Source organism: Streptosporangium sp. NPDC051022, from assembly GCF_040683035.1.
Taxonomy (GTDB): domain Bacteria; phylum Actinomycetota; class Actinomycetes; order Streptosporangiales; family Streptosporangiaceae; genus Streptosporangium.
In genome coordinates, this window is record NZ_JBFBCF010000043.1 from 22,798 (window position 1) to 80,468 (window position 57,671).

General features: G+C 70.5%; 47 protein-coding genes and 1 pseudogene. 20 read left to right on the top strand and 28 right to left on the bottom strand.

What is annotated here, in order from left to right; all coding sequences use genetic code 11:
* A partial coding sequence (locus AB0N02_RS42000; RefSeq protein ID WP_363959452.1) for a DUF397 domain-containing protein occupies nucleotides 1-119 on the top strand: 119 nt, incomplete at its 5' end.
* An 88-nt stretch (nucleotides 120-207) separates the two neighbouring features.
* On the opposite strand, the gene AB0N02_RS42005 is transcribed toward AB0N02_RS42000, so the two are convergent.
* From AB0N02_RS42005 to AB0N02_RS42015, 3 genes are all read right to left on the bottom strand, one after another.
* A complete protein-coding gene (locus AB0N02_RS42005) occupies nucleotides 208-567 on the bottom strand; it encodes a PRC-barrel domain containing protein (protein WP_363959309.1) in 360 nt (119 codons plus the stop codon).
* Nucleotides 568-1,264: 697 nt separating this feature from the next.
* Nucleotides 1,265-1,618, bottom strand: coding sequence for a PRC-barrel domain containing protein (locus AB0N02_RS42010; RefSeq protein ID WP_363959312.1), 354 nt, complete (start codon nucleotides 1,616-1,618; stop codon nucleotides 1,265-1,267).
* Nucleotides 1,619-1,797: 179 nt separating this feature from the next.
* Nucleotides 1,798-3,612, bottom strand: a complete 1,815-nt coding sequence (locus AB0N02_RS42015; protein ID WP_363959315.1) for an ABC transporter ATP-binding protein — start codon at nucleotides 3,610-3,612, stop codon at nucleotides 1,798-1,800.
* A gap of 122 nt (nucleotides 3,613-3,734) precedes the next feature.
* On the opposite strand from AB0N02_RS42015, the gene AB0N02_RS42020 reads away from it, so the two are divergent.
* On the top strand, nucleotides 3,735-4,151 hold the full coding sequence (locus AB0N02_RS42020; RefSeq protein WP_363959318.1) for a MarR family transcriptional regulator: 417 nt from the start codon (nucleotides 3,735-3,737) through the stop codon (nucleotides 4,149-4,151).
* A gap of 54 nt (nucleotides 4,152-4,205) precedes the next feature.
* On the opposite strand, the gene AB0N02_RS42025 is transcribed toward AB0N02_RS42020, so the two are convergent.
* A complete protein-coding gene (locus AB0N02_RS42025) occupies nucleotides 4,206-5,312 on the bottom strand; it encodes a right-handed parallel beta-helix repeat-containing protein (RefSeq protein ID WP_363959321.1) in 1,107 nt (368 codons plus the stop codon).
* A 323-nt stretch (nucleotides 5,313-5,635) separates the two neighbouring features.
* The gene (locus AB0N02_RS42030; protein ID WP_363959324.1) at nucleotides 5,636-6,535 is read right to left on the bottom strand and encodes an amidohydrolase family protein; all 900 of its coding nucleotides are present in this window, start codon (nucleotides 6,533-6,535) and stop codon (nucleotides 5,636-5,638) included.
* A gap of 428 nt (nucleotides 6,536-6,963) precedes the next feature.
* Here AB0N02_RS42030 and AB0N02_RS42035 point away from each other — a divergent pair, with 428 nt between their 5' ends.
* The 3 genes from AB0N02_RS42035 (at nucleotide 6,964) to AB0N02_RS42045 (ending at nucleotide 13,234) form a co-directional block, all read left to right on the top strand.
* Nucleotides 6,964-9,015, top strand: coding sequence for a M6 family metalloprotease domain-containing protein (locus AB0N02_RS42035; protein WP_363959328.1), 2,052 nt, complete (start codon nucleotides 6,964-6,966; stop codon nucleotides 9,013-9,015).
* 528 nt (nucleotides 9,016-9,543) lie between these two features.
* A complete protein-coding gene (locus tag AB0N02_RS42040) occupies nucleotides 9,544-12,033 on the top strand; it encodes a tetratricopeptide repeat protein (protein ID WP_363959331.1) in 2,490 nt (829 codons plus the stop codon).
* Nucleotides 12,034-12,448: 415 nt separating this feature from the next.
* On the top strand, nucleotides 12,449-13,234 hold the full coding sequence (locus tag AB0N02_RS42045; protein WP_363959455.1) for a tyrosine-protein phosphatase: 786 nt from the start codon (nucleotides 12,449-12,451) through the stop codon (nucleotides 13,232-13,234).
* Between the two features lie 123 nt (nucleotides 13,235-13,357).
* Here the strand turns inward: AB0N02_RS42045 and AB0N02_RS42050 are convergent, their stop codons facing one another.
* Nucleotides 13,358-14,425 (bottom strand): Gfo/Idh/MocA family oxidoreductase, encoded by a 1,068-nt coding sequence (locus tag AB0N02_RS42050; RefSeq protein ID WP_363959334.1) that lies wholly within the window; start codon nucleotides 14,423-14,425, stop codon nucleotides 13,358-13,360.
* Nucleotides 14,418-15,326, bottom strand: a complete 909-nt coding sequence (locus AB0N02_RS42055; protein WP_363959337.1) for a PAC2 family protein — start codon at nucleotides 15,324-15,326, stop codon at nucleotides 14,418-14,420. Before AB0N02_RS42055 ends, AB0N02_RS42050 begins: the two co-directional genes overlap by 8 nt.
* 103 nt (nucleotides 15,327-15,429) lie before the next feature.
* Between AB0N02_RS42055 and AB0N02_RS42060 the strand changes: the two genes are divergently transcribed.
* Nucleotides 15,430-15,834, top strand: a complete 405-nt coding sequence (locus AB0N02_RS42060) for an ankyrin repeat domain-containing protein (protein WP_363959340.1) — start codon at nucleotides 15,430-15,432, stop codon at nucleotides 15,832-15,834.
* A 131-nt stretch (nucleotides 15,835-15,965) separates the two neighbouring features.
* On the top strand, nucleotides 15,966-16,886 hold the full coding sequence (locus AB0N02_RS42065; protein ID WP_363959343.1) for a 4-epi-cubebol synthase: 921 nt from the start codon (nucleotides 15,966-15,968) through the stop codon (nucleotides 16,884-16,886).
* Nucleotides 16,887-16,898: 12 nt separating this feature from the next.
* On the opposite strand, the gene AB0N02_RS42070 is transcribed toward AB0N02_RS42065, so the two are convergent.
* A complete protein-coding gene (locus AB0N02_RS42070; protein ID WP_363959346.1) occupies nucleotides 16,899-19,016 on the bottom strand; it encodes an AAA family ATPase in 2,118 nt (705 codons plus the stop codon).
* 152 nt (nucleotides 19,017-19,168) lie between these two features.
* Here AB0N02_RS42070 and AB0N02_RS42075 point away from each other — a divergent pair, with 152 nt between their 5' ends.
* On the top strand, nucleotides 19,169-19,348 hold the full coding sequence (locus AB0N02_RS42075; RefSeq protein ID WP_363959349.1) for a hypothetical protein: 180 nt from the start codon (nucleotides 19,169-19,171) through the stop codon (nucleotides 19,346-19,348).
* A 23-nt stretch (nucleotides 19,349-19,371) separates the two neighbouring features.
* Here the strand turns inward: AB0N02_RS42075 and AB0N02_RS42080 are convergent, their stop codons facing one another.
* Entirely contained in the window at nucleotides 19,372-20,313 is a 942-nt protein-coding gene (locus AB0N02_RS42080) for an ABC transporter permease subunit (protein WP_363959352.1), read from the bottom strand.
* Nucleotides 20,310-23,009 carry an alpha/beta fold hydrolase gene (locus AB0N02_RS42085; RefSeq protein WP_363959355.1) on the bottom strand — a complete coding sequence of 900 codons (2,700 nt, stop codon included), beginning with the start codon at nucleotides 23,007-23,009 and terminating at the stop codon, nucleotides 20,310-20,312. The genes AB0N02_RS42080 and AB0N02_RS42085 overlap by 4 nt, the downstream gene beginning before the upstream one ends.
* A gap of 240 nt (nucleotides 23,010-23,249) precedes the next feature.
* Here AB0N02_RS42085 and AB0N02_RS42090 point away from each other — a divergent pair, with 240 nt between their 5' ends.
* On the top strand, nucleotides 23,250-24,407 hold the full coding sequence (locus tag AB0N02_RS42090) for a hypothetical protein (RefSeq protein ID WP_363959358.1): 1,158 nt from the start codon (nucleotides 23,250-23,252) through the stop codon (nucleotides 24,405-24,407).
* On the opposite strand, the gene AB0N02_RS42095 is transcribed toward AB0N02_RS42090, so the two are convergent.
* The 4 genes from AB0N02_RS42095 to AB0N02_RS42110 all read right to left on the bottom strand — a co-directional run bounded on the left by AB0N02_RS42095 (nucleotide 24,365) and on the right by AB0N02_RS42110 (nucleotide 30,128).
* Nucleotides 24,365-25,399 carry a CopD family protein gene (locus AB0N02_RS42095; RefSeq protein WP_363959361.1) on the bottom strand — a complete coding sequence of 345 codons (1,035 nt, stop codon included), beginning with the start codon at nucleotides 25,397-25,399 and terminating at the stop codon, nucleotides 24,365-24,367. The genes AB0N02_RS42090 and AB0N02_RS42095 overlap by 43 nt on opposite strands.
* On the bottom strand, nucleotides 25,396-25,959 hold the full coding sequence (locus AB0N02_RS42100; RefSeq protein ID WP_363959364.1) for a copper resistance CopC family protein: 564 nt from the start codon (nucleotides 25,957-25,959) through the stop codon (nucleotides 25,396-25,398). Before AB0N02_RS42100 ends, AB0N02_RS42095 begins: the two co-directional genes overlap by 4 nt.
* 360 nt (nucleotides 25,960-26,319) lie before the next feature.
* Nucleotides 26,320-28,953, bottom strand: a complete 2,634-nt coding sequence (locus AB0N02_RS42105; RefSeq protein WP_363959367.1) for a glycosyl hydrolase family 18 protein — start codon at nucleotides 28,951-28,953, stop codon at nucleotides 26,320-26,322.
* A gap of 356 nt (nucleotides 28,954-29,309) precedes the next feature.
* Entirely contained in the window at nucleotides 29,310-30,128 is an 819-nt protein-coding gene (locus tag AB0N02_RS42110) for an SDR family oxidoreductase (protein ID WP_363959370.1), read from the bottom strand.
* 228 nt (nucleotides 30,129-30,356) lie between these two features.
* On the opposite strand from AB0N02_RS42110, the pseudogene AB0N02_RS42115 reads away from it, so the two are divergent.
* Nucleotides 30,357-31,199: pseudogene (locus AB0N02_RS42115) on the top strand (DMT family transporter); the annotation flags it as partial.
* Between the two features lie 52 nt (nucleotides 31,200-31,251).
* Here the strand turns inward: AB0N02_RS42115 and AB0N02_RS42120 are convergent.
* From AB0N02_RS42120 to AB0N02_RS42155, 8 genes are all read right to left on the bottom strand, one after another.
* A complete protein-coding gene (locus tag AB0N02_RS42120) occupies nucleotides 31,252-31,854 on the bottom strand; it encodes a TetR/AcrR family transcriptional regulator (protein WP_363959373.1) in 603 nt (200 codons plus the stop codon).
* A gap of 9 nt (nucleotides 31,855-31,863) precedes the next feature.
* Nucleotides 31,864-33,225, bottom strand: coding sequence for a HAMP domain-containing sensor histidine kinase (locus tag AB0N02_RS42125; protein WP_363959376.1), 1,362 nt, complete (start codon nucleotides 33,223-33,225; stop codon nucleotides 31,864-31,866).
* Nucleotides 33,226-33,370: 145 nt separating this feature from the next.
* Entirely contained in the window at nucleotides 33,371-34,237 is an 867-nt protein-coding gene (locus AB0N02_RS42130) for an alpha/beta hydrolase (protein WP_363959379.1), read from the bottom strand.
* 86 nt (nucleotides 34,238-34,323) lie between these two features.
* Complete coding sequence (locus AB0N02_RS42135) at nucleotides 34,324-35,343, bottom strand: iron chelate uptake ABC transporter family permease subunit (RefSeq protein WP_363959382.1); 1,020 nt, start codon at nucleotides 35,341-35,343, stop codon at nucleotides 34,324-34,326.
* Nucleotides 35,340-36,422 (bottom strand): iron ABC transporter permease, encoded by a 1,083-nt coding sequence (locus tag AB0N02_RS42140; RefSeq protein WP_363959385.1) that lies wholly within the window; start codon nucleotides 36,420-36,422, stop codon nucleotides 35,340-35,342. The genes AB0N02_RS42135 and AB0N02_RS42140 overlap by 4 nt, the downstream gene beginning before the upstream one ends.
* A 16-nt stretch (nucleotides 36,423-36,438) precedes the next feature.
* Nucleotides 36,439-37,506, bottom strand: a complete 1,068-nt coding sequence (locus AB0N02_RS42145) for an iron-siderophore ABC transporter substrate-binding protein (protein WP_363959388.1) — start codon at nucleotides 37,504-37,506, stop codon at nucleotides 36,439-36,441.
* Between the two features lie 104 nt (nucleotides 37,507-37,610).
* Nucleotides 37,611-39,461 (bottom strand): ABC transporter ATP-binding protein, encoded by a 1,851-nt coding sequence (locus AB0N02_RS42150; protein ID WP_363959458.1) that lies wholly within the window; start codon nucleotides 39,459-39,461, stop codon nucleotides 37,611-37,613.
* A 59-nt stretch (nucleotides 39,462-39,520) separates the two neighbouring features.
* On the bottom strand, nucleotides 39,521-41,215 hold the full coding sequence (locus tag AB0N02_RS42155) for an ABC transporter ATP-binding protein (RefSeq protein WP_363959391.1): 1,695 nt from the start codon (nucleotides 41,213-41,215) through the stop codon (nucleotides 39,521-39,523).
* 433 nt (nucleotides 41,216-41,648) lie between these two features.
* On the opposite strand from AB0N02_RS42155, the gene AB0N02_RS42160 reads away from it, so the two are divergent.
* The 7 genes from AB0N02_RS42160 to AB0N02_RS42190 all read left to right on the top strand — a co-directional run bounded on the left by AB0N02_RS42160 (nucleotide 41,649) and on the right by AB0N02_RS42190 (nucleotide 49,323).
* Nucleotides 41,649-44,099, top strand: coding sequence for a LamG domain-containing protein (locus AB0N02_RS42160; RefSeq protein WP_363959394.1), 2,451 nt, complete (start codon nucleotides 41,649-41,651; stop codon nucleotides 44,097-44,099).
* A gap of 150 nt (nucleotides 44,100-44,249) precedes the next feature.
* Nucleotides 44,250-45,518: an MFS transporter gene (locus tag AB0N02_RS42165; RefSeq protein ID WP_363959397.1), complete on the top strand. Its 1,269-nt coding sequence runs from the start codon at nucleotides 44,250-44,252 to the stop codon at nucleotides 45,516-45,518.
* Complete coding sequence (locus AB0N02_RS42170) at nucleotides 45,515-46,549, top strand: hypothetical protein (protein ID WP_363959400.1); 1,035 nt, start codon at nucleotides 45,515-45,517, stop codon at nucleotides 46,547-46,549. The genes AB0N02_RS42165 and AB0N02_RS42170 overlap by 4 nt, the downstream gene beginning before the upstream one ends.
* Nucleotides 46,550-46,716: 167 nt before the next feature.
* Nucleotides 46,717-47,337: an L-threonylcarbamoyladenylate synthase gene (locus AB0N02_RS42175; RefSeq protein ID WP_363959403.1), complete on the top strand. Its 621-nt coding sequence runs from the start codon at nucleotides 46,717-46,719 to the stop codon at nucleotides 47,335-47,337.
* A gap of 63 nt (nucleotides 47,338-47,400) precedes the next feature.
* Nucleotides 47,401-47,793, top strand: coding sequence for a hypothetical protein (locus tag AB0N02_RS42180; protein WP_363959406.1), 393 nt, complete (start codon nucleotides 47,401-47,403; stop codon nucleotides 47,791-47,793).
* Nucleotides 47,794-48,093: 300 nt separating this feature from the next.
* The gene (locus AB0N02_RS42185; RefSeq protein ID WP_363959408.1) at nucleotides 48,094-48,456 is read left to right on the top strand and encodes a nuclear transport factor 2 family protein; all 363 of its coding nucleotides are present in this window, start codon (nucleotides 48,094-48,096) and stop codon (nucleotides 48,454-48,456) included.
* Nucleotides 48,457-48,846: 390 nt separating this feature from the next.
* Entirely contained in the window at nucleotides 48,847-49,323 is a 477-nt protein-coding gene (locus AB0N02_RS42190) for an SAM-dependent methyltransferase (RefSeq protein ID WP_363959411.1), read from the top strand.
* Nucleotides 49,324-49,483: 160 nt separating this feature from the next.
* Here AB0N02_RS42190 and AB0N02_RS42195 read toward each other — a convergent pair whose 3' ends face one another.
* A complete protein-coding gene (locus tag AB0N02_RS42195; RefSeq protein ID WP_363959414.1) occupies nucleotides 49,484-49,732 on the bottom strand; it encodes a hypothetical protein in 249 nt (82 codons plus the stop codon).
* The gene (locus tag AB0N02_RS42200; protein ID WP_363959417.1) at nucleotides 49,729-50,163 is read right to left on the bottom strand and encodes an ATP-binding protein; all 435 of its coding nucleotides are present in this window, start codon (nucleotides 50,161-50,163) and stop codon (nucleotides 49,729-49,731) included. The genes AB0N02_RS42195 and AB0N02_RS42200 overlap by 4 nt, the downstream gene beginning before the upstream one ends.
* Nucleotides 50,164-50,578: 415 nt before the next feature.
* Between AB0N02_RS42200 and AB0N02_RS42205 the strand changes: the two genes are divergently transcribed.
* Together AB0N02_RS42205 and AB0N02_RS42210 are read left to right on the top strand one after the other, a co-directional pair.
* Nucleotides 50,579-51,421: a helix-turn-helix transcriptional regulator gene (locus AB0N02_RS42205; RefSeq protein ID WP_363959419.1), complete on the top strand. Its 843-nt coding sequence runs from the start codon at nucleotides 50,579-50,581 to the stop codon at nucleotides 51,419-51,421.
* A 9-nt stretch (nucleotides 51,422-51,430) separates the two neighbouring features.
* A complete protein-coding gene (locus tag AB0N02_RS42210) occupies nucleotides 51,431-51,634 on the top strand; it encodes a DUF397 domain-containing protein (protein ID WP_363959422.1) in 204 nt (67 codons plus the stop codon).
* Here the strand turns inward: AB0N02_RS42210 and AB0N02_RS42215 are convergent.
* On the bottom strand, nucleotides 51,612-51,926 hold the full coding sequence (locus AB0N02_RS42215; RefSeq protein WP_363959424.1) for a hypothetical protein: 315 nt from the start codon (nucleotides 51,924-51,926) through the stop codon (nucleotides 51,612-51,614). The two genes, AB0N02_RS42210 and AB0N02_RS42215, sit on opposite strands and share 23 nt — an antisense overlap.
* Nucleotides 51,927-52,039: 113 nt before the next feature.
* A complete protein-coding gene (locus AB0N02_RS42220; RefSeq protein WP_363959426.1) occupies nucleotides 52,040-54,274 on the bottom strand; it encodes a hypothetical protein in 2,235 nt (744 codons plus the stop codon).
* Nucleotides 54,275-54,686: 412 nt separating this feature from the next.
* Here AB0N02_RS42220 and AB0N02_RS42225 point away from each other — a divergent pair, with 412 nt between their 5' ends.
* A complete protein-coding gene (locus AB0N02_RS42225; RefSeq protein WP_363959429.1) occupies nucleotides 54,687-56,549 on the top strand; it encodes a WD40 repeat domain-containing protein in 1,863 nt (620 codons plus the stop codon).
* A 238-nt stretch (nucleotides 56,550-56,787) separates the two neighbouring features.
* Here the strand turns inward: AB0N02_RS42225 and AB0N02_RS42230 are convergent, their stop codons facing one another.
* Nucleotides 56,788-57,093, bottom strand: coding sequence for a hypothetical protein (locus AB0N02_RS42230; protein ID WP_363959432.1), 306 nt, complete (start codon nucleotides 57,091-57,093; stop codon nucleotides 56,788-56,790).
* Nucleotides 57,094-57,095: 2 nt separating this feature from the next.
* The gene (locus AB0N02_RS42235; RefSeq protein ID WP_363959434.1) at nucleotides 57,096-57,410 is read right to left on the bottom strand and encodes a hypothetical protein; all 315 of its coding nucleotides are present in this window, start codon (nucleotides 57,408-57,410) and stop codon (nucleotides 57,096-57,098) included.
* Between the last annotated feature and the right edge of the window lie 261 nt (nucleotides 57,411-57,671).

The window sequence follows — 57,671 nt, forward strand, 5'->3', positions numbered from 1 at the left end:
GGCGGGTGGCTGTGCGGCACAGTCGTCGTCCTGACGCTGAGGTGATCGTCTACAGCCGGGCCGAGTGGGTGGCGTTCGTCGGCGGTGTCAAGGACGGCGAGTTCGACTTCCCGGGCTGATGGCACGTCGTTGTGGGGTCGGACCCGAATGGGTGAGAGGGGGCTGTTCCTTTCCTGAAACGGCCCTCTCCCTTTCTCCTGCCCGGCCTCAGATCGGAGGGAAGCGACCGTAGTATTCGCCGAGTCCTTTACGGTAGGCGGCGTCGTCGTAAGTGGTCTTGGTCTCCTCGAACTCCGGAGCCTCCTTGATCTCGTCCTTGGTGCGGGCGACGTAGACCTTGTGCTCCTGGTGGTCGATGCGGGTTACGGTTCCAGCGGGCAGTACGACCTTTCTGCCGAAGAGCCAGAAGCCGATGTCGACGACGATGTAGCTGTCGCCGGCCACGTTGCTCTCCTCGTCGACAGAGCCGATCTTGCCGTCGGTGGCCTCCACATCGAAGCCGATCACGCTCAGGCTCTCGTCACCGAAGACGCCGGGGCGGTAGGTCCACAGGTTCTCGGGCGGCATCTCACATCTCCTCGCTGACCATGGGTTCTGGCAGAAGGTGGATTCCCCGGCTCGGAGATGACGAAGGGGGTGGAGCACTTTATGATCAAGAAAGAAGCGGCCCGCAGAGGGTAAAGAAGCCCGCCTCCGGGGTGGAGAGTGTCCTCCGAATCGCTGGCACTGCCCGCCGCACTTCTCCCGGCCCGCGCCTTCCCCGGCGGAAGCGGGCCGCGACGAGCCGGATGGCGGTCTGCCTGGCAGCGCTGTTCGCGGTGGTGTTCGCGATGACGGCCCCCCACATCGACGACGCCCTCCTCGACGAGAAGCCGTCGCCTCCGGGGTGCGAGGTGACGGCGTAGCGGGTTCGGGACGGGTGTCGGGTCAGGCCGTGGTGGAAGGCGGATCGGTGAACACATGACGGAGGGACCGTTCCGTGTCCGAAGGGTCCCCCCGTCGATGGGGCCGGTGTCGTGACGGGGAACGTTCACCGGGCTGGGCGCCGTTCATCGGCGCCGATCCGCTCCGCTTCACCGCTCGCCGTACCGGCGCTACGAGGGGCACGAACACGGTGAGGGCGGATGGGGTGGTGAGGGTGGGTGAGGTGGTGAGGGTAGATGGGGTGGTGAAGGTGGGTGCGGTGAGGTGGGTGGATGGATGGGGGATGGGGGGAGCGGTCGCGGTGAGGTGGGTGAGCGTGGTGGAGGTGGGTGGGGGCGTGTCAGATGATGGGGAAACGGTCGTAGTAGCCGCTGAGGTCGGCTCGGTAGGCGGGCTCCCTGTAGGTGGTCTCGTCGAACTCCGGGGCCTGCTTGATCTCGTCCTTGGTACGGGCGACGTAGACCTTGCGCTCCTGGGCGTCGATGCGGGTGACGGTTCCGGCGGGCAGGACGACCTTCTTGCCGAAGATCCAGAAACCGGTGTCGACGACGACATAGCTGTCGCCGGCCACGTTGCTCTCCTCCTCCACCGAGCCGATCTTGCCGTCGGTGGCCTCGACGTCGAAGCCGATCACACTCAGGCTCTCGTCGCCGAAGACGCCGCCACGGTAGGTCCACGGGTTCTCGATCGTCACTTCGGATCTCCTCGCTGATCATGGGTTCGGGCAAGGAGGTGGGCTACCCGGTCCGACCGGGATAAACGGCTCCGGAGAGCGTTTTCCCGCGGGAGACCGCTCCGGGCCCCGGCCGCCGTCCGGCCGGATCCGCGAGGCGGTGAGGCGGCGAGGTCGGGTGGTGAAGTCAGGCGGTGAGGTCAGGCGGCGGCGAACAGGGGCTCGTCGCGCCTGACGAGGGCGGCGTAGCGGCCGTCGGCGGCCAGCAACTCGTCGTGGGTGCCGCGCTCGACGACGTGGCCGTGGTCGAGGACCACGATCTGGTCGGCGTCGCGGATCGTGGACAGCCGGTGGGCGATCGTGATGGTGGTACGGCCCCGCGACAGGGAGTCCAGGGCCTCCTGGACCGCTCGCTCGGTCTGGGTGTCCAGGGCGCTGGTGGCCTCGTCGAGGATCAGCACGGGCGGGTTGCGCAGCAGCGTGCGCGCGATGGCCAGGCGCTGCTTCTCGCCGCCCGAGAAGCGGTAGCCGCGCTCGCCGACCATGGTGTCGTAGCCGTCGGGCAGCGACATGATGTGGTCGTGGATGCGGGCGGCGCGGGCGGCCTCGGCCAGCTCGGCGTCGGTGGCCGACGGTTTGGCGAAGCGGAGGTTGTCGGCGATGGAGGCGTGGAACAGGTAGGTCTCCTGGGAGACCACACCGACCGTCTCGGCCAGCGTCTCGAAGGTCAGCTCGCGCACGTCCACGCCGTCGACGGTGACCCGGCCGCCGGTCACGTCGTACAGGCGGGGGAGCAGGTAGCTCAGCGTGGTCTTGCCCGAGCCGGTCTCGCCGACCACCGCCATGGTCGTGCCCGCCGGGACGGTGAGGTCCACGTCCGACAGCGTCAGGGCCTCGCCGTACTCGGAGTCTTCGGTCTGTCCGGGACTCTCGGGGCTTTCGGGGCTTTCGGTGCTTTCGGGGGAGCGGCGCGGGCCGTACGAGAAGTCCACGTGCTCGAAGCGGACCTCGCCTCGCACGTCCGTCAGCGTCCGGTGGCCGGGGTGGATGTCCACCGTCAGGTCGAGATACTCGAAGATCCGGGCGAACAGGGCCAGGGAGCTCTGCACGTCGACGCCGAGCCGCAGCAGCGAGACGGCCGGCCGGAACAGGCTCATCTGCAGGGTGGTGAAGGCGACGACGGTGCCGATGGAGACCACGGAGGTGAGCCCGGTGGCCCAGTAGATCACCGCGGGCATGGCCGCCATGATGATCTGGATGGTCGACTGCCGCCAGCGCCCGGCCATGCTGGAGCGGACCTCCAGGTCGGCCAGTTCGTCGGAGGCGGCGCGGAAGCGCCGGGTGAGCTCGGAGGTCTGGCCCATCGTACGGCCCAGCAGGATCCCGCTGATCGACAGCGACTCCTGGACCGTCGAGGAGAGGGCGGCCAGCTTCCGCTGCCGCTCCGAGGTGATCTTCCTGCGCTCGCGGCCGACCCTGCGGCTGATCCCCACGAAGACGGGCAGCAGGAGCAGTGAGACCGCGGTCAGCCGCCAGTCGAGCACGACCATCGCGATGATCGTCGCCACCACGGTGGTCAGGTTGGAGACGATCGAGGCGGCGGTGGAGGTGACCACCGACTGCATGCCGCCGATGTCGTTGGCGATGCGCGACTGCACCTCGCCGGTGCGGGTGCGGGTGAAGAAGGCCAGCGACATGCGCTGCAGGTGACCGTAGACGGCGGTGCGCAGATCGTGCATGACGCGCTGGCCCACGGTGTTGGAGATCAGCGTCTGGACGACGTCGAGCGCGCTGGTGGTGACGGCGACCGTGACCATGCCGAGCGCCAGCAACGTCAGCAGGCCGGTCCGGCCATGGGGGATGGCGTCGTCGAGCACCTCGCGCAGCATGAACGGCGAGGCCAGCGAGACGAGGGAGGACAGGGCGATGAGGGCGCCCACCAGGGCCAGGCGGCTCCGGTAGGGGCGGAACAGGGCGACGATGCGCCGCAGCGGTGCCCGGGGTTCGTCGGTCATACCGGTTTTTTCGGGAGGGGTGCTTCTTCGGGTTCGCTCAGTCATGCAACCTCTTTCTGATGCTAGCTCAAACAGAGGTTAGCTCATATTCATTCCCGCAGACAATGAGATAAGTTCGGGGGGTGGAGACGGAACTGGCTGAGCTGCTGCGCGGTGTCAGCCATCGACTGCGCCGGGGATACGGCGAGCGGTTCGGCCCGCTCGGCCTCACCCCGGGCCAGGTGCGGGCACTGCGGGTGATCGCCGAGGCCGAGCCGCCGCTCAGGATGGTCCAGCTCGCCGAGACGCTCAGGATCGTGCCGCGCTCGGTGACCCCGGTCGTGGACGCCCTGGAGGAGGCGGCCCTGGTGCGGCGCGAGGTCGATCCGGCCAACCGCAGATCCACCCTCCTGGTGCTGACCCCGGAGGGCAGGGCGCGTTACGAACAGGTCCGCGAGGCCCGCAGGCAGGCGGCGGAGGAACTGTTCTCCGTGCTCACCCCGCAGCAGCGGGAACAGCTCAGGAATCTGCTGAGCCTGGTGGAGAGCGGCTCCGCCTGAGGTCCGGGCCGTGCCCGCCGGAGGATGCGCCTGGCGGCGGGCACGGGTGTCCGTCTACCGGCAGACGAGGCCGGTACCCGGCTGCGGGCCGCAGGGGCCCTGGTTGCCGCCGCCGTCGACCACCTGTCCCTGCTTGCCCCAGATCAGGAATCCGCCGTTGCCCCTGCCGGTGTTGCGGGCGAGGGGGATCGGGGCGGCCGGATCCGGATCGGGGCCGGGGGCGGGACCCTTGGGAACGGTGTAGGTGAAGACGTGGATGCCCCCCTGGACGGGGTTGCCTCCGTGGTCGGTCTGCCCGTTGGGCGCGTAGCCGTTGTGCCGCAGGATGTTGTCGGCGATCGGGTAGGGGTTGGGGGTGGGGGAGGAGTTCTCGATGAGCATCCCCGCCGTGCTGTTGTCGGCGAAGAGGTTCCCGCGCACGATCAGGTTGTGGAACCGGTTGCCGGAGACCAGTCCGATCCCGTTGTTCCTGAAGACGTTGTTCTCGATCGTGTTCGGGGTGTGGTCGGTCTTGTCCACCCACAGGGGCGCGTAGCTGTTCCTGAAGACGTTGTCGCTGAAGAGGTTGTTGCTGGAGTCGGCGCCCAGGGTCACCGAGAAGTCGTCGAAGACGTTGCCGGTGAAGACGCCGTCCTGGGCGGAGGAGAGCATCAGGCTGCCGCCGTCGCCCAGCCTGCTGGACCGCACCGACACCCGCTCGACGATGGTGGTGATCGAGCCGCGCACGGTGCAGTGGTCGACCGTCAGGGTGGTGAAGCGGAAGTATCCGCCGTCCATCAGGCAGGTGGCCGGTGACCCGGTGACGGTCATCGAGCCGTCGTACTCGCCGACCAGCCTCGTCCCCGTCGCCCGCACCCGCGAGAGGGTCACGGTCGCTCCCTGTGCGGCGCGCACGCCCGCGTCGCCGAACCCGGTGACCGTGCCGTTCCTGACGGTCACCCCCTTGTGCCCGATCACGCTGACACCGGTCGAGAAGCCGGTGCCGCCGCCGGAGAGGGTGTGCCCGCCGAGGTTGACGGTCACGTCGTCCGCGCCGACGGTCAGCCCGTCGCCCGGGCAGCTCAGGTCGGCGGTCAGGGTGACGCTGGAGGTCAGCACGTCACCGCAGCCCACCGCCGCGTTCGTCCCGGCCTGTACGGCCGTCGCCGCGACGAATGTCATAAAAGCGGATAAAACAGCCACAAAGGCTCCGCGTGTCGCACGCGGGCGGCATAATGTCGTTTTTGTCACGCTTTCGGCGGTCATTTCGCTCCCGGCTCCTTGGTGAGGTCCTTCGGTTCTCCGTTCGATCGCCCCCGGACGTCTCCCGGAACGGGGAGCCGCCGCCCCAGGATGCCGGGAAAACGGTGCGGCGAAAAGCCCCGGAACCAATGGCCCGGTAAGGGGAGCAGGCGGGGAGCCGGCACAGCGGCGGGTGTGGATGCCGGTCAGGTGGGGGCGAGGGCCGGGATCGGGTAGGGGCGAGGGCCGGGAGGCGCGGGCCGTCAGGCCAGGCGGCGCGCCTCGCCGTTCCCGGCCTCTCCCGTGTTCTCCGCGCCTCTCGTGGCGCCCGCGCCCTTTCCGGTGTGCCAGCGGGGGCGGCCGCCGACGAAGGCGGCCACGCAGCGGCCGGGGCCTTCGTGGAGCAGCGCGGTGTACGCGGTCCGCGCGTCGGCCTCCACGTCGAAGACGGCGAAGTCGGCGCGGCCGCCCTGGCTCAGGCAGCCGATGCGGTGCGGGCCCTCGGCCATGCCCAGAGCCCGTGCCCCGCCCGCCGTCACCGCCTCGACCAGGATCCGGTCGAGGTCGTGGCGCTCATGGGGAGAGTCGCCGTGGCTGAGCGCGCGGGCGACGGCCAGCGGGTCGCCGCCGGTCCTGGTGCCGAACGCGATCAGGTTTCCGCTGTCCAGCAGGCCCTCCGCGGCGAAGCGGGAGGAGATCGCCACCACCGTGTTCCGGATCCGCAGGAGCTTGCGGTCGCTCTCGTCGAGCGGGCCGGAGACGGCCACGTGGCAGCCGTAGCCGAGGGCCCCCACCTCGTCGAGGAACGCGATGGGGTGACGGCCAGGCTCGATGTGGAGCCGGAGGCCGAAGGTGCGCGACAGGATGGCCAGGTCCTCCATGACCATCGGGTCGGGGGAGTGGGCGGCGATGCCGACGGCTCCCGGATGGTCCACCTCGCGGATGGCGGTGATCAGCTGATCCCGTCCCTCGCGCTCCCAGCGGGCCTCGTCCTCGCAGCGCGTCTCCAGGTAGGTGACGCCGCCCAGGCCGGTCTCGCCGAGCGCGGAGGCGGTGTCCAGGTCGGCGGCCACGCCCGCGACCGCGGTGACGCCGTGGGCGAAGGGCGGGGTGAAGGCCCGGTCGAGCCGCAGATGCGCGTCGATCAGTCCAGGCGTGATCATGCCGGGCCATCGGACGGGAGCGACGTGAGGGTGAGCCGCCTCGACCTCACGGAAAGACCCGACCTGGAGCACGCGGGCGCCCCTGATCGCGATGGCACCGTTCTCAACGGGCGGCCCGGAGATCGGGAGCACGAGCGGTGCACTGTGCACGGCGACCGTTGGGAGCGCACGCGCGCCGATGGGGTGACCCGCGCGCGTGGACATAGACACTCCTGTCTGTTTGTCCCATTAGAGAGATTAAGTGTATCTGCCCGGTGATCTCAAATGTCGCGTCGGTGAGACGGGAGGCGGGACACCGGTGAATCACTTTTCTACACCTGTCAGATGACCTTCCTACAGAAGACGATTGATCGACGCTAAAACGATCTATAGCGTCATTTGTCGTGACTCGTCCCCCCAGGTTACTGAAAGCGCTGATCGCGGCTGTCGTGCTGATCCCGATCGGACTCGCCTCAGCCCCCGCCACCGCGGCCCCGGCTCCCGACCCCGAGTATCCCTGGCGCCTCGACCACTGGCCCCAGACCCAGCCGTGGCAGCAGGACGAACCCGCGGACGCCGCCCTGCGCGGCAAGCCCGGCGGGCCGTCCCCCATCGATCCGCAGAACTGGAAGAACCCGGACCACATGACGTGGGCCGACTACAAGAAGCCGCCGGGCACCAACTGGGCCGACCCCGCGGTCAAGGGCTCCAAGCGGACCTTCCGCGGCGCGCTCGTCCTGCTCGACTATCCCGGCCAGCCGTTCGTCGTCACCCAGCCCAAGGGTTCGACGGTCTTCAAGAACCCCAGCGCCGAGGCACACGACATCCCCCGCGACAAGGTCGCCCAGTTCTACAAGGACTTCCTCAACACCCCGAACCAGCTCAACCGGGGGCACACCATCCACGAGTACTGGATGGAGGACTCCGGAGGCCGGTACGGCGTCGACCTGACCGCCTTCGGCCCCTATCAGATGCCGGGCAAGGCCCACGAGTACGGCATGGAGTTCCAGGCGGGCACCGGTTGCCCCGCCGGGGACAAGTGCGACAGGAACATCAGGACCGACGGGCGGGCCGCCTGGACCGCCGCCGCGGGCCAGGAGGTTCCCGCGGGGTTCGACTTCGTCTTCTACCTGAGCGCGGGCCAGGACGAGTCGGCCACCTGGCAGGAGTTCGGGTCGATCAAGTTCCCGGTGAAGGAGGACGTGACCGACGACTTCGGGCCGCCGGACCCCGCCCTGCCCAACTGGGCCAGGACGCGCTACGTGGAGTGGACCTCCTGGGCGTCGGCCGCCTCCATCTGGCCGAACGCGGGGGGCGGGTCGTCGACCCAGGCGGAGAGCTCGGGCCAGGGCGTCTACGCCCACGAGTTCAGTCACATCCTGGGCATCGGCGACAACTACAACAACCCGTTCGGGGTGCCGCCGCGCCGCGACTACACCGGCCCCTGGGAGATGCTCAGCAGGGGCAGCTTCAACGGCCCCGGCGGTCCGCACAGCCGCTGGCTGATCCCGCCGACCTCCGGCGGCTCCATGGGCGCCCAGCACATGCTCCGCAACAAGATCAAGCTTGAGATGGTGGACGAGCGGAACGTGCTGCGCCTGTCCCGCGAGGCTCTGGCCCAGTCGGGGCTCGTCGTGGCCAGGGTGACCGCGCGGTCCGTCCAGCCGGGCCCCGCCGACCTGTCCGGGATCAACATCGCCTTCGGCGACGGCGACCGGAGCCCCGCCTGCGACGCCACGAAGGACCCGTTCTGCGACGGCGGCGGCTACAACAACTACACCGTCGAGGTCGTCGACCGGATGGGCGCCGACTCCTTCGCCCCCGACTCCGGTGTGCTGCTGGCCAAGACCAAGAACGTCGACAGCGCGCCCTTCGAGTGGGTCGTCGACGCCAACCCGCAGGACATCGGGATGACCGACTACGTCCTGCCCGACGGCACCGCCGTGCCCATCGTGCTCGGCGACTACCGCCAGCTGTCGGACGCGCTGTTCCACGCGGGCGGCGACTCGGGCTCCGAGTTCGAGTATGTGGACCAGGCCAACCGGCTCCACTTCTACGTCCTCGACGTACGGCGGGACCGCAAGGGAATCCTGTCCTACACGGTGGCGATCCGCTCCCTGGACGGCGCCGGGCCGCAGAAGCGCGGGGTGAGGCTGCTGCCGGGCGCGGGAGTCCCCACGCAGAAGGGCCTGTCGACCTGCCGCTTCCCGCTGTTCAACACCGGCAGGGGCGCTCCCGCCCAGGGGCAGCACCCCGAGGACGTGAGCGCCTACCTCGACGGTGACGTCTACCGTCTGTCCGCGACCGTCGAGGGCAGGGGCTGGACCGCCTCGCTGCCCAACCGGCTCGCGACCGCGGACTTCGGCGAGCAGACGCTCGTGGCCGTCAACGCCCAGCGTGCCTCGGGAGGCAGCCGCCTGGCCAAGGTCACGCTGACCGCGACCTCCGAGAGCGACCCGTCCAAGACCGCCAGGACGACCTGCCATGTGGTCGGCCTCTGAGAGCCGGTTCTGCGCGGGCCGGTTCTGTGAGGGCTGGTTCTGTGAGGACCCTGTGAGAACCGGCCCGTGACGACCCCGCGCGTCCGCGAAGGACGGCGGGGAGCGTGAGAGGCGTCGGTCCTCTCCCCGGGGCGATCGCCCCGGGGAGAGGACCCGGCCGGAGACCTCCCGCCGGGTTTCCGCCCTTCCCATTTCCGTCCCTACATGGGTTTTCGGCCTTCCCTCGGTTCTTCTGTCGCCTTTGGAACCCTCCGGCCGCCGCCGGAAGATGGTGTAATGAGGCCACGAAAAGCGCTTTTAGCGAAAAATCGCCCTAACGGTTGATCGGTGGCTTCACCAGGCGCCGCTGTCGGCCGGCTGTCTGGTTGAATCGAAGTCGAGATTGAGACAACACGTCGGCTGAGTCGGGGTCCGCGGACGTGCCATGGTTCTCTCCGGAGGGTGTGGATGCCCGGGCCGCCGAACGTGCCTGATCATCGTGATTCCAGATCACCGCTGCGGCGGAGAAGATGGGCGACCTCGGTCGTGATGGGGACCGCCGCCGCGGTGGTCAGCGTTCTGACGACCTCGGTGGACTTCCTGCCCGTCCCGGTGCAGGGCAAGTTCACCATCACCGTGGTCGCCGGCCTGCTGGTGGGAGTGATCGCCTGGGCGACCAACGGTCCCCGGCGGGAGGAACCCGGCGTGGGCGACGGGACGCCCTGGCGGCCCCCCGACCAGTGGCCGCCGGTCCCCGCGCACTTCACCGGGCGGGTCGAGGCGCTGGCCGACCTGCGCCAGATGTTCGCCGACCGCCACCGTTCCCGCGCCGGTGCCGAGGACGCCTCGCCGCTGGTCGTCTCGGTGTACGGCAGGGGCGGGGTCGGCAAGTCCGCACTGATCGCCCGCTTCGGCCACGAGGTCGCGGACCGTTTCCCCGACGGGCGCCTCTACGCCGACCTGCGCGGCGCGGTCGACGCCCCGGTCCGCCCGGAGGAGGTGCTGACCGGCTTCCTGAGGGCGCTGGGGGTGCGGCTGACCACGGACCCCGGCGGCCTGAGCGAGCTGCGCAAGCTCTGGCTCACCTGGACCAAGGGCAGGCGCATCCTGATCGGCCTGGACAACGCCCAGGACGGCGACCAGGTCAAGGAGCTGATCCCGGCCGCCCCCGGATGCGTGGTCATGATCACCTCTCGGCAGCCGCTGTTCCTGCTCAACACCTACGACAAACAGCTGTCGGTGTTCAGCGCGGCGCAGGGCGTCGAACTGCTCGCCCGGCTGGCCGGAGGCGATCGGGTCGCCGCCGATCCGGAGTCGGCCGAGGAGATCGTCCGGATGTGCGACCACCTCCCGCTGGCCATCAGCATCTGCGGCGGGCGCCTGGCCACCAGGGAGAACTGGACCCTGCGCGAGCTGGCCGGCCGTCTCAAGGACGAGCGCCGCCGCCTGGACCAGCTCGAACTCGCCCCCAGGCTGGACAAGAGCGTGCGGGCCTCGCTCCAGCTGAGCTACGACGACTGCACCGGCATCCAGCGGCGCCTGCTGCGCATGCTCAGCCTGCTCACCGCCCCCGACGTACCCGGCTGGGTGCCGGGGGAACTGCTGGCCATCTCCGAGCCGGAGGGGGCCGACCAGCTCGAGGCGCTCATCGACACCCAGCTCGCCGAGTCCTCCGGCGTCGACTTCTCCGGTGCGATGCGCTACCGGCTGCACGACCTGGTCCGGATCTTCGCCCGCGAGGTGACGCTCCTCCACGACGACGACGCCCCCCGCAGGGCGGCCATCGAACGGGTCCTGTCCGGATACCGCCGCCGCACGGAGGCGGCCGCCGTCGCCCGATGGCCGCAGGACTGGGGCCGTAGCGGCAGGAGGACGGACACCTCGGTGACGGTGGCGCGGGAGCAGGCGTCGGCGGCCGACTGGCTCAACGCCGAGCGCCTCACCCTGGTCGCGGTGATCCACCAGGCGAGGAGCCTGGAGATGTGGGAGCTGACCTGGAGCCTGGGCCGGGCCTTCTGCTCGCTGTGCCACTCGCTGCGGGCCTACTGGACCGACTGGCGGGCGGTCGCCGAGATCGTGTGCGAGGCCGCCGCCCACATGGACGACCGGAGCCGTGCTCTGGGCATCGCGCTGCTGGACCGGTCCGCGGTGGCCGGAGGGCAGGGCGGTCACAGCGACGCCAGGGCGGACGCCGGGCGGGCGCTGGAGATCTTCACCCGCCTGGGGGAGTCCTGGTGGGCCGCGCGGGCGATGCGCGCGGTCGGCATGAGCCTCTTCAACGACGGAAACCTCGACCTGGCCCAGGGCTACCTGATCGACGCGATCGCCGCCTTCAAGGGGGAGGAGGACCGGTGGTGGTCGGCCAGGAGCCAGCGCAACCTCGCCGAGCTGCGGCTCGCCCAGCGCAGGCCCGAGGAGGCCAGGGAACTGCTGGAGGAGGCGCTGGCGGTCTTCCAGCACGACCGTAACCGTTACTCCGAGGCGCAGACCCTGCGCGCCTACGGCGAGGTGCTCGGCGCGACCGCGCGGGCGCTGCAGGCCCAGGGGGAGACCAGGAGCGCCGCGGAGACTTTCACCCGGGCCGGGTTCAGCCTCGACAGGGCCGCGGAGATGTTCCGGCTCAGGGGGGAGCTCTGGGAGGAGGCCAGGTGCCTGCGCGCGGCCGGGGAGGTCGGCAACCCCGCCAACGGGCTGCGCGAGCTGACCTACGTACGGCGGGCCACGGAGATGCTGGTCGCCCTGGGCGACTCCTGGGGGGTCGCCAGGGCCGAGCTGACGGCGGGACGCGCCCACGGCAGGCTGGGCCGTACCCGGGAGGCGCAGCAGTCGCTGCGGCGGGCCGTCGGCCGTTTCGAGGAGCTGGGCGACCGCTGGTGGATGGCGAGGAGCCTGCGCCACCTCGGCGAGACGTACCTGGAGGCGGGCGATCGGGAGGCGGCGCTGGCGCTGCTCAGGCAGGCCCAGGACATCTACCGCAGCCTCGGCAACGAGGCGGGGGTGGGCCGCACGCTGGAACTCCTGCGCCGGGCGGAGGCGTGACGGGAGCGGGCCGCGCGGTGGACCTCCCGCGCGTGACGCGGGCCTGAGGGGAACGGGCGGCGTGGCGGGATCCCGCGTGGGTGAGCACGGCGACGGAAGGGGAGGCGCGTCCGGCTCCCGTAGCGGGCGGGGCGCGACCGAGAAACTCCCGGGCAGGGAGAAAAAGGGGAAAACGGTAAACCGGCGGGTGCGTGGTATCGGCCGGCGATCGTGCGCTGTGAGGCGCGGGCGGGGAAACTCTCCTGGCGGAGGGAATCCCGGCCGGGAAAGCGGGCTTGGAAGGGAGGTTTGCGGAAAAGCGGCATGGTGGAAAAGGACGTCATAGAAGAGGCATCACTATTTGCGACAAGGGGCACCAAATGTTCACTGCGCGGCCATAGCGCGACGTATAAGCTCGTCAGCGATGAACGATCTGATGCGATGGATTGATCTTGAAGGTGCCGTCAACGTACGAGACTTGGGCGGGCTCGCGACGGTGGACGGCGGAACCACACGCTTCGGCCGGGTCTACCGGTCGGACAACCTGCAGGGGCTGACGGCGCGCGACGTCGAGCTGCTCGTCGGGGAGCTCAGGCTCCGCCACGTCGTCGACCTGCGCTCGGTGGCCGAGGTGTCCCTGGAGGGGCCCGGCCCGCTCACCGCCGTTCCCGAGGTGAACATCCACCACCTCACCCTGTTCGCCGAAGGGGGCCGGAACACCGACGTCGACGCCGACACGATCGACGCCGACAGGGTGCTGCCCTGGCAGGAGATGGACGAGGAGATCCTCGCCGAGCTTCGGGTGACCGGCTTCTACTACGGCTATCTCCGCGACCGGCCCGACTCGGTCCTGGCCGCGCTGCGGGCCATGACCCGCAACGACGGCGCCGCCATCGTCCACTGCGCGGCGGGCAAGGACCGCACCGGCGTCGTCAGCGCCCTGGCCCTGGAGGTCGCCGGGGTGACCCGGGAGGCGATCGTCGCCGACTACGTCGCCACCGGCGACCGCCTGGAGGGCATCCTGACGCGCCTGCGCGCCAGCCCCACCTACCGGGACGACCTCGACTCCCGCCCGTCCGACGACCACCGGCCGCGCGCGGAGTACATCGAGCAGTTCCTGGGCGTCCTCGACGACCGCTTCGGCGGTCCGCTGCCGTGGCTCGCCGCCCAGGGCTGGACGGAGACGGACTCCCGCCTCCTGCGCTCCCGGCTGCGCGACTGACCCCGCGGCCCGCCCGGGCCGTGCCCTGACAGGGTCTCCACAGCGCCTCCACACTGCCTCAACAGGGCCTCGGTGGTGCCTCGGTGGTGCCTCCGCGGCACCTCCGCGGTGCCGTCGCGGCGCTCAGAGCGTGACGACCCGGCCCTCGGCGGCCGAACGACGGGCGGCTTCGAGGACGGTGAGGACCTCGGCCACCTCCTCCGGGTCGACCGGAGGAGGGGCACCCTCGCGCAGGCTCGCCACGACGCCCCGGTAGAAGTCGAGGTAGGCGCCCGGTTCGGTGCGGACCGGGCGGGCGGTCTCGTCGGTGCCCAGGGTGCCCCACCGCTCGCGCGGCTCCTCGCCGAAACCGGGGGAGCCGGGGTCGAGGCCCGCGCGCAGGCGCTCCTCCTGGATGTCGAGGCCGTCCTTCAGATAGCCCGCCCGCGAGCCCAGCACCCGGAAGCGGGGGCCGAGGCGGGGAGTGACCGCGCTCGCCCACAGGTGGGAGCGGGCGCCGTCCGCGTGTGTGAGGGCGACGAAGGTGTCGTCGTCGGAGGCGATCCCCGGACGGCGGGCGTCGCGCTCGGCGTAGACGTGGGTGACGGGGCCCAGCAGGCGCAGCGCCTGGTCGACCAGATGGCTGCCGAGATCGTAGAGGATGCCGCCGACCTCCTCGGCGCCTCCCGCCTCCCGCCAGCCGCCCTTCGGGGTCGGGCGCCACCGCTCGAACCTGGACTCCAGGCGGTTCACCGTGCCCAGCTCCCCGGAGGACAGCAGCCGCCGGATCGTGAGGAAGTCACCGTCCCAGCGGCGGTTCTGGAACACGGTCAGCATCAGGCCGCGCTCGCGCGCCAGCGCCGCCAGGCCCCTGGCCTCCCCGGCCGTGGCGGCCAGTGGCTTGTCGACCACGACCGGCAGACCCGCCCGCAGAGCGGCCTCGGCCAGCGGGACGTGCGTGCGGTTGGGGGAGGCGACCACCACCAGATCGCTGGAGTCCCACAGCTCTCCGGCGTCGCCGACCGCCCGCGCGCCGTACTTCTCCTCGACCTCGGCGGCACGCTCGGCGGCGCGCGTCACCACGGCGGACAGGCGCAGTCCCGGGGTCGCGGCGATCAGCGGGGCGTGGAAGAACGCCCCGGCCACGCCGTACCCGATGAGTCCGACGCGCAGCTCGCCCGTCGCGCCGCCCCCCACCGGGGCGTCATTCACCGCGGCGCTCGTCGCGTTCGGCGAGGAACGCCTCGAACTGGGCGGCGAGTTCGTCGCCGGTGGGCATCTCGGAGGGCTCGGCGATCAGGTTCTGGCGCTCGGCGCCCGCGGCGAAGGCGTCGTACTGCTGCTCCAGCCCGGTGATGGCGGTCGACAGCTCCTCCGAGGCCTCGATCTGCTCGGCGATCTCGGTGTCGGTCCTGCCGGCCGCCTCGCGCAGGCTCTCCAGCGGGAACACCAGCCCGGTGCTCCTGGTGACCGCCTCCAGCGCCGTCACGGCCGCCGCGGGGTACTCCGCCTGGGCGAGGTAGTGCGGGACGTGCACGGCGTAGCCCAGGGCGTCGCGCCCCTTGGCTCCGAGCCGGAACTCGATCAGCGCGGCCACGCTTCCCGGCACCTGCACCTTGCCGAAGGCGCTCGTCTGGCCGGCGACCAGCTCGGGACGGCTGGCGTGCCCGGTGATCCCCAGCGGACGCGTGTGCGGGACGGCCATCGGGATGCCGTGGACGGTCACCAGCTTGCCGACGCCGAACCCGGCGGCCAGCGCGTCCAGGGCCGCGGTGAACAGCTCCCACTCGCGGTCCGGCTCGGGGCCGGTGAGCAGCAGGAACGGCGTCCCCGTCGTGTCGTGGACCAGGTGCAGGGCGAGCTCGGGGCTCTCCACGCCCACCCACCGGTCGGTGTCGAAGGTCATGATCGGCCGCCGGGACCGGTAGTCGAGCAGGCGGTCCACGTCGAATGTCGCCACCACGTGGTGCTCCAGCTCGTCCAGCAGGTGGCCGACGGCCAGTCGTCCGGCACCGCCCGCATCCACGAATCCGTCGAAGTGGTAGAGCAGCACCGGATCGGTCAGCTCAGGGACGTCTCCACTGAGCCGGTAGAGATCCGTCGGGTCGAACACCGTCTCCAGCCTTTCGTCGGTCGTCTCTCCACAACATGAACCCCTGGGCCGTCCGGCGCATTCCGGTCACCCCGGCGATCACTGGGCACCCTATCGGGGCACAATGAATCCCATGCAGCCCGACCCTGAGCTCGAGGAGTTCGCGACCCGTCTGTTCGACCTGGCCAGGACAGGGGAGACCGACAGGCTCCGCGCGTACGTCGAGGCCGGTGTGCCGGCCAACCTGACCAACGACAGGGGTGACACCCTGGTGATGCTCGCCGCCTACCACGGGCACGCCGAGACGGTCCGGGCCCTGACCGGACTCGGCGCCGACCCCGGGCGTGCGAACGACCGCGGGCAGACACCGCTGTCCGGCGCGGTCTTCAAGAAGGAACCCGAGGTGATCAGGGCTCTTCTGGACGCCGGTGCCGATCCGGACGCCGGAACGCCCTCCGCGCGGGAGACCGCCCGGATGTTCGGTCACGGAGAGTATCTGAAATGGTTCGAACATTACTCTAATTCGTGACGTCTCATATTTTGGGACATATTGAAATCATCTGCCGTTCGGCCATCCTTGAGCGGGTGGGAACCAGAACTGCGCACAGGTCCGATCATCACCTCCGACTCCCCCCGCTTCGCTGCCCCTTCCCGAGCGAGGTGAACCCCAACGTCGAAAGGGTCGATACCGAAACCCTGGAATGGCTCGTCGGCTCGGGGCTGGTGGCCGATACGGAGACGGTGGAACGCTACAGGCGGGCGAAGTACGGCTGGCTGGGCGCGCGGACCTATCCCTACGCCGAGCATCACCTGCTCCGCCTGGTGACCGACTGGTGCGTGTGGCTGTTCGCCTTCGACGACGCCTTCTGCGAGTCGGACCGCCGGGCCGCCGAGATAGCCCGCGCGCTGCCCCAGTTCTACGCCGTGCTGGAGGACCTGGACGGCGGGTACCAGGTGGACGACGTGTTCGCCAAGGCCCTGATGGAGATCAAGGGCAGGATCGCCGCCTACGCCGGCGCGGACCAGCTCGCCCGCTGGTGCGGCGTCACCAAGGACTACCTGTTCGCCCAGGTGTGGGAGGCGGCCAACCGCGAGGACGAGGTCATCCCTCCCGTGGAGGATTACATCTTCATGCGGCGCAGGACCGGGGCCATGCTCACCGTCTTCGCCCTGATCGACGTGGCCAGCGGGCACCGCCTCACCCCGGACGAGTGGCGCCATCCCGACATGCGCGCGATCACCAAGAGCGCCACCGACGTCGTCGTGTGGGACAACGACCTCATCTCGTACGCCAAGGAGAGCGAGAGCGGCAACTTCCGCAACAACCTGGTGAACGTGCTGGCCCGGCACCGGGGCTACTCCCGGCAGGGCGCCATGGAGGCGATCGGCGGGATGCGGAACCGGGCCGTCGCCGACATGGTCGCGCTGCGCCCGTCACTGGAGGCGCTCGGCTCCGAGGCGGTGCTCGCCTACGTGCGCGGGCTGGAGTTCTGGATCAGCGGAAGCGTCGACTACTCGCTGACCAGCTCCCGCTACACGCTCGCCTGGCAACAGGAGGACCGGCTTTCGTCCGGCGGGTGACCGCCCCCGCCGTCAAACCCGGGGGAGCGGGTCGTCGGTCTCGTGCTCGCCGAGCGCGAGCTCGATCAGCTCCTCCAGGTTCAGTCTCTTGCCGCCGGAGAACGCCGCCTCGTGCGCCTCGTCGCCCAGGAGCCGCCTGCACTCCTTGACGCACCGGTCGTGCTCGGTGTTGAAGAAGGGCGAGCCCAGCTGCGGCATCCCGAAGGTCCGCCAGTTCGCCTGGCCCGCGCCCATCAGCCGTGAGGCGAGCGCGGGGTGGCCGTCCTCCAGGGCCTGCCTGGCGACCACCTCGATCGCCAGGCCGATGCCGAGCACGTCGTGGAAGTGGCGTTTGAGCCGCAGCGCCTCACGCGCGTTGGCGATGGCGTCGGCGGAGCGGCCCATCGCCTGGTAGACGCTGGCCAGGGCGTAGATGGCGTACGAGCGCAGCCACAGCTCACCGCGCTGGGCGCAGACCGAGATGCAGTCGCGCAGCAGCACCTCGGCCTCGTTCGGGTCGTTCTGCATGAGCAGCACCATCGACAGCTCGACGATCGAGGGCAGCAGCCCCGGGTTGAGCTCCCTGCCGCTCCTGTGGAACTCGATGGCGACGCCGAGCAGCGCGCTGGCCTTGTGCAGGTCGTTCTGGAGGAAGGCGGCCGTGCCCAGCATCTTGGTCGCCAGGATGACCGCGCCGGAGTCGCCGACGCGGACGGCGTCCGCGCTGCACATGTCGGCGGCCTCGATCGCCCCGGAGATGTTGCCCTGGGCGCTGTTGATGTAGGAGAGCACCCACAGCGCCTTGCAGCGCTCCGGGCTCGGCTGGGGCGCCAGCTGCAGGGTCTTCTCGAGGTAGAGCCTGCCCTCGCGGGCCAGCCCGCAGGCCACCCACATGAACCACAGCGACGACAGCAGCGTCAGCCCGGACTGCACCTCGCCGGGGGTGGTCAGGCAGTGGTCCAGGGCGACCCGGATGTTGTCGTGCTCGTGGCGCATCCGGACGTACCAGTAGACCTGGCGGGCGCCCGACCAGGCCTCCTCGCTCTGCTTGGCCAGCTTCAGGTAGTAGTCGCGGTGCCGCTGCCGGATGCGGGTGGTCTCCCCCAGCTTCTCCAGCCACTCCTCGCCGTACTGGCGCAGGGTGTCGATCAGCCGGTAACGGTGCCCCGAGGATGTGCTCTCGCTCAGCAGGATCGACTTCTCGACCAGGCTGGTGACGAGGTCCATGATCCTCTCATCGGGCAGGTTGTCCCCCGAGCACACGTAGCGGGCGGCGTCCAGCTCGAAGTCGCCCGCGAAGACCGACAGGCGGGCCCACAGGAGCCGCTCGGCGGGCTCGCACAGCTCGTGGCTCCACCCGATCGCGGCGCGCAGCGTCTGGTGGCGGGGCAACGCCGTACGGCTGGCGCCCGCCAGCAGGCTGAAGCGGTCGGCCAGCAGGCCGAGGATCTGCTCGACCGACAACGCCCGCATCCGGACCGCGGCCAGCTCGATGGCGAGCGGGATGCCGTCCAGGCGGCGGCACAGCTCGGCCACGGGGCCGATGTTGTGCTCGTCGAGCACGAAGTTGGGCACGACCGCGCCGGCCCGCGCGGCGAACAGCTGCACGGCCTCGTTGGTGAAGAGGTTCTCGCCGGGGAAGTCGCCGGGAACGGCCAGCGGCGGGATGGTGACGGTGTGCTCGCCCCTGGCGTTCAGCGACTGGCGGCTGGTCGCCAGGATGGTCAGGCCGGCGGCGCTGGTCAGCAGCTCCTCGAAGAGCTCCGCGCTGGCGTCGACCAGGTGCTCGCAGGTGTCGATGATCAGGAGGATCTCGCGGTCGTGCAGCCAGTCGGCCAGCGTCTCGTGCGCCGAGCGGGAGGACTGGTCGGCGATGCCGAGCGCCGAGGTGATCGTGTGCCGGAGCAGGCCCGCGTCCTGCAGCCGGGTCAGGTCGGCGAACCAGACGCCGTCCCTGAACTGGGTCCGCATCAGATGGGCGATGCGCAGCGCGGTGCGGGACTTGCCGACCCCGCCGATGCCGGTCACGGTGACGAGCCGGTGCTCGCGCAGCCGCTGACGGAGTGTGGTCAGGAGCCTGGTACGCCCGACGAAGCTGGTGAGCTCGTTGGGGAGATTGCCGTCTCGCCGCCATCCTGATGGCGTTGCCATGGCCGCCTCACGGGGGTAGCTGACACCTGACCATCGCATCGTACCCGGCTGCGCCCGTGGCTGTCCCTGGCGCCGACGCCGATCCGTGACCTTTCCGGTCAAGCCCCCTCGTGGCGCGAGGCGCTCACCGCGACGCTGGCTAGCATGGACGCGTGACTTCGCTTGAGCCCGACGACCTGCATCCCGACGATCTGCGTCCCGTCGACCTCTCCGACGACGGTCCGCCGATCCTGCCCGACCAGACCGGCGACGACACCGATCTCGGCTGGGGGGGATGGCGCGAGCCCGACGACGACGCGCGGCTGCTGGAGGACCGGCCGCCCCACTGGTAGCGGGAGGCACGACACACCCGGGATCACGAGACGACGTCCCTGCGCCGGAACCGGCGGAAGGCGAGGGCGACCAGGATCGCCGAGTAGGTGATCGAGACGGCGACGCCCTTGACCATTCCGCTGTACTCGGGTTGCGGCGCGAGGGCGTCCAGCCATGCCGTGTTCCAGAACGTCGGCAGGAACTCCCGCAGCGAGCCGAGAACCTCGACCGCCTGCAGGATGTTGCTGACGATCACCAGGCCGACCGCCCCGCCGACCGCGCCGAGCGGCGAGTCGGTGCCGACCGACAGCAGGAAGGCCAGCGCGGCGACCACGAACTGGCTGACCAGGGCGTAGCCGATCACCACGCCGAAGCGGGGCAGCACCTCCAGCGCGGCGATGGTCTCGCCGGTGGCCGGCACCCGCACGTCGTGCCAGCCGAACGCCAGCGTCCCGGCCAGCAGCGCCATCAGGGGCAGGCAGATCACCGCCGCCGCCGAGTAGGCCATCGCGACGATCAGCTTCTGCCGCAGCAGCCGGTCGCGGGGGATCGGGGCGGCCAGCAGGTAACGCAGCGAGGACCAGTCGGCCTCGCTCGCCACGGTGTCGCCGCAGAACAGCGCGACCGCGACGACCAGCAGGAAGCTCGCCGAGACCGACAGCGCGAACGCCGCGAAGTTCAGGCCGCCCTCGGTCGCCAGGTCGGACAGGCGCAGCGTGGCCGCCGGCTGGCCGGAACCGGTGCCGATCTTGAACGCGACCACCAGGATCCACGGCAGCGCGAGCAGCAGGCCGAACATCACCAGCGTGCGGCGCCGCCTGAACTGGCGGGCGAACTCCACCGACAGCGGCAGCGTGTGCCCGGCCAGGTAACCGGCCGCCGAGCCGTCCGCGCCGGGGCCGCCGGAGCCGCCGGAGCCCTCTTCGTGAGGGCCGGTCACCCGGGCGTCGGCGAGGGCCGCGGCCGAGCCGTTGGCGTCGTTCACACCTTCTCCTCGATCAGGTCCAGGAACACGTCCTCAAGGCGGCTGCCGGAGCCGTCGCCCGGGGCACGGCCGCTCAGCAGGTCGCTCACCGGACCGGCCGTGACGAGCCGGCCCCGGTGCATGACCACCACGTGGCTGCAGGTCTGCTCGACCTCGGCGAGCAGATGGCTGGAGACGATGACCGTACGGCCCCGCGTCGCGTAGGCGATCAGGACCTCCCGCATCTCGCGGATCTGCGGCGGGTCCAGGCCGTTGGCGGGTTCGTCGAGCACCAGCAGGTCGGGCAGCCCGAGCATGGCCTGGGCGATGGCCAGGCGCTGGCGCATGCCCTGGGAGTAGGTCCGCACCGCCCGGTCGAGCGCGCCGCCGAGCCCGGCGATCTCCAGGGCCTCGGTGAGGTGGGCGTCCCGGAGGGGACGGCCGGTCGCCCTCCAATAGAGCTCCAGGTTGGCCCGCCCGCTCAGGTGCGGCAGGAAGCCGGGGCCCTCGACGAACGAGCCCAGCCGGGACAGGACGGGGGCGCCGGGGGAGACCCGGTGGCCGAAGATCCTGATCTCGCCCGCGTCGGGGTGGATCAGGCCCATCAGCATCCGCATCGTGGTGGTCTTGCCCGCGCCGTTCGGGCCGAGCAGGCCGAGCACCTGGCCCCGCTCGACGGTGAAGGACAGGCCGTCCACGGCCGGCTCGCCGTTGCGGTAGGCCTTGGTCAGGCCGTCGATCCGCAGCGGGACCCCGCCGAGGGCCGGGTCGTGCCCGTCCGCGCGGCGCCGCCGCCCGGTGAGCAGCAGGACCACGGCGACGACGACGGACACGGCGGGCAGCGCCCAGGTCCACCAGCTCAGGCCGCTCGAGGGGGTCCGCAGCGCGGCGTCGGTCGGGACGGTCAGGGCCGGCTCGGCCAGCCCGACCTCGTAGACGGCCGGGGCCGCCGGGGTGCTGTAGCCCATGTCGGTGGTGGTGAGGGCGACACGCAGCCGGTGCCCGACGTCGAAGCGGTGGTCGACGGCCGGCAGGGTGACCGTGGCCTCCCCGGTGCCGCCCTTGGGGACGGAGATCCTGACCGGGGCGACGAGGCCCTCGGGCAGGAGCGGTGCCTGGGCGCCGCCCGCGACGTCGTAGAGCTTGGCGAACAGCGTCACCTCCCGTGCGCCCTTCGCCTCCTCCGGCGCGCCCTGCCCGTCCTTCGCGTCCCGGGGCGCGACCTGTCCCTCCCGCGTGCCCTGCCCGCCCTGCTCACTCTGCGACCCCTGCGGGTCCTGTGAGCCCTGCGGGTCCTGCGGGTCCTGTGAGCCCTGGCCGTCCGTCCGTCCGGCGCCGGTCGCCGTGTCTTCGAGACGCACCCGCACCTTCACGGCCGAGCTGCCGGTGACCTGGAGCGGCGCGGTGAGCGGGGCGGAGTCGAAGGAGGCGCTCTGGCCCGCCATGTCGATCGACAGGTTCAGGTTGCCCCCGCCGAGGCTTCCGAAGCCGGGGATGGCGGAGACCGAGGCGGGGGAGCCGCCCGGCGGGTTGGCGATCCGCTGGGCGGGGCCGCTCAGCGGGACGGAGGTTCTGGCGGTGCCCGACAGGCCCGGGTAGCCGTCCGCGGTGGCGTGCAGCTGGACGGGGCGCCGGGTGCCGGGGTCGCGGCCGCCGTCGCGGGTGACGGTGAACGGGCTGCCGGTCTGCCCGGTGCCGGTGGTCCCGCGCAGGTAGCGGTCGAACCAGCCGCGGGTCCGCTCGTGGATCCAGTCGACCTCGCCGTTGCCGCCGTCGTGGCCGCCGTCGAACCAGGCGACGCCGACCGGGGCGCCGGTCGCGGCGACGGCCCTGGCGTTGGCGTCCGCCTGCCCCAGGGGGAACAGCGAGTCGCGCTGCCCCTGGAGCAGCAGCGTCGGGATCTTGATCCTGCCGGGCACGGAGATCGGGCTGGAGCGGCGCAGGGTCTCGATCGCCGACGGTGTCGCCCGGCCCGTCTCGGCGATCCGCTGGTACATGTCGCAGAGTTCCGGCAGGAACCGGCCGCACCTGACCTCCTGCGCGGTCGGGGGCGAGGCGGGCAGGGCGGCCTGGCCGCCGCCCGCCGCGGACGGCAGGGGGCCGGTGACCTGGGGGGTTCCGCCCCTGCTGAAGAACAGCCCGGCCCACATCCGCTTGAACACCCCGTTCTCCGGCCCCCGGCCGCCCGCCTCGGGGAACAGCGCGTCGGCCAGGTCGTACCAGGTGATCTGGGGGACGATCGCGTCGATCCTGCCGTCGTGGGCGGCGGCCATCAGGGCGATGGCCCCGCCGTAGGAGCCGCCCGCGATGCCCACCCTGGGGTCGCCGGCCGCGTCGAGCCGGACCTCGGGCCGTTTCGCCAGCCAGTCGACGAGCTGGCGGACGTCCTTGACCTCGTAGTCGGGGGAGTTGAGCGCGATCTGCCCGCCGGAGGCGCCGAAGCCCCGCGCGGACCAGGTCAGTACGGCGTAGCCGTCCTGCGCCAGCCGTACCGCGGCCTCCCGGACGCTCTGCTTGCTGCCGCCGAAGCCGTGCGCCAGCAGCACCGCCGGGGCCCGGCCGCCTCCGGCGGGCGGGAAGAAGCTCGTGTCGAGCGTGACCCGCTGGTCGTCGGCCGGGCCGTCGACCACCGTGATCGTGTGGTCCTGGGCCCGTACCGCGGGCGCCGACGGCCACAGCGCCCAGAAGGCGACCCCGGCGACCAACACTGTGACCACAGTGACCACTGTGATCCGGATGACCGGCTTCCCCGCGAGCTTCATGACCGCGAGCTTACTGAGGGGAGCTGAGAGGGGCCTGAGACGCTTCCCCGGGACACGGAGCGTCTCCAGAAGTTCCTAGCGATGGACAAAAGGCCCAAAAGGTGCAATTAACGATCAAGGTGTACTAACCCCTACCGATCTCTCAGGGATGTTCCCGATTGCGGACCAAGGTAAAGGACGGGCATCATTTCGCGCGTGAAGCCAGTCGCCAGCTTGAGAAAAAGAGCCACTCCCGTCGTTCTGTGGGCCCTGCCCTACTGGACCAGGGGAAAGGCGGGCCGTCAGACTCCGGAGGACCTGTTCCGGGTGCTCTATTTCGGCTGGCTGGTGGCCTTCTCCTTCAAGGTCCTGGGCGCCTCGTGGGACGTCTCCTGGCACTTCAAGTGGCTGCGTGACGACCTGGCGCCGCCACACCTGCTCAACAGCGTCGGCACCGCCATCGCGCTCATGCTCACGATCGTCCACCTTTACACCGGCTACGGCGTCGACAGGACGGCGCAGCGCCTCATCGGCTGGGGCACCGCGGTCTTCCTCATCGCGGTGCCGCTCGACCTGATCAACCACCGCGTCAACGGGCTCGACATCACCTCGTGGAGCCCGTCGCACATGATGCTCTACATCGGCACCCTCCTGATGGTCTGCGGGGTGATCAGGGGCTGGTTCATGGGCGCGCCCCCCGGACGGACGCGGACGCTGGTCCTCGGCGGGCTCTTCGTGTTCCTGCTCGAGAACGTCTGGTTCCCGGCGCAGCACCAGGAGTACGGCGTGTTCGGCATCGCCGCCTGGGACCGGGGGCGCCCCGAGGCCGAGCCCATCCTGCTGCAGTTCGCCGCCGACCAGATGGGCCGCGCGGTCGACCGGCCGATGGTGGTCAGGTTCTCGCTGCCGGTGCCGGACGCGCTCTACCCGCTCTACGCCGTGGCCGCCGCCATGCTCGTCCTGGTGATCGCCCGCGCGATGACGGGGCGGGCGTTCACCGCGACGATCGTCGCGGCCTCCTACGTCGCCTACCGCACCCTCATCTGGCCGCTGCTCGCGCTGGCCACCTTCCCGCGCTCGGCGGTGCCGGTCTTCCTGATCGCCGGTGCGCTCGCGGTCGACCTGGCGTTCCTGATCCGGGTCCCGGTGGTGCGGGCGCTGGTCGGCTCGCTCGCGGTCACCGTCGTCGTCGAGGAGGCGCTGCGCCTGCAGAGCATGGCCTACCTCACCCCGCCGCTGGTGCCGCCCCTGACGGTGGCGATCGGCGGGGTGATCCTGGCCGTCCTGTGGCTGGGCGCCGAGTGGGCGCTGTCCCGCTACAGGCTCCGGGCTCAGGACATGGAGGCCGTGGTCAGCGCGACCGCGAGTCCGTAGGCCAGCCCCATCACGGTGATCTCGGCCGCCGCCCACGCGACGACCGCCGTCCCCTGCCGCGCGGTGATGCGCGGCAGCAGGCGGAACCTGATGTGGGCGGCGAACGGGATCAGCAGCGCCACGCCGGCGGTCTTGGCCAGCACGAGCAGCCCGTAGTGGCTGCCGAACAGCGCCCCCGGCAGTTCGACGCCCTGGGTCAGGGCCATCGAGGACAGGCCGGTCACCAGCCCGGAGAGGCTCACCAGCACCAGCGCCAGCGTCGCCAGCCTGGAGAACCTCGGCAGGACCCGGGCCAGCAGCTCCCGGTTCCCGGCGACCAGCAGCATGATCATCAGCAGTCCGCCCGTCCAGGCGGCGGAGCCCATCACGTGCAGCTCCATCGAGATCATGATGGGGTCGTGCCACACCGAGTTCACCGCGTGCCCGGTGACGGGGATCGGCAGCAGGCCGAAGAAGGCGATCACGATCCGCAGCTCCGCCGGGACCTTCTCGCCGAACCGTACGGCCAGCAGCCCGATCCCGGCGTAGGCGAGCGCGCAGGCGGCGCTGAAGAGCATCCCCTGACCGGCGCCGACACCGTTGACGTATTCGGCGATCATCGCCGGAGTCGGGATCGTCCCCGGGTTGAGCTGGGCGGTCTGGAACACGATGACGACCAGCGCCAGCAGTGCCCACGCCCACGCGAACGTCACCGCCAGCGGCCTGGCCCGGCGCATCACCGGCTCGGTCCGGTCGGGGTCGTCGAACCCGAGCATCTTCGGCAGCAGGCTGAGCCCGACCACCGCCACCGCGGCCAGGTCGAGCAGCACCCGCAGCACCGGCAGGCCGTACTCCACCAGCGGCCCGGGGACGGTGATCCCCGGTACCGCCTCCTGGGCGGTCAGCGCCGTCGCGGTCACCACGGCGAGCACGGCTCCCGAGACGAACCCGCCGGCGACCAGCCTTCTGAGCGTGCCCTTCGTCTCCGGCACGCCCTCCAGGGTCGCGGTCATCGCGGGGCCCCCCTTTCCCCGCCGCGGCGCAGCGCCACGACGGTGGCCCCGCCCAGCAGGACGAGGGCGCCCACGATCCACAGCACGGCCATCCCGGCCCCGCCGTTCTGCGCGGCCTCGGCGGCCTGGGCGCTCAGATCCGGGGTCTGCGGCGCGGCGGAGGCGGCCGGGTCCGGCTGGGCCGCGGTGCCCGTGCCCGCCGTGGTCAGGGTGAAGGTCACCTTGTCCGCCACCGGGTGGCCGTCCGAGGACAGGATGCGGTATCCCACGACGTACTGCCCGGCGGGGCCCAGGGGCCTGACCCCGACGCTCACCTTCGCGCCGTCGACGGTCGTCTTCCCGTCCTCCCAGCGGGTCCCGTCGGGACCGGTCACGCTGATCTGGGCGAAGCCCTGCCGTGCCGACTGGTCGAAGGTGAGGGTGATCCGTTCGGGTCCCGCGGCGAGCCGGGCGCCGTCCTGGGGGTCGCTGCCGATCAGCACGTTGTGGGCCTGCGCCGGGGTGACCGCGCCCAGAAGCGCGGCGCACGCGAGCAGCAGGACGGTCAGAAGCCGCCTCACCGATCGTGGCCTTCCATTGGGTCTGTCATGACCCCGCCATGGTCCCATCACCGCCCACCGGCGTGGGAATCGGCCACCGGGACGACAAATCGGACGGTCCCGAGGGAAGGCGCCGGGACGGTTCCCGGTGGTTCCGCGGTGCTCCCCGGGTGCTCCCCGGGCGCTCCCCGGGCGGCCGCCGGAACGGTCACGGGGAACGGCCCGCGGAGACGGTGCCGGAGAGCGGTGCCGGAGAGCGGTGCCGGAGAGCGGCGGCGGAGACGGTGCGGGAAGGAGGCGGCGGCGGAGACGGTGCGGGAAAACGGTGGCGCCCGGCGATCCGTGGCAGGAGGGATCGCCGGGCGCCTGTGGGAGGAATGGCTAGTTCAGGCGCTGCCAGAGCGCGGGCACGTTCGCGGGCTCCCATCCCGCGCCGGAGGTGTGCGCCTGGCGGCACTCATAGTTGGCGCCCGAGTAGGAGACCCGGGTGCCGGCGGTGTAGGCCGTGCCCGCCTTCCACGCCGGGTAGGTCCCGGTCGAGGTGACGGTCGGGGTGGGGGTGGCGGTCGGGGTGACCGTCGGCGTCACCGTCGGGGTGGCGGTCGGCGTCACCGTCGGGCTCACCGTCGGGGTCGCGGTGGGCGTGTTGGTCGGGGTGACGGTCGGGCTCACCGTGGGGGTGGGCGACCCGGTGGGGATGACGGTCGGAGAGGGGCTGGTGGTCGCGCAGACACCGAGGTCGGTCCAGACGGAGTTGGTGCCCGGCTCGTTGTTCTGGGTCCACCACTTGGCCTGCCACAGGTGGCCCTTGTGCGTGACCTTGGCTCCGCCGTTGTAGATCTCGCCCGCCGACCACGGGGGAGCCCCGCAGTCGCCGCCGGGGCCGCCGGTGCCGGTCGGCGTCGGCGTCGGGTTGACGACCACGCCGCCGCGGGCGTAGTCACCGGTCAGGCCGTAGGTCTTGCCGCCGAAGCTCACGGTGAAGTTCGCCGGGGCCGGGGCGGGCAGGTAGTAGACGTAGTCCATGCTCAGCGAGGCGCCGGGGGCCAGCGGCTCGTTGGCCTTCAGCTTGAAGGAGATCCGGTTGAAGTCGCCCTTCAGGCCGCCGATGTTGTTGCCGGAGCCGTGCTCGCTGCTGATCACGGTCAGGCCGTAGCCGGACTGGTCCTTGGCGGTCCTCGGCGCCGAGCTGGCGTAGTCCCACTGGAACTCCGCGCCGCCGGGGATCGTCGTCTTCGAGTTGTTGGTGACCTTCAGCTTGCCGGTGATCGGGTAGTTGCTGTCACCGGAGGGGAAGCCGCTGATGTCCACGCTCATGTCGAGCTTCTCGTCGGGGATGCTCACCTTGGCGCGGGTCGCGCCGTACGGCGTGGCGGTCTTGAAGGTGTTGTAGACCTGGGTGGTGAGCGTGTCGCCCATGAACCACTCGCTCTTGGCCGAGTCCCAGGCGTAGTCGCCGGCCAGCTCCCAGATCATCATGCCGCCGATGCCCCGGTCCTTGACGTAGTTGGCCTTGACGCCGATGGACTGGTCGTCCTCGGTCGACAGGAAGACCTTCTTGGTGTCGTTCCACAGCCAGGGGGCGACCAGGGTCGAGTTGTAGTTGCGGACGTAGGTGCCGGTCAGCTTGTCGTCGGCCTTGTTCGGGTCGAGGCCGTAGGCGGGGCCGTAGGAGCCGACGCGGCCGTCCAGCAGGTTCTTGGCGTGCCAGAGCGGGTTGCCGCCGCCGCCGACCTCGCTGTTGTTCTCCATGTCGTGCCAGAGGTTGTCGATGCCGCGCGCGCCGTCACCACAGGTGGTCAGGCCGGTCGGGCAGCCGCTGGTGCTCTTGGAGATGCCCCACAGGCCGTTGGTGCCGCCGGTGACGTTGCGCCAGCCCCGGGTGTAGTACGGCACGCCGATGTTGATCCGGCCCGGCTGCATCGCACCGCGGAAGTAGTGGTAGGCCCAGTCGGTGTTGAGGTAGCCGAGGCCGCCGTACGCCTCGGTGTTGTAGACGTTCCACTTGGCCAGCTCGGCGTCCTTGCCGTCGTCGTAGAGCGCCGCGTTCGGGCCGACGAACTCGTTCCACGCGCCGTGCAGGTCGTAGGACATGATGTTGACGTAGTCGAGGTACTGCGTGACCTGGAAGGTCTCCATGCCGCGCAGCAGGTAGCCCGAGGAGGGGGCGGCGACCGACAGCAGGTAGTACTTGCCGTCGGCGGCGGAGGCGGCGTTGAGCTTCTCACGCAGCGTCTTCATCAGCACCGCGTAGTTCTTCATCAGCGACGAGCGGCGGGCGTTGCCGATCTGCCAGTCCAGCGGGTTGCCCGCGTCCTTCATCGACGTCGGGTACTCGTAGTCGATGTCCACGCCGTTGAAGCCGTACTTCCGGATGAACGCGACCGAGGAGTCGGCGAAGGCGTTGATCCCGGCCGTGTTGGCCGAACCGTCGGCGTTCGTCGTCATCGTGTAGAAGCCGCCGGAGGGCTTGCGGTCGCCGGCGTCGTCGATGTAGCCGCCGGTCTCGGCCCAGCCGCCGACGCTGATCAGCGTCTTGGCGTTCGGGTTGGCCTTCTTGTACTTGTTCAGCAGGTTGAAGTGGCCCTTGTACGGCAGCGCCGGGTCGAGGGTGTCGATCCCCGGCCACTCCATGCCGGTCGCCGCGTTGTTGGGACCGTCGCCGCCGACCGAGATCTTGTTGTCCGGGCCCACGTGCGCGAACGCGTAGTTGATGTGGGTGACCTTGTCCCAGGGGATGTTCTTGGCCAGGTAGGACGGCTGACCGTTCTTTCCGGTCCGCCATCCGGTGAAGTAGCCGATGATGCGGCGAGGATGGTCGGCACCCATCTTCTCCCGGCCCGCCTCGTCGTAGACCTGGCAGTAGGGCACGTCGAGGCCCGGTGAGGTGTAGAGCCCGTCGGGACGGCAGGCCGCGTTGTCGGTCGCCGCGGTGGCGGTGCCCGCGAGTGCGCAGGCGATCAGGGCGAACGACGCGCCGGCCGCCGCGAGGCCCGCGCGTAAGCGTGAGGACATGGGAGAGCTACCTCCGAATGAGGAAACACAGCGGTGAACCCCAACCCCGAGACCCCCCCCACGGGTTGTTGATTTTGGAAACTATGCGCTCCCATCAGGTCCGTCAATGCTTTCTTTTAAGAAAGTTTCTTGATAGTTAGTAGGGGTGACCTCGCTGAGCCACGGGGGGCGAAGACCCCGCACGCGTGACCACGGCATCCACCGACCCCGGATCCCGTGAGGTGCGCGTGCGGGCGGCACCGCCCGCACGCAGCGATTTCACACTCCTCGGGACACCCCCGAACAATCCGCCTTCCCCCGGCGCGGCACCACCGCCGCCGAGGGGAGGGCCCGCCGTGAACCTGGCCGTCGTGAACCTAGCTGGAATCGCCGCTTCGCCGGTCCCGGCCGAGGCGGCGGACGGCCAGTGAGGCCACCCGTACGGCGAGCGACGGCGAGAGCCGTGCCCCGAGCCAGGCCAGCCGCCCCGACGCCGGGACCACGATGAGCGCCCGGTCGCGCGCGAGGCCCCGCATGATGTCGCCCGCGAGCGCGTCGGCGGAGTAGAGCCGGCCCTGGGCCCTGATCGCCGATCGCCTGGCGCTCGTGCCGGTCCTGGTCCGCGGCAGGCCGGGGTTGACGTGGTCGAGCAGCGGGGTGTCGACGAAACCCGGGCAGACCACGCTGACCTTCACGCCGTGCGCCGCCGCCTCGGTCCGCAGGGCGAGGGACAGCCCGACCACCGCGTGCTTGGTCGCGGCGTACGGCGCCATCATGGGCGTGGGAACCAGGCCCGCCAGGGACGCGGTGTTCACGATGTGGCCGAAACCCTGCCGGATCATGACGGGGTAGGCGGCGTGGACACCGTGCACCACGCCGCGCAGGTTCACGTCGATCGTGCGGTTCCAGTGGTCGAGGGTGAGCTCCTCCGCGGTGCCGCCGACCGCGATCCCGGCGTTGTTGAACACGAAGTCCAGCCTGCCCCGGTCGTCCCTGACGCCCGTGACCAGATCCTCCACGGCCCGCGCGTCCGTGACGTCCAGCCTCACGCCCGAACCGCCGATCTCCCCGGCCACCCGTTCGGCTCCGGCGCCGTCCAGGTCGGCGACCACGACGTGTACGCCACGGCCGCCCAGCTCCCGGCAGACCGCCCGGCCGATGCCCGACGCGCCTCCCGTCACGATCGCTGTCCTCATCGAAACTCCTTTCGGCGTGCGGACTCCGGGCCCGGCCGGAGAGCGGTGGCGCGGGGTGACCCCTTTCGGGCGGACCGGTGGACAGGGGATCGACTGTCCTTAACCGGGATGTGTGCTCTATTACGCCGGGGTGGTGTCCTTTATTCGGCGTGGTACTCGGACCACTCCTCATCCGCTTCGTGCTCCGTCGACGGCTGGGCGTAGTGGAATCCTGCTGTTATGGCAGTGATGCCCGCTCCCCGACCCCTTTTGGGAGCCGTGCTTCTGTTGTTCGTCAGCGCCGCCTGGGGGTCGGCCTTCCCGCTGATGAAAGATCTCATGCTCCGGATGCCCGTGGCGGATCTGCTCACCGAGCGTTACGCCCTCGCGGCGCTCGTCCTGTTCGCGCTGCGCCCGCGCTGTCTGCGGGGACTGCCGGCGGGAACCTGGCGGACCGGTGTCCTGCTGGGCCTGCTGTTCGGCGCGGGCCAGACGGCCCAGGCGTTCGCGCTGCACGACCTGCCCTCGTCGGTCTCAGGGTTCGTCGTCGGCTCCTACGTGGTGATCACCCCGCTCCTCGGACTGGTCCTGCTCGGCGCGGACGTCTCCGCGCGCACGTGGATCGCGGTGGCGCTGGCCATGGCGGCCATGACGATCTTCACCCTGTTCAGGGGGGAGGAGGGCGGCGCGGTCCCGGCGCCGGCGCTGGCCGTGACCCTGCTGTCCGCGGTGCTGTACTCCGGGCACACCCTCGTGCTCGGCAACTTCGCCGAGGCGCGGCGAGCCGCCTACCCGATCACGGTGATCCAGCTCGGCACCATCGCCCTCATGACAGGCGTCCTCGCCGTGCCGGACGGCCTCACCCCGCCCCGCACCCCGGCCGACTGGGCGATCCTCGGCCACCTGTCGATCGTGGCCTGCGCGCTGGGCTTTTTGGCACGTTCCTACGGTCAGGGACACGTGCCCGCCACGCCCGCCACGGTGATCCTGTCGGCCCAGCCGCTCTGGGTGACCGTCCTGGCCGTCGCGCTGTACGGCGAGCGGCTCACCTGGACCGTCTTCCTCGGCGGAGGGCTGATCGCGCTGGCCATGCTCCTGGTCGTGCTGCCCGGGGAGGCCCTGGCCGCGCCGCCCGAGAGAGCGCTCAGCGCAGCGCGTCGGGGGACAGCCCCAGCTCTCCCGCGGTCGCCGTACGGACGAACTCCGCCAGACGGGCCTGGGACAGCACGCGCTTGTGCACGGTCGCCTGGGTCGACAGGCCGTCGATGAGCGAGACGATCCGCCAGGTGGACCCGTCGGGATCGGCGCAGGTGAACGCGCCGGCCTCGGCGCCCTCGTCGATGATCGCGCGCAGCGCCTGCTTCCAGCGCAGATCGATCCTGCGGGACATCTCCTCCAGCTCGGCGTTGCGCATCGACTCGGCCCAGGCGTCGATCCACAGCGCCCACGACTTGGACCTGCCGGTCGGGGAGTAGAACCTGAGCAGGACGCGCAGCCGTTCCAGGGGGGAGCCGTCCGCGCCCTCCACCTTGGTGAGGGTCTCCAGGTCGCGCTGGGCCGCGTAGGCGAAGGCCTGCGCGAACAGCTTCTCCTTGGTCTCGAAGTGGTAGAACAGCAGTGCCTGGCTGACCCCGGCGGCCTGCGCGATGTCCGCGGTCCGGGTGTGCCCGAAGCCCTGGGCCGCTATGACGTCGCAGGCGGTCCGGAGCAGATCTTCGCGACGTAATCGTCCAAATCCCCGTGTCACAGGGGAACCCTAGCGGTTGAGGGGGAGGCGCAATACGAAACGTGCGCCTTGGGGGCTCTCCTCCAGTCCCAGGGTCCCGCCGTACGCCTGGGCGATCTCTCTGGCGATGGGCAGCCCCAGGCCCGTGCCCCCGGCGTCCCTGTTGCGCGAGGCGTCGAGCCGGGCGAAGCGGCGGAAGACCACCTCCCAGTGTTCGCGGGCGATTCCGGCGCCGTCGTCGAGCACCTCCAGGACGGCCGTTCCCCCGATTTTCTTGCCGGTTCCCCCGTCGGCCCGCACGCTCACCGTGATCCGCGCGGCGGCGTGCCGTTCGGCGTTGTCCAGCAGGTTGGTCAGCAGCCGTGCAAGCCGGACCCGGTTGCCCAGCACCGTGACGCCGGGCTCCAGCTCGCGGACCATCTCGACGCCGCGCCTGCGGCGGGCCAGCTCCTCCTCGCACAGCTCGGCCAGGTCGATCCGTTCCTTGCGGGCCGGCGCGCCGGAGTCGAGCTTGGCCAGCATCAGCAGATCGGAGACGATCGCCTGGAGCCGGTCCAGGCTGACGAGCATCTCGCCGGCCTTCGCCTTCCAGTCGGTGTCCTCCGGATAGAGCAGCGCCTCCTCGACCTGCGCGCGCATGGCGGTGAGCGGGCTGCGCAGGTCGTGGGAGGCGTCGGAGGCGAACCTGCGCTGCTGTTCGGCCGCCGCCTCCAGCCGGTCGAGGGTCTGGTTGATCGTCAGGGCCAGTCCCCTGACCTCGTCCTGCGCGGCCGGGACGGGCACCCGGCGGCCGAGGTCGGTCGCGGTGATCTCGGCCAGCTCGTTCCTGATCGCGTTCACCGGGAGCAGCGCCCGGTGAACCGTCTGGTAGGCGCCGACTCCGGCGAGCACCACCAGCAGCAGGCAGCTGCCGACGATGACGGCGAACAGCCCCGGATGGACGTACCAGGGAACCACGTCGTCGGCGGCGTAGATGATCCAGTCGCCACTCGGCTGGTGGATTCTGAAGGCCACGACGACCGTGCAGTCCGGCAGGTGGGGGATGCCGCACAGTTCCCTGGCGGTGCTGACGCTCCCGGCAGGAGGGACGAAGTCCGCCATCCGCGGGCTTCCACGCAGGTTCGGGGTCGACGAGATGACCTTCCCCGCCGAGTCGAGGACCTGGACGCCGTCGAGCCCGTCCTGGGGCAGCACGGAGGGCAGCCGACCCCGCATCGTGAGGTCGATGGTCTCCAGGGCGGCGTTGGTGACCTCCTGGGCGCGGAAACTTCCGGCCAGGCTGTACAGGGCGAGGGTCGCGATCACGGTGATGGCGATGCCCGACAAGACGGCGACGGTGATGGCGATCAGCGTCAACCGGGTCCGAACCGACCAGGTGCCCCTGGTGACCACGCCAACCTCCCCCGAGATCAGACGATCACCCTGGACGGACTAATTGCCATTTCCTGGCCATTCATGGCCAAGGAGGGGCAAAGTTCGTCTTTCCTCCTTTTGGGAATACGAGGTCTCGCGGGTGGCCCTCGCCCGCCGGCTCCGGTCACCCGGCGCGTTCCAGGAGGGTACGGAGGATCTCTCCGGAGTCCGTCCACAGCACCGCGCCCCCGATTCCGGGGACGACGTGCCGGACGGCTCCGGGAATGCGGTGTGCCAGGCCGGCTCCCAGGTCGGGCGAGTGGCCGACGTCCTCCCGCCCGTACCACAGGTCCACCGGCACCCTGATCGACGAGAGATCGATTCCCCACCGGCCCATCGCCAGGGCGGTGTCACGCGCGTAGCCCCCGGGGCCCTGGGCGAAGGCGTCCTCCAGCGCCCGCCGGTACGCGGCGGCGAACCCGGCCTCCTCGTAGACGGCGAGATCGCAGGCCGGGCTGCCGCCCATGACCATGTCCCACATGGCCTGCGGGGTGAACCCGGCGAAGATCCTCTCGGCGGCCTCCGGATCGGTCACCGCGACGTCCACCAGGCGCCGCAACTCCTCCGGCAGCGCGTCGGCGAACCGGGGGTCGGCGACCTCGTCCGCCCCCGAGACCACCGCCAGCGCACCGATCACTCCGGCCTCCGCGCAGGCCAGGGCGAACGGCGCCCCCTGCGAGTTGCCGACCATGGCGGGCAGGCCCAGGTCCCCGCGCCCGGCGAACACGCGGACGTCCTCGGCGAAGTCGGCGAAGGTGCGCCGGGGCGCGGGAGTGGAGACGCCCAGCCCGGGCCGGTCGAGGGAGATCAGCCGGACACCGAGATCGTCCACCGCCTCGGCCCCGAAGCCCAGGCCGCGACCGGTGGCCGCCCCCGGGGAGAACAGAACCGGTGCGCCGTCCATCGGTCCCCACTCGGCCCAGCCCAGCACCCTCCCGTCGGGCAACCGTTCCTCACCGGTACGGACGGGGGCGGTGACATACGTGCTCATGGCCCTCATCATGCCGCTCCCGTCCCACCGGATCCGATTCGTTTTCGCCTCGTGAGACGGCCGGCCCCGGCGCGTGCCGGGGCGGGTCAGCCGCGCCGCCTGCCGGACCTGACCAGCAGCCAGAGCAGATACGGCGCGCCGACGACGCCGGTGACGACGCCCGCGGGCAGCGGCACGTCCGGCACCGCGAACTGCGCGACGAGATCGGAGGCGAGCAGCAGCGCGGCCCCGATGAGCGCCGACGGGAGCAGGGCGGCGGATCCGGTCCCGGTGACGCGGCGTGCCACCGGGGCGCTGACCAGGGCCACGAACGGCACCGGCCCCACGATCGCCACGGCCGTCGCCGCCAGGGTGGCCGCGATGCCGAGCAGCAGCGTGCGGGTGCGCCCGACCCGCACGCCGAGCGCCGTCGCCGGATCGTCGCCCAGTTCGAGCACGGGCAGCCGGCGGCCCCCGGCCAGCGCCGCGGGCACCAGTACGGCACCGCAGACCGCCAGCGTCAGCGACGTGTCCCAGCCGGCCCGGCCCAGGCTGCCGTTGATCCAGACCAGCGCCTCCTGGGCGTCGCGCACGTCACCCCGGGTGAGCACGTACGACACGACGCCGGAGCACAGCGCGGACACGGCGATGCCCACGATGACGAGACGGTGACCGGCCCGCCGCCAGGACAGCAGGTAGATGGCGGCGGTCGCGGCGAGGGCCCCGCCGAGCACGACGCCGGTCAGGAGCAGACCGCTCAGCCCGAAGGCGATGAGCCCGATGACGCCCGTCGCGCCCGCGCTCTGCGTGATGCCGATGACGTCCGGGCTGGCCAGCGGGTTGCGCAGGATCGACTGGAGCAGCGCGCCGGACAGGCCGAGACACGCTCCGGCCAGCAGCGCGACGAGCATGCGCGGCATGCGCAGTTCCATGATGACGAACCGGGTCATCGCGTCCGCGCGGCCGAGGACGGCGGCCAGGACGTCGGGTGGGCTGACCGACGCCTTGCCGAGCGCCAGCCCGCACACGGCGAGCGCGGCGATCACGATCACGAGCGTGGCCGTGATCCTGGCCTCGCGCAGCCGCGCCCGACGGCGCAGGCGGCCGGTCAAGACGGGGGTGGTCATCGGCGTGCCTTCCTGCGCGGCCGTATCAGCGCGATGAGCAGCGGGGCGCCGACCACCGCGACCACCACGCCCACCTGGAGTTCGCCCGGGCGGACGACGACCCGGCCGAGCACGTCGCAGCCGATCAGCAGCGTCGGCCCGGACAGCGCCGCGTACGGGACGGTCCAGCGGTGGTCGGAACCGGCGAACCGGCGCGCGACGTGCGCGACGATCAGGCCCGCGAAGGAGATCGGCCCAGCAGCGGCGGTGGCCGAGCCGCACAGCAGCACCACCGACAGCGCGGCGAGCGCCCGGGTGCGCCCGACCCGCTGGCCGAGGCCGCGGGCCACCTCCTCGCCCAGGGCCAGGCCGTTGAGCGCCCGGCTGACCGCGAACGCGAGGACCAGCCCGGCGGCGATGCCGGGCAGCGTCTGCCAGAACACGGGGAAGCCGCGGGCGGCCAGCGCCCCGACCTGCCAGAAGCGCATCTGGTCCAGGGCGGAACGGTCGGCGAGCAGCACCGCGGTGACCAGTGAGGTCAGCGCCGCGCTGACCGCGGCCCCGGCCAGCACCAGCGTGACCGGGGCGGCGCCGCGGCGCCCGGCGGCGCCCGCCACGCCGTACACGAAGACGGCCACCACGGCGGCCCCGGCGAAGGCGAACCAGAGCCCGCCGCCGCTGCCCTGGACGCCGAACACGCTGATGGCGACGACGACGAAGAGGGAGGCGCCGGAGTTCACCCCGAGCAGGCCCGGGTCGGCCAGCGGGTTGCGGGTCAGGCCCTGGACGATCACCCCGGCGACGGCGAGGCCGAGGCCGGCTGTGATGCCGACGAGGGTGCGGGGCAGCCGCTTCTCGACGACCACCAGATGGTGCGGATTCGCCGGGTCGTAGTGCGTGAGCGCCTGCCAGACCGTGCGGAACGGCAGCGCGTTGGCGCCGACGGCGAGGCTGAGCACGCACACCGCGATCAGCGCTGCGGCGAGCAGGAGCAGGCCGGCGGCGAGGCGGCCGATCCGGCGGCGGGGCGCCGGTCCGGGCCGGTCGCCGCCGGAGGCCGCCGGGCCGGGCGCGTCCCGGGTGGTGGGGGTGGCGGACACGTACGGGTTCCGGAGGCTACGCGCCGGCCTTCGCGGCGGCGGCGGCGAGCTGCGGGACGTACCGGTCGAGCATCCACGGGATGGACAGCACGGTCGGCGCGCTGCTGGCCATCACGAACGACTCGCCGACGATGGGCGCGAAGCGCTTGTCCTTCACGTTGGGCATGGCCGCGATGACCGGGTCGGTGACGAACTTGTCCACCTCCTTCTGGGTGCCGAAGTACATCACCAGCACGTCGGCGTCGATCTTGCCGACGTTCTCGTAGCTGGTGCCGTAGAAGTACGAGCCCGCCTTGGGGTCGGCGTCGAGGGCGGTGACGCTGGGGCTCACGGTCATGCCGAGGTCGCCGAGCAGGGCCACCCGCGGGTCGCTGGCCCGGTAGATGTTGAGCTGGTCGGCCTCGTTGGCCGCGCCGTACACGAAGGACTTGCCCTTCAGGACCGGGTTGGCCTCGGCGAGCGACTTCACGTAGGCGGCGGTCTTCTCCCGCAGCCGCTCGGCCTCCGCGCTGCGGCCGAGGGCCTTGCCGATGATCTCGACCTGGTCCTGCCAGGGCAGCGCCCAGGGCTTCTCCGGGTAGGCGACGACCGGGGCGATCTTGCTGAGCTTGTCGAAGTCGTCCTGGGTGATGCCCGAGTAGGGGGCGAGGATGACGTCGGGGCGGGCCTCGACGATCTCCTCGAACGGCACCTCGCCGGTGTCGGAGCTCAGCAGGGCCGGGGTGGTGCCGCCCAGCTCCTTGATCTTCTCGGCGTCCCAGGGGAACACGCCGTCGGCGTCTCCGCCGTAGGTGTTCTTGGGCATCGCGGCCGGGACCACGCCGAGGGCCAGCACGGCGTCCTGGCTGGACCAGCCCCAGGTGACCACGCGCTCGGGCTTCTTGGGGATCACGGCGTCGCCGAGGGCGCTGCCGATGGTGACGGGGAACGTGTCACCGGCGGGCGCGGCGGGGCTCTGCGGCGCGGCCGCCTCCGGCTCGCCGGAGGAGGTGGAGCATCCGGTGAGCGTGAGGGCGGTCAACGTGGCCAGTGTGGCCAGTGTGGCCAGCGCGGCCCGGGACCGCGACCGTACGGCGGTGAGCATGGGGTTCTCCAGGGGGCGGGAGGGGTCCGTTAGGTTAGGCTTACCTTACCTTGTCCTTTTTGGGGGATTTAACCGGGGGTGGGGTAACGGTGACGGCCGGGTGGTCACGGCGCGGGGCTGTCCGTGCGGGTGTCCGACCATGCCTCCCATAGCGCGGCATAGCGTCCGCCCTCGGCCAGCAGCTCCTCGTGGGTGCCGCTCTTGATCACACACCCGTCGTCCATGACGACGATCCGGTCCGCCGTGGCGGCCTGGGTGAGCCGATGCGCGACCAGCAGGGCGGTACGGCCCTCGACCGCCCGTGCGGCGGCCCGCTCCAGCGTGCGGGCCCCCGCGCTGCCCGCCTCGGCCGTCGCCTCGTCGAGTACCGCGACCGCCGGATCGGCCAGTACCAGCCGGGCCAGCGCGAGCTGCTGCACCTGCGCGGCGGTGAGGCGGTGACCGCCCGCGCCGACGACCGTGCCGAGTCCCTCGGGCAGCGCCTCCACCCAGTCCAGCGCCTCCACCAGCCGCAGTGCCGCGCGCAGTTCCTCCTCGGTGGCCCGGGGCCCGGCCAGCCGCAGATCCTCCGCCAGCGGGCCGGCGAACACGTGTGACTCCTGGGTGACCAGCACCACCGCGCGTTCCGCGCCCGGCCGCGCGGCGGGCAGCCGTACGGATCCGGCGGACGGCCGCTGGACGCCCGCGACGATCTTGGCGAGCGTCGACTTGCCCGCGCCGCTCGCGCCGACCAGCGCGACATGCTCCCCGGGGCGCAGGACGAGGTCCACGTCGCGCAGGATCGGCCGTCCCGGTTCGTAGGCGTGACCGAGCCCGGTCACGGTCACCCCGGACCCGGACCCGGACCCGGCCGGCTCACCCGTCCGGGACGGCTCCCCGGCCCCGGGCGGTCCGCCCGCCGCCTGGGACGGCCCGGTCCGCGGCCCGGGCGCCGGTTCGGGCTCCGGTTCGGGCGCCGGTCCGGGCTCTGGTTCGCGCTCCGGTCCGGCAGGGAGGGCGGCGACCCCCGCCAGCCGGGCCAGCCCGGCCATGGCCGTCTGCGCGTCGTCCAGCAGCACGAGCGCGTTGTTGATCGGGCCGAACAGGCTGTGGAAGTACAGCGCCGCGGCGGTCGCGGTGCCGATGGACGCCGACCCGTCCCGCACCAGGAGGAACCCGGCGAGCAGGACGGCGGCGAGGCCGATGTACTCGGCGATGTGCAGCCGGCTGTAGAAGCGCACCACCAGCCGGACCCCGCGCATCGTCAGCTCCACCGCGGCCCGTGACCTGTCGGACACCCGCCCGGTGTGCTCCTCCTCCATCCGGAAGGCCCGGATGGTCCCCGCGCCGCCGATCGTGTCGAGCAGGCGCTGCTGTATCTCTCCCGCCGCGACCCGCTGGCGGGCGTACAGCGGCACCGCGTGCCGCACGTACCAGCGGGCGGTGTGCGCCTGGACCGGCACCGCGAGCAGCGCGGCGAGCAGGAAGCGCCAGTCGAGCAGCGCGAGCGCGCCCAGGGTCAGCACGATGGCGAGCAGGGAACGGGCCAGCTCCGGCATGGCGTTGCGCACCGCCTCGGCCACCCGGGACACGTCGCCGGTGACCCGGGCCGTGAGATCGCCGGACCCCGCCCGCTCCACCCGCTCCTGTGGCAGCAGCAGCGCGCGCTCGACGAACCGCTCCCGCAGTGCGGCCAGCGCGGTCTCGCCGAGCCGCGAGACGAGCGTCAGCCCGAGCGCGGTCGCACCCCCCTGCGCGGCCGCGACGAGCACGAGCAGTACGGCCGGCCGGATGAGGTCCGCCGCCGGGCGGCCGTCGGCGACCAGGTCCACGATGTGCCCGAGAAGAGGCTGGGGGAGCAGCCCGAGCGCGGTCGCGCCGACCATCACGGCGAACCCGGCGGTCGCGAGCCCGCGGCGCGGGCGCAGCAGCTCCCGCACGAGAGCGCGGGTCCCCGCCGGGGACGCGGTGGGCAGCGCCGTCTCGGGCGCGGTGCCGTCCTCGGCCGGTTCCGTCCCGGCCCGGGTGTCCCGGCTCACGCCAGCACCGTTCCTCGGTAGGCGGCGTTGCGGCGGACCAGTGCGGCGTGCGTTCCGGTCTCCACGATCCGGCCGCCGTCGAGGAGCGCCACCCGGTCGGCCACCGTGAGCAGCGCCGGGCTGGTGGTGACCATGATCGTGGTACGGCCCCGGCGTAGTTCGCGTATCCCGGCGGCGATCCGGGCCTCGGTGACCGTGTCCACCGCCGTGGTCGGATCGTGGACCACCAGCACCGGCCGGTCGGCGGCCAGCGCCCGGGCCAGGGCCACCCGCTGGCGCTGCCCGCCCGACAGCGAACGGCCACGCTCGGCGATCACCGTGTCGTCCTCGTGCGGCAGGGCGCGGGCGACCTCGTCGGCCGCGGCCGCGGTCATCGCCCGGCGGAGATCGGCGCCCTCCGGGGCGGCCGCGCCGACGTTGCCGTGCAGCGTGCCCTCGAACAGGTCGGCGTCGTGCGCGGCGACCAGGATCGCGGCGCGCAGGTCACCGGGGTCGAGGTCGCGCAGCGGCACACCGTCGAGCTCGACCGTCCCGCCGCCGGGATCGGCCTGCCGGTTCAGGCAGCGCAGCAGCGCTGTCGCGTCCGCCGGATCGGTCGCGGCCACACCGAGCAGCTCGCCCGGCGCGACGTCCAGGTCGATCCCGCGCAGCCCGGCGTGATCGACCCCGCGCAGCCGGAGCCCGCCCCGGATCTCCTCCGGCAGCCGTACACCGCCCGCGGCGACGGCCGGCGGCGCGGCCAGCACCTCGGCGATCCGGGCGGCCGACGCCCTGGCCTGGGCGAAGGAGGCGTTCACCCAGGCCAGCGCCTGCATCGGCCCGATCAGGAACAGCGCGAGCCCGACCGCCGACACCAGCCGGCCCAGGCTGATCTCCCCTTCGGCGGCGAGCCGTCCGCCGGACAGTCCGACGACGGCGATGAGACAGCCGGTCAGCGCGAGGACCACGCCGTTCTGCAGCGCCTCGGCCCGCGCCGCGCGCATCGTCGCGGCCAGCGAGTCACGGCTGGTAGCGCGGTACCTCTCCAGCGCGGCCGCCTCGGCGCCGATCCCCTTGAGCACCCGCAGCCCGGCGACCAGGTCGGCGGCCACGCCGGAGGCGCGCGCGGCCCGGTCCTGCTCGGTCGCGCTGCGCCGCTCCAGCGGCCTGCTCAGCAGATGGCCGAGCCACAGCAGCGCCGGGGTACCGGCCAGCACCACCAGGCCGAGCGGGACCGAGATCCACAGCAGCACGCTCGCGCCGGCCGCGAGCCCGGTGAAGACGGCGACGGCGCTCGGAACCGCGGCGGCCAGGGCGCCGACCCGCTTGGCGTCCTCGGTGGCGATGCCGGCCAGCGCTCCGGGAAGCCGTCCGGCCTCGGCGCCGCCGCCGGGATGCAGGACCCGGCGGACGATGTCCGCGCGCAGGTCGTGCGCGGCCTCCTCGGAGGCGCGCTCCCCGGCGCGGGCGCCGAAGCGGTAGCTGAAGGACAGCACGACGTAGACGACGGCGAGGACCACGAGCCAGCGCAGCAGCGCGCCGAGGTCGCCCGCGGCGACGCCCTGGTCGATGGCCAGGCCGATCAGCACCGGAACCGCCGCCTCCCCGCCCTGGTGCCCGGCGCGCAGTACGGAACCGATCACGATGCGCCGCCGCTGCCCACCGAGCGCCCGGCGCAGCACCGCACGCCCCGGCGACTCCGACCGCCTCACCCGCGCTCCTCCGGATCATCCTCGGATGCCAAATTTAGGTAAGGCTAGCCTATGGTTTATGTAATGTCCGGTTCTGGGGGCGGATGCATGGCCGGGTGGGTTCGTCCGCCGGTGGTCCGTGAGCGCGGCCGATCGAGCCCCGGCCGGGGAGGTGGGCGAGGCGGGCCGCGACCGGAGGGCCGCCGTCGGCGGGCCGTGGCCGCGATCGGCCAGATGACCGATGTGTGCTCTCTGGAACCTTCTTCCTGTTTGTTTTAACTTGAGGTCAATTCTCGGTAAGAGAAGGCAGCGCACGTCCTCCGCGAGGCGATGGGAGCGCGCGTCGTTCGACCGCGTCGGTGCCCCGGTACCGCGGTCGCACCGTCGCGGTGCCGTTGAAGCGGCTCGTCGCCCTCGTGTGGCCAAGGTTCAGGGCCGGCAGAGAGGTGATCGAGTGATTGCGCGCAGACGAGTGGGGACGGCCTTACTGATCGCGGCGCTGGCCGCCGTGATCGGCGGATCCGGGCCCCTGTCCACGGGGGTGGAGGCGGCGACGTGGCCCCAGACCCCGAAGGTCGATCCGCCCCCGCTTCCCGTCGATCCGATAACCCCCCAGGAGTCGCTGGACGGCCTCGGGATCAGCGGGTATCCAGACCGGCTGAGCGTCCAGCCGGGCGAGTCCGTGAAGATCATGGTGAGCACCAGGAGCCCGACGTTCCGGGCGACGATGGTGCGGGTGGTGCACGGTGACGCGGATCCGCGCGGGCCGGGCGTCAAGGAGCAGGTCATCGAGTCCGACGTCAACAAGGAGTACCCGGGCCGCTACCAGACGCTGCCGGTGGGGTCGTACGTGACCGTTCCCGACGATGACGACCTGCGGCCGGACGGGAGCTTCACCATCACGGCGTGGATCGCGCCGACCACCGTCCCCGGTTCCAGGCTCAACCCCGTCGCCTACCGGCGGACCCCCGTCGGCACCGGAGCGGTGCAGGGGATCGTGACCAAGTGGTCGGAGGAGGAGAAGGCCGGGTACGGCATGTTCGTGGACCGGGACGGCGGGCTGGGCCTGCGGCTGGCCGACCGGGCCGGGCGAGTCCAGACGGTGAGCACCGGCGTGAAGCTGAAGCCGTGGGCCCCGGCGCTGCGGGGGGTCGAGCCCGGCGGCGCCGTCCGGCCGCAGCACGTGAACTCCTCCGGCTGGTACTTCGCCGCGGTCTCATACGACGCCGGAACCGGCAGGGTGGGGCTGTACCAGTATCCGCTGACCGGCCTGCCCGACGACTCCCAGGCCGTCGTCACCCGCACGATCGAGGCCCGCGGGCTGAAGAACGCCACCGCCCCACTGCTGATCGCCGCCTACCAGGGCGGTCAGAACCGGCCGGCCGGGTTCTACAACGGCAAGATCGACGCCCCGCGGGTGTTCGACCGGGCACTGGACGAGCGGGAGATCCTCGCCCTGCGACGCGGGGGACCGGCCACCCGGGCGGTGGCGGCCTTCGACTTCTCCCAGAAGATGGACACCGACCAGGTCGTGGACACCTCCCGCAACCACCTGCGCGGCCGCGCGGTCAACCTGCCGGTCCGGGCCGTCACCGGCCACAACTGGCGGGCCGACGAGCAGGACTTCAAACAGGCGCCCGAGCAGTACGGGGCGATGTACTTCCACGACGACGACCTGGGCGACGCCGCCTGGGAGCCCGGCTTCACCTGGCGGGTGCCCGCCGACGCCCGCAGCGGCGTGTACGCGGCCAAACTGGAGGCGGACGGGCGCGTCTACCACGCCACCTTCGTGGTGCGTCCCAAGCGCGACAGGCCCACCTCGAAGGTCGCCATGCTGGTGCCGACGTTCAGCTACCTGGCCTACGGCATGACGGGCTACTTCGTGAGCGGGATGAGCCAGTACTCCCAGCACAGCGACGGCAGCGGCGTGGTCTACTCCTCACACCTGCGCCCGCTCACCAACCTGCGCCCGTACACCTCCGGCCCCAAGGGCGAGGGCAGGCCGTGGCAGTTCGAGGCCGACACCCACATCACCGACTGGCTGGAGTCCACCGGCCGCACCGTCGACTACATCACCGATCACGACCTGCACCGGGAGGGCAGGAAGCTGCTGGACGACTACAAGGTCGTTATCACCGGCAGCCATCCCGAATACACCTCCGAACCCATGCTCGACGCCCTGCAGGGCTGGCTGGACGACGGCGGCCGCCTCATGTATCTGGGCGGCAACGGCTTCTACTGGGTCACCCCGCTCGACCGCACCGGCACCTACACCGAGCTGCGCCGCCACGACGGCACCGAGGCCTGGCAGAGCGCCCCCGGCGAGTACTACCACAGCACCACCGGCGAATTCGGCGGCCTGTGGCGTTTCCGTGGACGGCCCCCGCAGCAACTGGTCGGTGTCGGCTTCACCGCCCAGGGGTTCGGCTCCCGCGTGGGCACCGGCCTGTACAGCAGGCCCCTGGACCGCTCGCCCGAGAGCCACGATCCCAAGGCCGCCTGGGTCTTCGACGGCGTCAAGGCCACCGGCCCCATCGGCGACTTCGACTCCCTGCAGAGCAGGGGCGGCCCCATGGGCGAGGAGATCGACCGCGCCGACTACGCCCTGGGCACCGCCGACAACACGATCGTCCTGGGCTCGGGCACCGGCTTCGGCGACGAGTACCTGTTCGTCAAGGAGGAGAACAACACCGCCAACCTCATGGAGGGCGGCACCGTCAACTGGCTGGTCCGCGGTGACGTGGCCCTCACCCGCTACCCCAACGGGGGCGCGGTCTTCTCCGCCGGCTCCATCTCCTGGGCGGGCAGCCTGTTCTACAACAACTACGACAACGACATCGCCACCATCACCGGGAACGTCCTGAAGGCCTTCTCCGCCGACAAGCCGCTCCCGGGCACCGGCTGACCCGGATCCACGCCGGCCGGGCAGGGCGGTATCCGCCGTCCCGCCCGGCCTCCTCCACTCCCTGCAACCCCCCGTAACCCCCTGCAACCCCCTGCGCCGACCCCACCCGCCCCGAACCGGCTCCGTCCGCCGGTTTCCTCCGGAGGCCACGTGTACGTATCGGTACGCGACATCCCCCACGGCACGGGACCGACGACCCGGGTGCCCCGGGTCGTCGTCGTCCTCGGCCTGGTGAGCCTGATCACCGACGTCTCCACCGAGATGGTGACGGCCGTCCTGCCGCTGTTCGCGACCCTCGCCCTGGGACTCACCCCCCTGGCGTACGGGCTGCTGGACGGCCTCTACCAGGGCGCGACCGTGCTGGTACGGCTGCTCGGCGGCTTCCTCGCGGACCGGCTGCGCCGTCCCAAGCTCGTGGCGGGCGCGGGGTACGCCCTCGGGGCCGCCGCCAAGCTGATGCTGCTCCCCGTGACGGGCGCGGGAGCGCTGTCGGCGGCGGTGGCGGTGGACCGCGCGGGCAAGGGACTGCGGACCGCCCCGCGTGACCTGCTCATCGCCACGGCGGCTCCGCCGGACCGGCTCGGCAGGTCCTTCGGGGTGCACCGGGCCCTCGACGCGACCGGCGCGCTGCTCGGCCCCGTCGTCGCGTTCGGGCTGCTCGCGCTCGCGCCGGGCGACTTCGACATGGTCTTCGTCGTCTCGTTCTGCGCCGCCGTCCTCGGCGTGCTGCTGTTCGCCCACCGCGTACCGGAACACCACACGCCGGAACACGGCGCGGGGGAGCACGGCACATCGGTCCCGCACTCCGGGGCGCGGCCGATCTCGCTTCGCGGCATCGCGGCGCTGCTGCGGATCGGCGGGTTCCGGCGGCTGCTCCTCGCCGCGGCCGTGCTGTCGGCGGCCACGATCGGCGACGGCTTCCTCTACCTCGTCCTGTTGCGCGGCGAGTCGGTCACGACCCGCTGGTTCCCGCTGCTGTTCGTCGGCACGAGCCTGGTCTACCTCGCGCTGGCCGTACCGCTCGGCAGGCTCTCCGACCGGTACGGCAGGAACCGTGTCTTCACCGCCGGGTACGGCCTGCTGCTGTGCGCCTACCTCACCGCCATCCTCGCCGGGGGGATCGCCGGGGCCGCGCTGTGCCTGGTGTTCCTCGGCGCCTACTACGCGGCGACCGACGGTGTGCTGCCCGCGGCGGCCGCGCCGCTGCTGCCCGCCGAACTGACGGCGACCGGGATCTCCGTCGTCCAGGCGGCGGTGGCGGGCGGCCGCGCCCTCGGCGCGGTGGCCTTCGGCGCGGTCTGGACGACGGCCGAGGGCGACGCCGCCGTGTGGACCTTCGCCGCCGCCCTCACGGCCGCCCTGCTCACGGCCGTACCGATGATCACACGAGCCCACGACCGCCGGACGGAGGTCCGATGACCCAGCACAGCCCGCGCCGGATCGGGGACGGCAAGATCATGGCGGTGCTCGCCGCCCTCGTCATCGCCGTGGCCGCGAGCTGCGTCACCTCCTCGGTACTGCGCGCGGGCGCGGCCGGCGGATCCGGCGACGGCTCGGTGGAGCTGCCCGAGGGGCGGCAGATCGTGTTCCGATCGCTGCGTCCCGGACCCACGTTCGGCCACGTCGCCGTGCTCGCGGCCGCCGACGTGCGGCGCGAGCGTGTCATCCTCCCGACCCGCTGCGAACGGACGGCCGCCTCGCCCACGGGCGGCCTGTGCCTGCGTCAGACGCGCAACCTGATCCAGCCGTTCGCCGCCACCCTTCTGGACGATCGGCTCCGGCCCGGTGGGGAGGTCCCGCTCAACGGGGTCCCGAGCCGTGCCCGGGTCTCCGAGGACGGCCGCTACTACGCCACGACGGTCTTCGTGACCGGGCACTCGTACCTCTCCGACGGCTTCTCCACCGAGACCGTCATCGGCCGGGTCGGCGGCGATCCGATCGGCGACGTCGAGCGGTTCACCTTCCTGGTGAACGGGCAGCCGAACGAGAACGTGGACCGCAACGTGTGGGGCGTGACGTTCGTCCCCGGCGGAGAGCGGTTCTTCGCCACCGTGGCCACCCAGAACCGCAGATACCTCGTCGAGGGCGACATCGGGCGGCGGACCCTCACCGCCCTGCGCGACAACGCCGAGTGCCCGTCCCTGTCCCCGGACGGGCGGCGCCTGGTCTACAAGAAGCGGACCGGGCTCAACTCCGACGTCTGGCGCTTCCACGTCCTCGACCTCGCGGCCGGTGTCGAGACCCCGCTCGCGGAGACCCGCAGCGTGGACGACCAGGCGGCGTGGCTCGACGACGACCACGTGATGTATGCGGTGCCCAAGGGCGGCGCGGGCGGCCGCGACGCCGACGTCTGGACCGTGTCTCTGCGCGGCGGCGCGCCACGCCTGCTCATCCCGGACGCCGACTCGCCCACCGTCCGATCCCCGGCCGCGGACCGGCCACTGCGCTGACCCCGTGCCCCGAGTGTGCCCGCCACCTCCGAAGCCGTGGTCCACCTCGTGATGCTCGACAGCATGGCCCGCCGCCTCACCGGCAAAAGCACTTCGAACCGGCACGGAACCCGAATATCTGGATCGGATCGAGCCGGCAGGATCAAGCGCTCTCTAAGCTCACATGCATGGCAAAGTACTTCGATGTGCATCCGGACAATCCGCAACCTCGGGTGATCGGTCAGGTGATCGACCTCCTCCGGGCGGACGGGCTGATCGCGTACCCGACGGACTCATGTTTCGCGTTGGGGTGCCGGCTGGGAAACAAGGAGGGCATCGACCGGATCAGGGAGATCCGCGACCTCGGCGACGACCATCACTTCACCCTGGTCTGCGGGAGTTTCGCCCAGTTCGGCCAGTTCGTCCACATAAGCAATGCGCTGTTCCGCTCGATCAAGGCGGCGACTCCCGGCGGCTACACGTTCATCCTGCCCGCGACGAAGGAGGTGCCGCGGCGGTTGCTGCACCCGAAGAAGAAGACGGTCGGCGTCCGGATCCCCGATCACGTCGTCACGCAGGCGTTGCTGACCGAGCTCGGCGAACCGCTGCTGTCGAGCACCCTGCTGCTGCCCGACGAGACCGAGCCCATGACCCAGGGCTGGGAGATCAAGGAAAGACTCGACCACGTGGTGGACGCGGTGATCGACTCCGGCGAGTGCGGCGCCGTACCGACGACGGTCGTCGACTTCTCACAGGACGAACCCGAGATCCTCCGCAGAGGCGCCGGAGACCCATCCCTGTTCGAGTAGGCGGTTTCGAGTAGACGGTGTCATCCGAGACATCGCCGCCATCGCCTCGCGCCGGCGGCGGGCTTGGTCGCCATCCACGCGTGGCCCAACCGGCCCTCGTCCTTCGTCGTCGAGCGGGCCGGGGAGCCGGGGCCTGTTCTCGTGGTGTCGCTTCCCTGCGCCCGGCCGGACAACCCGCTCGGAGAGCGGACGATCGCAGTCCGCCCCGCCCTCGTCGCCGGGTGCGTCCGACGAGCCCTCGAACATGGGTGGAACCCCGGGCAACCGGGCTCGGCGTTCACCCTCACCGTCACCGAGGACGAACTGGCCGTGCTCCTGGGCGAACCGCCTCAGTACCTGATCCCCTTCCTCTGGGGGATGATCCCCGAAGGCGGGGGCATCAAGGACCTTCCTCGATGTGCCCAGATTTGGAGTCGGGAGGAACAGAGCACCAGCCGGTCACCATCCAAGCCGTAGCCGGTTCGAGATCGTCTACTGATGTTCATGAATGCGGGAAAGGACCGCTCAGGCATCTCCCCGGACGATCACCTTCCAGAGGTGCCCACCGGTGTTCAGGGGGCCGGGCAGGCCCTTGATACCGACGTGGTGTGTCGGTATGGCCGCCGTACCGTGCCCGGCCGCGGTGCCGTGCCCCGGGTTCGGAGATCTTCGGCGGGCCCTACGGCGATGAGACCCCTACCTTTGCGATAGTTGCGCGTTGTTCTTCGCCCCGTAGCGTCCCCATCAGTGATCCCGGTCGTGCGAGGAAAGGTCGGTATGAGCGACGATGTGGTGCGCCGTGTTTTCCGGTCGGTCGATTCGTTCGACCCCGACGAGTTCGCGCGGTTGCTGGCCGAGGACGCCACGTTCGTGTTCGGCAACGCCGAGCCGCTGGCGGGACGCGAGGCCGTCACCGCCGGGTTGCGGACGTTCTACTCCACCATCGGCGGCCTGCGGCACCGGATCGTCAGGAACTGGCAGGTGGACGCCGACATCATCGCCGAGACCGAGGTGACCTACCGGCGGCTCGACGGCAAGGACGTCAGCGTCGTGGCCGTATCGATCTGGCGCACCCGCGACGACGGCTTGATCTCGGACTACCGCATATTCGTCGACCTCGCCCCCCTCTACGCGGTCTGAAACCTGCCGCGGAAGCGCGCGGGCGGGTGTCTTCCTTGGCCCGTACCGGCTCGAGGTCAAGATCCCTTCGATCAGGACGTGGTGGCCGAGGCCCAGGCAGCGGCGGGCCAGGGTGTCGAGGAGCTCGATGTTCGTCCCGTCGGCACGTCGCGCTCCCGAAGGATGTCACGCCGGATGACGTCCTGACTGACCAGGGCCAGGTCTCGGTCGCGGGCCGGTTGTAGTACCCGCGCAGTGCTGGTCTTGCCGGAACCGGAGTCGCCACGCAACACGATGTACCGGCGCCGTGGGATAACGGCGGTCGCTGAGCTGGACGCGCGAGCCGCCGCGTACCTGACCCACGTAGGTTGATCCCGTCATGAGTCACCGCGAAGGGACGAGGGTAAACGCATGGCAGACTCGTTGGAGATCAAGCCCATCGGCACCGTTGTCGGCGGACGTGCTGAGCCGACCGACGATCACTGGGCGGAAAGGGCGATCATCCGCCTGAATCCCGACTTCCCTGTGGAGGTTGTCCAGGGCCTTGAGGAGTTCTCTCACCTGTTGGTCGTCTGGCATTTCCATCGTGCTTCGCCGGACGATGTCGCTTTCCACGCTCGAAGCCCGCGCAACGACCCCAAGTGGCCGGCCACGGGAACGTTCGTCCATCGCAACCACCGCCGGCCGAATCAGCTAGCGCAGTCCTTCCCCCGGCTTTTGAAGGTGGACGGCCTGGACCTGCACGTGGCCGATCTGGATGCGATCGACGGAAGTCCCGTCTTCGATCTGGCACCGTATTTCAAGGAGATGGGTCCGCGCGGTGAGGTGCGTGAGCCCGGTTGGCCAGGTGAAATGCTCAAGGACTACTGGGACGCCTCGCAGAGTTGACGAGGGCGGGGCTTCCCTCGGGCGGACGATTCGTCGCATGCATGAAGGAGCTCACCGAGTTGAGTGACCATGCAGCCTCGCTGGCGTGCGACGGCCTTACCGGCGGAACCCTGCGGCCCGTGACCGGGCGGTGAGAGGCGACCGCCCGGCGACATCGTGGTCAGTCCCGGTACGGCTCGCGGCCGCCCGGCGGGCAGGACGAGTTGCCCAGTACATCGACCCAGACATCGGTGACGAGCCCGGTAATCCGTTCGACGACGGCGGCCGGGACCGTGTCGTCTGTGACATCGGACCAGATCATGCGCACGGCGGCGGCCAGCGGAACGACAGGGGTGCCGCACCGCGCGCAGACACGCACGCGGACGGGGACACCACCGGGTATGTCCGGAATGAACGGCGGGTCGCTCACCGAGGTCCCCGCTCCACGCAGATGAACCAGACGATCTTGCCTCCCGGCGCGGGCTCGACACCCCACCTTTCGGCGTAGGCGGCGACGATCGTCAGCCCGCGACCGTGCTCCTCGTCCGGGCCCGCCGCCGGGAGCGAGGTCGGCCACACGCCGCCGTGGTCGGTGACCTCCCCGCAGACGATCCGTCCGTGCCGGTGCAGGGAGAGCGTGACCGGCGCCCGCCCGTGCACGATCGCGTTGGTCACCAGCTCGGACACGATCGTGGTCACGTCCTCCGCCACGGCGGACGCGCCCCAGATGGCGAGGGCTTCACGTGCGAGCCGACGTGCCTTGCCGACCGCCTCAGGATCGGCGGGCAGATCCCAGCACGCCTCCCGGGTGTTCTCGTCGTCTCTTATGGGAGGTGGGGGAGCGGGGTTAGGGTTCTTCATAGGTCAGGGGTCTCCGTTTTCCTGATCCAGTCCTCGGGCGGGTGGTTGCGTCACCACGCCCGAGGACGCCGGGGTTGTTTCCACTCACGGCGATCGAAATAAGCGCATTGTGATAAACGACACGGCATGTACACCTCGCCGCATTTAAGTGGAGCCGCGAGCGCGTCGGCCGTTGGCCTGGATTGTGATCAAGCGTCCGGCATGGATCCGTAGTGCCGCTTTGGTCTCTTATGGACGGCACGCCACGCGCGTGTGTGACTGGCAGGCTCTCTATGAATTGCTCGCGATCATCCATGATCGGCTGCCCTCACACATGGTTACGAGTACTCTCTTGATGGTGACCGATCGCATAGATACTTTCAAGGCGATAGTTTCAATGCGTTAATATGTCCCATTTTCGCTATAGGGAGGAAATGTGGCGAGTCCTACGGTCCGCCGACGCCGTCTCTCCGCCGAACTCATCCGCCTACGTGAACAGACCGGACTCACCGTCGAAGAAGCAGGGCGCCGGCTGGAGTGGTCGCGCGGTCGTCTCAACAAGATGGAGGCCAACAAGTGGACCAGGCCGGACCTGGGAAACATCCGGGCGCTTCTGGACCTGTACTCGGTGACGGATCCGGCGCAGCGCGAGGCAGTCCTGACGCTGGCCCGTCAGTCACGGGAGAAGGGCTGGTGGGCCAACTACCAGGACGTTTGGCGCGGTTCCCTGGCAGGATTCGAGGCAGAGGCATCCTTGATCAATACGTATGAGGATCTCCGCGTGCCAGGGCTGCTCCAGACCGAGGACTACGCCACGGCGATGTTCAAGGGTGGCCGGGTAATGGAGGATGTCCAGATTCGTCGTCGGGTAGAGGCGCGGCTGGCACGGCAAACCGTCCTGCACGGCGAGACACCGCCCACGCTGTGGGTGGTGATCGATGAAGCCGCACTGACCAAAACGGTAGGTGGTCCGTCGGTGATGCGACAGCAACTGCGGCATCTCATCGAAATGAGCGCCAGGCCGAACATCTACCTGCAAGTTCTCCCGGATTCGGCCGGAGCTCACGCCGCGATGGACGGCGCATTCACAGTCTTGAATTTCCCCGACCAAGGCGATCCGAGCATTGTCTACATCGAGACCGCGACAAGTGACCTATACCTGGAGAGTTCCGAAGATCTTATGCACTATAGGCTCATCTTCGACCTCATACGGTCGTCTGCGCTCGGCCCGGACTCATCTGTGGCACGTCTGGAAAACCTGATCGACCAACTAAGCTGAGAGGAAATCATGGCCTTCCCCCAGACCTCCCCCCTCATCTGGCGAAAGAGCTCCCGTTCCGGCTCGGGCGACAACTGCGTAGAGGTCGCGGTGCTCCCCGACGGAGGCCAGGCCGTACGGGACTCCAAAGACCCCGGCGGCCCCGTCCTGACGTTCACCCCGGGCGAATGGAACGCCTTCATCAGCGGTGTCAAGGATGGCGAGTTCGGCTGATGGTTACCCGCGGTCCGGGTGCGATGGCGGCCAACCGCTGAGCCAGGCCTTCCATCTCGGCGAGCAGCCCGGCCGGTGACTGGTCGAGTTCGAGCGCGTGCTGGTGGAGCGCGTGCTGGTGGATGGTGATGCGCGCGTGCCGGACACGGTGGGCGGCGTGCGGGGCGTTCCCCTTGGTGTGGACGAGGTGCCCTTCCGGCAGGTTGAGTGCGGTGCAGTAGGCGAGCACCTGGTAGAGGTCGGCGTCCGGGAAGCCCTTGGGTTTCCCGGCCTTGTACTTGGCGTCGGCCACGGCACGTGGGGTGCCGTCGTCGGCGTATCACACGAGGTCGGGAACCATCCGGATCGCGTCACGTTCGTCGAGGTGGGCCGCCACGCGGGCGGCTCGTGGCCATTCGACCAGGGTCACCTGCGGTAGACGATCTCTTTGTCGCCGGCGCCGGGGTAGGCCATGATCAGCAGTCGCTGGCCGCCCTGGTGCTCGCCCTTCCACGGGAACCAGGCGTAGTGCACGCGGATCCGGTAACGGCCCGCGCGGCCGTTGAGCGACAGGTCGGGCAGCGTGGTGCCGCTGAGGTCGTCCGTGAGCACGATCGCGCCCGTGGGACTGCGGTAGCCGACCTCGACGACCTTGTCCCAGCCCCTGGTCTCCACGGGCGGGCGACGCGTGTACGTCTCGACGGTGACGCAGAGGTCGAAGTCGGAGTGTGTGAGGACGGTCAGGGTGCCGGGCTCGGAGGAGACCAGTCCGTTGCCGGGGTCCAGATCCGGGTCGCCGCCCCCCTCGCCCTCGTACGTCTGCAGCACTCCGTAGTCGGTCCGCTGGGGCTCCTTGATCCGGATCGCCTTGACCGGCTTGATGCGCGGGCGGTGGTGTGGCGTCGCGTCGCACATGCGCTGGGCGTCCGCCTGTATCTCCGCGATCTTCTGATCCTGCTTGGCGCGCTCGGCGCTGACGGCGGCGGCGGCACTCGGGCAGATACCGGCGAGCGGGTAGGTCAGGGCGTCGCGGCTCACCTTCCAGCGGGCCAGCTCTCGCGGGTCGTTGCGGGTGTGCAGGTCGCACATCCGGCGCCCGTACGTGAGCACGACGAGGTCGGGCGTGGTGTCGGAGAACTGGCGAAGGCCGTTGTCCGGCAGGCGTAGTGAGCAGACGAACTTCTGCTCGGCGGTCAGTTCGTGAGGCTTCTCCGATATCTCCATTCTCCGGGGCTCGGGCGGGTTGCACTCCTCGGCCGCGGTGACCGGTCCGCGGTCCTGGTCCGCAGCCGGGACGAAGCAGAGCGTCACCACCGCGGCGAGGCCTGCCAGGAGGACGTGGCGGCGGGTGCGGCGGGCGGGCGGGGCGGTGTACAGGGCCGGCAGGATGAGAGCGGAGCCGGTGAGCGCGAGTCCGTACCACAGTGGAGAGATGCCGGCGGAGACGAGCGCGCCGTCCTTGACGAACAGGCTGCTCGGGTAGAGCGGCAGTTCCCCGAACAGGTCGGAGTCCGCCTTGATGGAGGCGCTCACGACGGTGATGCCGGCCAGGAGGAACAAGGTCAGCGTCGTGGCCCGTGTCAGCCGGTGGGTACGCCGCCACACGGCCGCCAGGATCAGCAGCGACGGTGCGCCGACCCCCACGAGCAGGTCGAGGACGTACCAGGTGAGAACCAGTTCGGAGCCGGCGAACTCACGTACGGCGTTCCACACCACGTTCTTCGGTCCGAGCCAGAACGGCACTCCGTGCGCGAGGTTGACGACCGCCGGGAGCAGCGGGAGCGTGATCGCCACCGCGGGGAGCGGCCACCGCCTGGCGGGCGCCCGTACGGGCCGAGACCGGGGCGACGTGGGCAGTACGCTGCCCAGGTCGTGCGCGGACCGGGCCCACCAGACCAGTCCGAAGACGGACAGTGCGGCGGTCACCTCGAAGAACAGCACGTTCCAGGGAATCCCGCTCGGATAACTGAACGAGATGATCCAGGAGGGCTGAATGAACGACATGACCAACGCGATCACGCCGATCCGCACGGTCGCCCCACTCCAGCGGGGATCGCGTGCCTGCGCCAGCAGCACCGACACCGCCCACACCGGCCAGGCGAACCGCTCGACCCAGTACAGGCCGGGGATCTGGGTGAACGGGGTGACCCCCAGACCCCATTCGAGGCCGGAGACCAAGCTCTCCAACGCGTTGAGCACCCCTGTCACGAGGACCAGGAATCGCAGCCAGCGAGGAGTGGTGTCGCGCAGCACACGGAAGAACAGCCAGGTCACCGCCAGTTGGAGCGGCACCGTGATCAGCAATAGCCACCAGTCGTACGGGATCGGCAGGCGCACGATCAGGGAGTATCCGACGTCGAGGTAGAGCACGGCCCGCAGCAGGCGGACCTCCCCGCCGTGTCGCGCCGGCTCGCCGCGCTCACGGCCGCGCAGCACCTGCCAGTACGCCCAGGCCTGCACCGCCGCGACCAGGACCAGCAGGACGATGAGCCACCACCACGGCTTGAGGTCCTCGGTCATGAAGTCGTACCGGTCCATGACGACCGTCCACACGGGGATGATGTCGCCGGTCACCTGGGCAACGACGCCGAGGGCGACCGCGACGGCCAGGTAGAGCACCGCGAGGGCGGCCGCGATCCAGCCGAAGCGGTGACGGCACATGGGGGAACTCCTGGGGGGAGGGAGCGATCCGCGAAAGCGCCCAACCCTAACGACCCACCAACAAGTTGATCAACGCCTGATCCGCTGTTCTCTGCCTGGACGTGGCAGACGAGCAGATCGGCTCCACCCCGGCCACTCATGAACTGTCCGTGATCACGGTGATCCTGCCGCGATCAACGAATGACTCTGATCAATTTTGATGCAGACCCTGGTCGTCATACGGGAAGATGGGCCGATAGACGGCCATAAGCGTTGATGCGCCATCGCGGGGAGGGGTCGGGTGGCATCGTTCAGGGCGCTTACGATCGCGCTCGGGGTGCTCATCCTTGTGAGCGCTTGCAGCGCGGATCCTCGCACCGCGCCCACCCGGTCGTCCCCTGCGGTCCCGGAGATCACCACGCATGCGGCGCCCATGCCCGGCCGTCAGCTCGGGCCCACCATGTACGGGCACAGCGACCGGACCGTCTCCCCGGCGATCGGTTCGGTGAACGGCAAGCCGGTGATCGTCACGGGTGGCCGCGACGACCTGCTTCGCGTCTGGGACCTCGCCACGCGCAAGCTCATCGGCGAGCCCATCCCCGCGGGTCAGGACGGTGTGGACCACGTCGAGCTGCACCGCTGGGACGGCAAGGACATCGCGGTCGTGAGCGGTGGAGCCCTGCGTGCGTGGGATCTCGGCACGCGTCGTCCGTTGACTCCACCGATCGTGACCCAAACCCTTCATACCAATCTGCTGGCCGTTGACTCCCACGACGGTCAGCATGTCGCGTTGACCGAAGGTAAGTTCCCCTTCGAGCTCCAGGCCTGGGACCTGAACACCGGATCCGCGGTCGGCGCCCCGCTGAAGGGGCATGAGGCCAAACCCAGGGCCGGGGCGATCGGGCAACTGGGCGGGACCACCCTGGCCGTCACCGGGGACGCGAACAAGGTTCTCCGCTCGTGGGACCTGAAGACTGGCAAGGCTCTGGCCACCGCCAAGGTGACATCGATGGATTACATCAGCGGCATCGCCATCCAGGGCGGGGCCGCGGTCGTCACCGGCACCGACGGCGACTTCCAAGGCCGCATGGAACGCTGGGACCTGGCCGCCGGCACTGTCACCGAGGTGAAGCACAAGGGCGAGTTCTTCCCTGTCGAGTTGCGCGAGCTCGACGGGAGAACGGTCACGATCTTGAGTGGAGACGGCACTCTGCGGGTCGCCGACCTGGCCACCGGCGAACTCATCGGCCACGGCTGGGACAGCGACGATCTCCTGGATCACGTAGCGGCGGTGGGCAAGTACGGCACCACGCCGATCCTGGTCATCGGCGATCTCGACGGGACGCTGACGATCTGGGACCTGCGCACGGGCAGACAACTCGGCAAGCCGTTCTTCGGCTACGGCGGGGGCGTCGAAACACTCGCGGTGACCAAGGTCCGGGGCAAGGCCGTAGCCGTGACCGCAGGAGCCGACGACACGATCCGCATGTGGGATCTGGCCACCCACAAGCCGTTCCGTGCGCCCATCTCCTGCGCGTGTGTCGAGTATGCGCCCATGACCACGGTCACGCGGGGCGGGAAGCCGGTCGTCGTCTACGCGGACGTCGAGCATGGGCTGGTGGCCCGCGACGCGGCGACGGGCAAGCAGGTGGACAAGACAGGGATCTCCGTCGCATCCCACGACGGACCTGCCCAGCTCTCGGTGGACGGCTCCGTTGTGGCCACCACGACGCGGGACGGCGGAGCCGAACTCTGGGATCTGTCGGCGGGAAGCCGTCGCCGCCAGGTCAACGCGACAGAAGTGGATGCCGTCGCGGTCGGCAACCGGATCATCGCCACCGCCTCCGGCGAGCAGATAAAGCTATGGGACCAGGCCACCGGCCAGCCGATCGGCAAGCCGATCGCCAGCGGCGGCCAGGCCGAATCCCTGGCGATCGGGCAGGTCGACGGTAAGACCGTCGTCTTCTTCCAGCGCAAATACGCCCCCGAATGGGGCGGTATCCGCTTGTGGGACGCCGCAACGGGCGGACCGTACGGCAAGGCTCTGAGCATCCGCTCCACCGCCATGGCCGTCACGCGCGTCGGATCCCGGACGGTGCTGGTGACCGGGCAGAACGACGGCACGGTGATCGTGTGGGACCCGCAGACGATGAAACCGCTCCTGCCTCCCCTCTCCGGCCACCACGGTGCCGTCAGCGGGGTCGCGGTGACCATGCTCAAAGGCAAACCGATCGCCGTCTCCAGCGGCGACGACGGCGGCATCCGAACCTGGGACCTCACGGACCTTCCTCATTAGCCCACTGATCTTCGAGAAAGGCCACGACGTTCCGTGGCCCGCGGCGCACCTTCGCCGCTACGGCGCTCGTCGAGGGTGTGCCCGTCCCCGAGGCGTCCCGTTGGCTGGGCCGTGAGTCCATCACCACGATCGTGATCTCTACGGCCATCTCGTCCCGGAAGCCTGCCGGCGGGCGCGTACGGCCATGGATAAGGCATTTGCCGGAGCGGCCAAGAAGAGTTGATTCAGTCGAAGAACGTTAGTCCTCGTTCAGGTGTTCAGCTACATCGAAGATGTTGATCAGTTGAAACTCGGGAGGCTCCTCGGCCGGCCAGAAGCGGATCCGAACCATCAAGGTCTCCCGCGGCTGGATCGTCACAACAGGAAGAAGGGGCTGGTCATCGGCTAGGTCTTGGGTCCAGTACCACCTACCGCGCCACGTTCCGTCGATGACCGTACGCAAAACCTCACGGACAAGTTGCTGATCACCTTCCTTGGGCTTGGTCGATTCCCACCATTCCGCAAGTATCGGTTCACTTTCCGGTTGGAGCCGCAGCTCCGCCATAGTCACTCCATGAGTCGGTTCAGCACCTCTTCGACGTCCAGCGCCTCGCCCGATCCGCGAGGGCCTTCGGGAGCGTTTTTCAGTGCTTCCGCATAGGCGGGGATACCGCGCAGATGAACGGTCGCGAGGAGATTCTTTGCGAAATCCGTGAGATGGTCAATGTTCTTGGTCCGTTCGAAGGCCAGCACCGCACGGTAGGAGCTGCGCAGGAGTTCTCTCTGTTCGGAGGGGCGAAGTCCGTCAATCGTCTCCATGGCCCGTTCGACCGCAGGGTCATCATGGGAAACAAAACCGGGTGGGAAGAATTCGTCTTTCATGGCTCCTTGCTCCATTGTCCGGCTTCCTTCTGGGACTCAAGGGAAAGCGGCGATTACCGGTGTCTTCCGAAAACAGAAGATGGCCGGAAGTGGACAATTTCCCAGGCAGAGCCCGCCAAGATCGAAACGCATCCGTTTGATCGAACATTTATTCGATTCAACCCTACGCCTCGGTAGCGGCTGGTGCCAGCCGTTCCAGGCCACCCTGACGCGACGGGACGGCTCTCGGTTCCGTTTCGACCAAACGGGTTGGTCTCGTGA

What these genes read in the sequence shown, in the direction of transcription:
- AB0N02_RS42005 (WP_363959309.1), bottom strand. Translation starts at nt 567, where the DNA reads ATGCCGCCCGAGAACCTGTGGACCTACCGCCCCGGCGTCTTCGGTGAC.
- AB0N02_RS42015 (WP_363959315.1), bottom strand. Translation starts at nt 3,612, where the DNA reads ATGACCGACGAACCCCGGGCACCGCTGCGGCGCATCGTCGCCCTGTTC.
- AB0N02_RS42025 (WP_363959321.1), bottom strand. Translation starts at nt 5,312, where the DNA reads ATGACATTCGTCGCGGCGACGGCCGTACAGGCCGGGACGAACGCGGCG.
- AB0N02_RS42030 (WP_363959324.1), bottom strand. Translation starts at nt 6,535, where the DNA reads ATGATCACGCCTGGACTGATCGACGCGCATCTGCGGCTCGACCGGGCC.
- AB0N02_RS42040 (WP_363959331.1), top strand. Translation starts at nt 9,544, where the DNA reads ATGGGGACCGCCGCCGCGGTGGTCAGCGTTCTGACGACCTCGGTGGAC.
- AB0N02_RS42045 (WP_363959455.1), top strand. Translation starts at nt 12,449, where the DNA reads ATGCGATGGATTGATCTTGAAGGTGCCGTCAACGTACGAGACTTGGGC.
- AB0N02_RS42060 (WP_363959340.1), top strand. Translation starts at nt 15,430, where the DNA reads ATGAATCCCATGCAGCCCGACCCTGAGCTCGAGGAGTTCGCGACCCGT.
- AB0N02_RS42070 (WP_363959346.1), bottom strand. Translation starts at nt 19,016, where the DNA reads ATGGCAACGCCATCAGGATGGCGGCGAGACGGCAATCTCCCCAACGAG.
- AB0N02_RS42095 (WP_363959361.1), bottom strand. Translation starts at nt 25,399, where the DNA reads ATGACCGCGACCCTGGAGGGCGTGCCGGAGACGAAGGGCACGCTCAGA.
- AB0N02_RS42105 (WP_363959367.1), bottom strand. Translation starts at nt 28,953, where the DNA reads ATGTCCTCACGCTTACGCGCGGGCCTCGCGGCGGCCGGCGCGTCGTTC.
- AB0N02_RS42110 (WP_363959370.1), bottom strand. Translation starts at nt 30,128, where the DNA reads ATGAGGACAGCGATCGTGACGGGAGGCGCGTCGGGCATCGGCCGGGCG.
- AB0N02_RS42130 (WP_363959379.1), bottom strand. Translation starts at nt 34,237, where the DNA reads ATGAGCACGTATGTCACCGCCCCCGTCCGTACCGGTGAGGAACGGTTG.
- AB0N02_RS42135 (WP_363959382.1), bottom strand. Translation starts at nt 35,343, where the DNA reads ATGACCACCCCCGTCTTGACCGGCCGCCTGCGCCGTCGGGCGCGGCTG.
- AB0N02_RS42145 (WP_363959388.1), bottom strand. Translation starts at nt 37,506, where the DNA reads ATGCTCACCGCCGTACGGTCGCGGTCCCGGGCCGCGCTGGCCACACTG.
- AB0N02_RS42170 (WP_363959400.1), top strand. Translation starts at nt 45,515, where the DNA reads ATGACCCAGCACAGCCCGCGCCGGATCGGGGACGGCAAGATCATGGCG.
- AB0N02_RS42175 (WP_363959403.1), top strand. Translation starts at nt 46,717, where the DNA reads ATGGCAAAGTACTTCGATGTGCATCCGGACAATCCGCAACCTCGGGTG.
- AB0N02_RS42185 (WP_363959408.1), top strand. Translation starts at nt 48,094, where the DNA reads ATGAGCGACGATGTGGTGCGCCGTGTTTTCCGGTCGGTCGATTCGTTC.
- AB0N02_RS42190 (WP_363959411.1), top strand. Translation starts at nt 48,847, where the DNA reads ATGGCAGACTCGTTGGAGATCAAGCCCATCGGCACCGTTGTCGGCGGA.
- AB0N02_RS42200 (WP_363959417.1), bottom strand. Translation starts at nt 50,163, where the DNA reads ATGAAGAACCCTAACCCCGCTCCCCCACCTCCCATAAGAGACGACGAG.
- AB0N02_RS42210 (WP_363959422.1), top strand. Translation starts at nt 51,431, where the DNA reads ATGGCCTTCCCCCAGACCTCCCCCCTCATCTGGCGAAAGAGCTCCCGT.
- AB0N02_RS42220 (WP_363959426.1), bottom strand. Translation starts at nt 54,274, where the DNA reads ATGTGCCGTCACCGCTTCGGCTGGATCGCGGCCGCCCTCGCGGTGCTC.
- AB0N02_RS42225 (WP_363959429.1), top strand. Translation starts at nt 54,687, where the DNA reads ATGCCCGGCCGTCAGCTCGGGCCCACCATGTACGGGCACAGCGACCGG.
- AB0N02_RS42230 (WP_363959432.1), bottom strand. Translation starts at nt 57,093, where the DNA reads ATGGCGGAGCTGCGGCTCCAACCGGAAAGTGAACCGATACTTGCGGAA.
- AB0N02_RS42235 (WP_363959434.1), bottom strand. Translation starts at nt 57,410, where the DNA reads ATGAAAGACGAATTCTTCCCACCCGGTTTTGTTTCCCATGATGACCCT.